This window comes from Streptomyces sp. NPDC047028 (assembly GCF_040644095.1).
Lineage (GTDB): Bacteria > Actinomycetota > Actinomycetes > Streptomycetales > Streptomycetaceae > Streptomyces.
In genome coordinates this window covers 55925-112562 of the sequence record NZ_JBEYVS010000013.1, presented here as the reverse complement: position 1 = coordinate 112562, position 56638 = coordinate 55925, and the positions used below count along the sequence as shown (strand labels likewise).

At 70.9% G+C, this 56638-nt stretch carries 47 protein-coding genes (1 of these 47 only partly in view); 24 read left to right on the top strand and 23 right to left on the bottom strand.

The window, feature by feature from the left end; genetic code table 11:
- Positions 1-56 precede the first annotated feature (56 nt).
- Positions 57-1592: a DUF1996 domain-containing protein gene (locus ABZ854_RS14480; RefSeq protein ID WP_361209462.1), complete on the top strand. Its 1536-nt coding sequence runs from the start codon at positions 57-59 to the stop codon at positions 1590-1592.
- Positions 1593-1689: 97 nt separating this feature from the next.
- Here the strand turns inward: ABZ854_RS14480 and ABZ854_RS14475 are convergent, their stop codons facing one another.
- Positions 1690-2115 carry a hypothetical protein gene (locus tag ABZ854_RS14475; RefSeq protein WP_361209459.1) on the bottom strand — a complete coding sequence of 142 codons (426 nt, stop codon included), beginning with the start codon at positions 2113-2115 and terminating at the stop codon, positions 1690-1692.
- An 81-nt stretch (positions 2116-2196) separates the two neighbouring features.
- Between ABZ854_RS14475 and ABZ854_RS14470 the strand changes: the two genes are divergently transcribed.
- The 5 genes from ABZ854_RS14470 to ABZ854_RS14450 all read left to right on the top strand — a co-directional run bounded on the left by ABZ854_RS14470 (position 2197) and on the right by ABZ854_RS14450 (position 7620).
- Positions 2197-2736, top strand: a complete 540-nt coding sequence (locus tag ABZ854_RS14470) for a tetratricopeptide repeat protein (protein WP_361209456.1) — start codon at positions 2197-2199, stop codon at positions 2734-2736.
- A 115-nt stretch (positions 2737-2851) separates the two neighbouring features.
- Complete coding sequence (locus ABZ854_RS14465) at positions 2852-4768, top strand: hypothetical protein (RefSeq protein WP_361209453.1); 1917 nt, start codon at positions 2852-2854, stop codon at positions 4766-4768.
- 146 nt (positions 4769-4914) lie between these two features.
- Positions 4915-5811: a metal-dependent hydrolase gene (locus tag ABZ854_RS14460; RefSeq protein WP_361209451.1), complete on the top strand. Its 897-nt coding sequence runs from the start codon at positions 4915-4917 to the stop codon at positions 5809-5811.
- Entirely contained in the window at positions 5811-6863 is a 1053-nt protein-coding gene (locus tag ABZ854_RS14455; protein ID WP_361209448.1) for a PDR/VanB family oxidoreductase, read from the top strand. Before ABZ854_RS14460 ends, ABZ854_RS14455 begins: the two co-directional genes overlap by 1 nt.
- A gap of 67 nt (positions 6864-6930) precedes the next feature.
- Complete coding sequence (locus ABZ854_RS14450) at positions 6931-7620, top strand: TetR/AcrR family transcriptional regulator (RefSeq protein WP_361209445.1); 690 nt, start codon at positions 6931-6933, stop codon at positions 7618-7620.
- Position 7621: 1 nt separating this feature from the next.
- Here the strand turns inward: ABZ854_RS14450 and pulA are convergent, their stop codons facing one another.
- A complete protein-coding gene (pulA, locus tag ABZ854_RS14445) occupies positions 7622-13033 on the bottom strand; it encodes a pullulanase-type alpha-1,6-glucosidase (protein ID WP_361209442.1) in 5412 nt (1803 codons plus the stop codon).
- 219 nt (positions 13034-13252) lie between these two features.
- Here pulA and ABZ854_RS14440 point away from each other — a divergent pair, with 219 nt between their 5' ends.
- On the top strand, positions 13253-15343 hold the full coding sequence (locus tag ABZ854_RS14440) for a carbohydrate-binding module family 20 domain-containing protein (protein ID WP_361209439.1): 2091 nt from the start codon (positions 13253-13255) through the stop codon (positions 15341-15343).
- Between the two features lie 7 nt (positions 15344-15350).
- Here ABZ854_RS14440 and ABZ854_RS14435 read toward each other — a convergent pair whose 3' ends face one another.
- The 5 genes from ABZ854_RS14435 to ABZ854_RS14415 all read right to left on the bottom strand — a co-directional run bounded on the left by ABZ854_RS14435 (position 15351) and on the right by ABZ854_RS14415 (position 22065).
- Positions 15351-16748 carry an alpha-amylase family protein gene (locus ABZ854_RS14435; RefSeq protein ID WP_361209436.1) on the bottom strand — a complete coding sequence of 466 codons (1398 nt, stop codon included), beginning with the start codon at positions 16746-16748 and terminating at the stop codon, positions 15351-15353.
- 136 nt (positions 16749-16884) lie between these two features.
- Positions 16885-18555 carry a glycoside hydrolase family 13 protein gene (locus ABZ854_RS14430; RefSeq protein ID WP_361209433.1) on the bottom strand — a complete coding sequence of 557 codons (1671 nt, stop codon included), beginning with the start codon at positions 18553-18555 and terminating at the stop codon, positions 16885-16887.
- Positions 18556-18733: 178 nt separating this feature from the next.
- Positions 18734-19639 carry an ABC transporter permease subunit gene (locus ABZ854_RS14425; RefSeq protein WP_361209430.1) on the bottom strand — a complete coding sequence of 302 codons (906 nt, stop codon included), beginning with the start codon at positions 19637-19639 and terminating at the stop codon, positions 18734-18736.
- Positions 19640-19658: 19 nt separating this feature from the next.
- Positions 19659-20663 carry a sugar ABC transporter permease gene (locus ABZ854_RS14420; RefSeq protein ID WP_129309490.1) on the bottom strand — a complete coding sequence of 335 codons (1005 nt, stop codon included), beginning with the start codon at positions 20661-20663 and terminating at the stop codon, positions 19659-19661.
- 127 nt (positions 20664-20790) lie between these two features.
- Positions 20791-22065 (bottom strand): extracellular solute-binding protein, encoded by a 1275-nt coding sequence (locus ABZ854_RS14415; RefSeq protein WP_361209426.1) that lies wholly within the window; start codon positions 22063-22065, stop codon positions 20791-20793.
- A 371-nt stretch (positions 22066-22436) separates the two neighbouring features.
- On the opposite strand from ABZ854_RS14415, the gene ABZ854_RS14410 reads away from it, so the two are divergent.
- Both ABZ854_RS14410 and ABZ854_RS14405 read left to right on the top strand, forming a co-directional pair.
- Positions 22437-23471: a LacI family DNA-binding transcriptional regulator gene (locus tag ABZ854_RS14410; protein WP_277752733.1), complete on the top strand. Its 1035-nt coding sequence runs from the start codon at positions 22437-22439 to the stop codon at positions 23469-23471.
- A 98-nt stretch (positions 23472-23569) separates the two neighbouring features.
- A complete protein-coding gene (locus ABZ854_RS14405) occupies positions 23570-24448 on the top strand; it encodes a phosphatase PAP2 family protein (protein WP_361209423.1) in 879 nt (292 codons plus the stop codon).
- On the opposite strand, the gene ABZ854_RS14400 is transcribed toward ABZ854_RS14405, so the two are convergent.
- Entirely contained in the window at positions 24436-27507 is a 3072-nt protein-coding gene (locus ABZ854_RS14400; RefSeq protein ID WP_361209420.1) for a bifunctional [glutamine synthetase] adenylyltransferase/[glutamine synthetase]-adenylyl-L-tyrosine phosphorylase, read from the bottom strand. The two genes, ABZ854_RS14405 and ABZ854_RS14400, sit on opposite strands and share 13 nt — an antisense overlap.
- A 323-nt stretch (positions 27508-27830) precedes the next feature.
- On the opposite strand from ABZ854_RS14400, the gene ABZ854_RS14395 reads away from it, so the two are divergent.
- Together ABZ854_RS14395 and ABZ854_RS14390 are read left to right on the top strand one after the other, a co-directional pair.
- Positions 27831-28019: a hypothetical protein gene (locus tag ABZ854_RS14395; protein ID WP_361209417.1), complete on the top strand. Its 189-nt coding sequence runs from the start codon at positions 27831-27833 to the stop codon at positions 28017-28019.
- A gap of 17 nt (positions 28020-28036) precedes the next feature.
- On the top strand, positions 28037-28744 hold the full coding sequence (locus ABZ854_RS14390) for a DUF2637 domain-containing protein (protein ID WP_361209414.1): 708 nt from the start codon (positions 28037-28039) through the stop codon (positions 28742-28744).
- Positions 28745-28790: 46 nt separating this feature from the next.
- Here ABZ854_RS14390 and ABZ854_RS14385 read toward each other — a convergent pair whose 3' ends face one another.
- Positions 28791-30152 (bottom strand): glutamine synthetase family protein, encoded by a 1362-nt coding sequence (locus tag ABZ854_RS14385; RefSeq protein WP_361209411.1) that lies wholly within the window; start codon positions 30150-30152, stop codon positions 28791-28793.
- Between the two features lie 283 nt (positions 30153-30435).
- Here ABZ854_RS14385 and ABZ854_RS14380 point away from each other — a divergent pair, with 283 nt between their 5' ends.
- Positions 30436-31620 carry a globin domain-containing protein gene (locus ABZ854_RS14380; protein ID WP_361209408.1) on the top strand — a complete coding sequence of 395 codons (1185 nt, stop codon included), beginning with the start codon at positions 30436-30438 and terminating at the stop codon, positions 31618-31620.
- A 76-nt stretch (positions 31621-31696) separates the two neighbouring features.
- Here the strand turns inward: ABZ854_RS14380 and ABZ854_RS14375 are convergent, their stop codons facing one another.
- The 3 genes from ABZ854_RS14375 to ABZ854_RS14365 all read right to left on the bottom strand — a co-directional run bounded on the left by ABZ854_RS14375 (position 31697) and on the right by ABZ854_RS14365 (position 35242).
- Entirely contained in the window at positions 31697-33637 is a 1941-nt protein-coding gene (locus ABZ854_RS14375) for a S53 family peptidase (RefSeq protein WP_361209405.1), read from the bottom strand.
- A gap of 283 nt (positions 33638-33920) precedes the next feature.
- Positions 33921-34553 (bottom strand): DUF305 domain-containing protein, encoded by a 633-nt coding sequence (locus ABZ854_RS14370; RefSeq protein ID WP_361209402.1) that lies wholly within the window; start codon positions 34551-34553, stop codon positions 33921-33923.
- Positions 34550-35242 (bottom strand): DUF3105 domain-containing protein, encoded by a 693-nt coding sequence (locus tag ABZ854_RS14365; RefSeq protein ID WP_361209399.1) that lies wholly within the window; start codon positions 35240-35242, stop codon positions 34550-34552. The genes ABZ854_RS14370 and ABZ854_RS14365 overlap by 4 nt, the downstream gene beginning before the upstream one ends.
- 171 nt (positions 35243-35413) lie before the next feature.
- Between ABZ854_RS14365 and ABZ854_RS14360 the strand changes: the two genes are divergently transcribed.
- The 3 genes from ABZ854_RS14360 to ABZ854_RS14350 all read left to right on the top strand — a co-directional run bounded on the left by ABZ854_RS14360 (position 35414) and on the right by ABZ854_RS14350 (position 37871).
- Positions 35414-35848, top strand: a complete 435-nt coding sequence (locus ABZ854_RS14360; protein ID WP_361209396.1) for an Rrf2 family transcriptional regulator — start codon at positions 35414-35416, stop codon at positions 35846-35848.
- 130 nt (positions 35849-35978) lie between these two features.
- Positions 35979-37097 (top strand): hypothetical protein, encoded by a 1119-nt coding sequence (locus ABZ854_RS14355; protein ID WP_361209393.1) that lies wholly within the window; start codon positions 35979-35981, stop codon positions 37095-37097.
- Between the two features lie 204 nt (positions 37098-37301).
- Positions 37302-37871: an RICIN domain-containing protein gene (locus ABZ854_RS14350; RefSeq protein ID WP_361209390.1), complete on the top strand. Its 570-nt coding sequence runs from the start codon at positions 37302-37304 to the stop codon at positions 37869-37871.
- Between the two features lie 72 nt (positions 37872-37943).
- Here the strand turns inward: ABZ854_RS14350 and ABZ854_RS14345 are convergent, their stop codons facing one another.
- The 3 genes from ABZ854_RS14345 to ABZ854_RS14335 are packed head-to-tail and all read right to left on the bottom strand — an operon-like array spanning position 37944 to position 39473.
- Entirely contained in the window at positions 37944-38351 is a 408-nt protein-coding gene (locus tag ABZ854_RS14345; RefSeq protein ID WP_361209387.1) for a hypothetical protein, read from the bottom strand.
- Positions 38330-38638: a DUF397 domain-containing protein gene (locus ABZ854_RS14340; RefSeq protein ID WP_361209384.1), complete on the bottom strand. Its 309-nt coding sequence runs from the start codon at positions 38636-38638 to the stop codon at positions 38330-38332. Before ABZ854_RS14340 ends, ABZ854_RS14345 begins: the two co-directional genes overlap by 22 nt.
- A complete protein-coding gene (locus ABZ854_RS14335) occupies positions 38610-39473 on the bottom strand; it encodes a helix-turn-helix transcriptional regulator (RefSeq protein WP_361209620.1) in 864 nt (287 codons plus the stop codon). The genes ABZ854_RS14340 and ABZ854_RS14335 overlap by 29 nt, the downstream gene beginning before the upstream one ends.
- A gap of 138 nt (positions 39474-39611) precedes the next feature.
- Here ABZ854_RS14335 and ABZ854_RS14330 point away from each other — a divergent pair, with 138 nt between their 5' ends.
- Together ABZ854_RS14330 and ABZ854_RS14325 are read left to right on the top strand one after the other, a co-directional pair.
- Positions 39612-39836: a hypothetical protein gene (locus tag ABZ854_RS14330; protein ID WP_361209381.1), complete on the top strand. Its 225-nt coding sequence runs from the start codon at positions 39612-39614 to the stop codon at positions 39834-39836.
- Positions 39836-40240 carry an ATP-binding protein gene (locus ABZ854_RS14325; protein WP_361209378.1) on the top strand — a complete coding sequence of 135 codons (405 nt, stop codon included), beginning with the start codon at positions 39836-39838 and terminating at the stop codon, positions 40238-40240. The genes ABZ854_RS14330 and ABZ854_RS14325 overlap by 1 nt, the downstream gene beginning before the upstream one ends.
- Here the strand turns inward: ABZ854_RS14325 and ABZ854_RS14320 are convergent.
- From ABZ854_RS14320 to ABZ854_RS14305, 4 genes are all read right to left on the bottom strand, one after another.
- Positions 40204-41421, bottom strand: a complete 1218-nt coding sequence (locus ABZ854_RS14320; RefSeq protein ID WP_361209375.1) for an MFS transporter — start codon at positions 41419-41421, stop codon at positions 40204-40206. The two genes, ABZ854_RS14325 and ABZ854_RS14320, sit on opposite strands and share 37 nt — an antisense overlap.
- An 84-nt stretch (positions 41422-41505) precedes the next feature.
- Positions 41506-42555, bottom strand: coding sequence for an endonuclease/exonuclease/phosphatase family protein (locus tag ABZ854_RS14315; RefSeq protein ID WP_361209372.1), 1050 nt, complete (start codon positions 42553-42555; stop codon positions 41506-41508).
- A gap of 255 nt (positions 42556-42810) precedes the next feature.
- Positions 42811-43440, bottom strand: a complete 630-nt coding sequence (locus ABZ854_RS14310; RefSeq protein WP_361209370.1) for a TetR/AcrR family transcriptional regulator — start codon at positions 43438-43440, stop codon at positions 42811-42813.
- Positions 43441-43559: 119 nt separating this feature from the next.
- Positions 43560-45146 (bottom strand): MFS transporter, encoded by a 1587-nt coding sequence (locus tag ABZ854_RS14305; RefSeq protein WP_361209367.1) that lies wholly within the window; start codon positions 45144-45146, stop codon positions 43560-43562.
- Positions 45147-45344: 198 nt separating this feature from the next.
- Here ABZ854_RS14305 and panB point away from each other — a divergent pair, with 198 nt between their 5' ends.
- The 3 genes from panB (at position 45345) to ABZ854_RS14290 (ending at position 48221) form a co-directional block, all read left to right on the top strand.
- The gene (gene panB / locus ABZ854_RS14300; RefSeq protein WP_361209364.1) at positions 45345-46211 is read left to right on the top strand and encodes a 3-methyl-2-oxobutanoate hydroxymethyltransferase; all 867 of its coding nucleotides are present in this window, start codon (positions 45345-45347) and stop codon (positions 46209-46211) included.
- 160 nt (positions 46212-46371) lie between these two features.
- A complete protein-coding gene (locus tag ABZ854_RS14295) occupies positions 46372-47397 on the top strand; it encodes an ATP-binding cassette domain-containing protein (RefSeq protein WP_361209361.1) in 1026 nt (341 codons plus the stop codon).
- Positions 47394-48221 (top strand): ABC transporter permease, encoded by an 828-nt coding sequence (locus tag ABZ854_RS14290; RefSeq protein WP_361209358.1) that lies wholly within the window; start codon positions 47394-47396, stop codon positions 48219-48221. Before ABZ854_RS14295 ends, ABZ854_RS14290 begins: the two co-directional genes overlap by 4 nt.
- 25 nt (positions 48222-48246) lie before the next feature.
- Here the strand turns inward: ABZ854_RS14290 and ABZ854_RS14285 are convergent, their stop codons facing one another.
- Entirely contained in the window at positions 48247-51537 is a 3291-nt protein-coding gene (locus tag ABZ854_RS14285; protein WP_361209355.1) for a BTAD domain-containing putative transcriptional regulator, read from the bottom strand.
- Positions 51538-51633: 96 nt separating this feature from the next.
- On the opposite strand from ABZ854_RS14285, the gene ABZ854_RS14280 reads away from it, so the two are divergent.
- Positions 51634-52434 (top strand): site-2 protease family protein, encoded by an 801-nt coding sequence (locus ABZ854_RS14280; protein WP_361209352.1) that lies wholly within the window; start codon positions 51634-51636, stop codon positions 52432-52434.
- A gap of 4 nt (positions 52435-52438) precedes the next feature.
- Here ABZ854_RS14280 and ABZ854_RS14275 read toward each other — a convergent pair whose 3' ends face one another.
- On the bottom strand, positions 52439-52618 hold the full coding sequence (locus tag ABZ854_RS14275) for a hypothetical protein (protein ID WP_129309465.1): 180 nt from the start codon (positions 52616-52618) through the stop codon (positions 52439-52441).
- A 110-nt stretch (positions 52619-52728) separates the two neighbouring features.
- Positions 52729-53451: an NADPH-dependent F420 reductase gene (gene npdG, locus ABZ854_RS14270; protein WP_361209348.1), complete on the bottom strand. Its 723-nt coding sequence runs from the start codon at positions 53449-53451 to the stop codon at positions 52729-52731.
- A gap of 107 nt (positions 53452-53558) precedes the next feature.
- On the opposite strand from npdG, the gene ABZ854_RS14265 reads away from it, so the two are divergent.
- Together ABZ854_RS14265 and ABZ854_RS14260 are read left to right on the top strand one after the other, a co-directional pair.
- Entirely contained in the window at positions 53559-54176 is a 618-nt protein-coding gene (locus tag ABZ854_RS14265) for a hypothetical protein (RefSeq protein WP_361209345.1), read from the top strand.
- Between the two features lie 87 nt (positions 54177-54263).
- Positions 54264-55550 (top strand): MFS transporter, encoded by a 1287-nt coding sequence (locus ABZ854_RS14260; RefSeq protein WP_361209342.1) that lies wholly within the window; start codon positions 54264-54266, stop codon positions 55548-55550.
- Here the strand turns inward: ABZ854_RS14260 and ABZ854_RS14255 are convergent, their stop codons facing one another.
- Positions 55551-55784: a hypothetical protein gene (locus ABZ854_RS14255; protein WP_361209339.1), complete on the bottom strand. Its 234-nt coding sequence runs from the start codon at positions 55782-55784 to the stop codon at positions 55551-55553. It lies immediately after the preceding gene.
- Between the two features lie 58 nt (positions 55785-55842).
- Between ABZ854_RS14255 and map the strand changes: the two genes are divergently transcribed.
- On the top strand, positions 55843-56638 hold the 5' portion of the coding sequence (gene map / locus ABZ854_RS14250; protein ID WP_361209336.1) for a type I methionyl aminopeptidase. 62 nt of this gene lie beyond the right edge of the window; 796 of the gene's 858 nt are visible here — the first part of the coding sequence; it begins with the start codon at positions 55843-55845; its stop codon lies off the right edge, out of view.

The window sequence follows — 56638 nt, the reverse complement described above, 5'->3', positions numbered from 1 at the left end:
GCTTCACTCCTGTCGGGCACCTCGATGCTGCCCCGCAAGGAAGTCAGAGGAGTTCCATGGGACGCAACACAAGAAAACGTCGTACGCCGCTGGCGACCAAGGCCATAGCCGCCTCGGCGGCACTGGCGCTCGGTGGGGGCGGGCTGATCTGGGCGAACTTCTACGCCTCCGCGCACGAGTCGGACAACGGCGCGTGGGGAGGCAACCAGACCAAGGCCGCGCCGGCCCAGGTGGTGACGATCTCCTGTCCGGACGTCGGCCAGAAGCTGACGGACGTGCCGAACCAGGCCCGCACCGAGGTCGCCGGGGAACTGTCCACGCTCGACCGCCAGATCACCGAGGCCTACCAGCGGCTGTCGACCACGCGGCGGGCGCAGGCCCAGGACGCGAGTTTCGTCCAGAACACCATCCTCGGGCCGCTGAAGGATCGACGGCAGGCGATCATCGACCGGATCCAGCTGGAGATCAACCGGGTCGGCGGCAACGCCCCTCAGAGCCTGGACCAGCTCGCCTCCTGCACCGGCACGACGGCCCAGCAGACCAACGGCGGCCAGCAGCAGGACGGCGGGAACCAGCAAGGCGGTGACCAGCAGAACGGCGGCCAGCAGAACGGCGGCCAGCAGCAGGGCGGCCAGCAGAACGGCGGCCAGCAGGGGAACATCGGCGGGCAGGGCGGCAACGGTCCCGTCGCGGCGGACTTCGTCGACATCACGAAGGTCCAGCCGAACGTCCAGGCCAAGCCGCGCAAGCGGTGGGGCGCCTCGACCGGCTCCTTCATCACCCGCTGCGGGGTGAACGCGAACAAGAACCACAACTCCGACAACGTGATCGCGGCGCCCGGCGTCACCAACGGCGCCCACCACGTGCACGACTACGTCGGCAACCAGAAGGTCAACGCGTTCTCCAGCAACCAGACGTTCCTCGCAGGTGGCAGCAGCTGCCAGAACAAGAACGACCTGTCCGCGTACTTCTGGCCGGTGATCCGCCTGCAGAACGGCAGGCAGGAGGCTGACCAGAACCAGGACGGCGGCGGCAAGGAAGGGAACGCCGGCCAGATCGTGACGGCCAAACAGGCCGAGATCAAGTACGTCGGCAGCCCGACCGGCAAGGTCGTCCCGATGCCGCAGTTCCTGCGCATCATCACCGGTGACGCCAAGTCCTTCACCAACGGACCGGCCAACGCCAACGCGCACTGGAGCTGCACCGGCTTCGAGAACAAGGTGCAGCTGACGGACAAGTACCCGATCTGCCCGCAGGGCAGCGACGTGGTCCGCTCCTTCGCCTTCCCCAACTGCTGGGACGGCAAGAACATCGACAGCGCCAACCACCGCACCCACGTGGTGTTCGCCGACGCGCGCGGCAACTGCCAGAACGGGTTCAAGGCGATACCCCAGCTGACCATGCGCCTGGTGTACGCCCTGCAGCCGCCGAGCATCCAGAACGGCCAGCTGCAGAACACGTACGCGCTGGACAGCTTCCCGGAGCAGCTGCACAAGCCGATCACCGACCACGACGACTTCGTCAGCGTCACGACCGGCGGTCTGGCCAACAGGATCGCGTACTGCATCAACCACGGGAGGAACTGCGCGTGACCCGCTGAACCCCGCCGGACACGGCCCGGGTCACGTGGAAGGCCGGTGACGGAACCCCTCCCTCCGCCACCGGCCTTCGCCGTGCGCCCGCTGGTCGTCAGCCGCCGTGGGCGTGGTGGCCGGCGTGGTTCGTACCCACCTCCAGGTCCCCGCCGAGCGTGCCGCGCAACGCCTTGACGACGCCGTCGTCGCCGACGACCACCCACTTGCGGCCTACAAGGTAGAAGCCGCCGTAGTCCTTCGCGTCGTTGATCCACTCGCGCAGACCGCGGTCGGTGGCGAAGGTGGCGAGGATGAACTTGCCGTCGCCGTTCTTGCAGATCGCCTGGCGGATCTCGTCCGCGTCGGTCTGCATGTTCGGCTTGCACTTCACCTCGGCGGCCAGGCTCTCCAGGCTGCCGGTGGCGGTCGCCGGCACCTTCTGGGCCGCCGTCCCCCCGGATCCCCCGGCTCCGCACCCGGCCAGCGCGAGTACGGCCACGGCGGCACCCGTGGCGGCGAGCAGCGCCCTTGTCACCCTCATCTGTTCCTCCGGTCCTGGGGAGCAAGCATGCCTCAGCGCCTTCGGATACGGCTCCCGCACGCACTCCGCTCAATTTCCCGAATGGTGGCCGCACGGGTGTGCGAGGGTGGCCCGGTGAACAAGGACTGGGAAGACCGCGTGGCCGCCGCCTGGGCCGCCTTCGAGGACGGCGAGTATCCCGAGGAGCGTGCGGCCGAGTTCCGCGCCCTCGTCGACGGCCTCGTCGCCGAACTGCCCGCCGACAGCCCGCTCGGCCCCTTCGAGCGGGCCTGCGCCTGGGACTCCACGGGGCACTCCGACCAGGCGGCGCCGCTGTACCGGGAGGCGCTGGCGGGCGGACTCGACGGCTATCAGAGCCGGCGTGCGAAGATCCAGCTGTCCAGCTCGCTGCGGAACATCGGGCAGGCGGAGGAGGGCGTCAAGCTGCTCACCCCGGAACTGGACGCGCCCTCGGACGAGTTGGACGACGCGGTGCGCGCCTGTCTCGCCCTGTGCCTGTCCAGCCTGGGCCGCGACCGCGAAGGCCTGTCGCTGGTGCTCGGCGCCCTGGCCCCGCATCTGCCGCGCTACCGGCGCTCGATGGCGAACTACGCCCGCGCGCTGGTCGACCCGGAGGCCTGAACCGGGCACCCGCCCGCAGCGCGCGGGGTGTGCGCCGGGTATGAGGGAGACATGAGTCGGGTGTGGCTCACCCGCGTGGCGGTGACCAACCAACGACTCGCTCGTTTTGCCGGACGTGCAGTCACAGGATGTAGCCCAGCGTCAGGCACCCGCCCCCGCCGGTTCCGGCCCGGTCGTCGATGTCGAGCAGGCCGAGGCCGCGCTCGTCGAGCACTACCCACGGCTGGTCCGGCTCGCCTACCTGGTGCTGCCACCGGGCCTGGGCCGCGGCCGCCGGGTGCTGACCGCACACGCCCTGGCCCAGCGGGCGCTGCCCCGGGGGCGCAAGCAGGCGTCCGTGATCCCGGCCCAGGCCTCCGCCCGGGACGGCGACCCGGGGTATGCGTTCGTGCGCCTCCAGGTGGTGCGTTCGGCGCTGGAGGCGGCCCGCTCGCGCAAGGGATGGCGGCGCGCCGCGCTGCCGCCGCTGCTGCCGCAGGTGTGGGGCCTGAAGCTGTTCCCGCGCTCCGGCGGCGCCGAGGAACTCGCCCTGGACCAGGCGCTCTCCACCCTGTCGGGACCGGCGCGGGCCGCATATGTGCTGCGCGGACTGGAGAAGCTGTCCGACTCCGACACCCGCAAGGTCCTCAAGGCCGCCGGGGTCGCCGACGCGGGCGGGGCGCTCGCCGCGGCCGGCGAGGTACCCGAGCAGTACGACCTGCTCACCTCCCCCGAGTTCGACCCCTGCTCGCTGCAGGCCCGGCCCACCGACCTGATGCGGCGCCGCCAGCACACCAAGGCGGTGCTCGCCGCCGCGGCGGCGCTCGCGGTGTGCGGCGCGCTGGTCGCCCTGCCGGGCGGCGGCTGGGGCCCGGACGGCGCGGCCGCGCCCTTGTACGCCCAGAACCCCGCCGCCGAGGCCGCCCTGGACCCGGGCAAACTGGTCCGGGTGGCGCCGGCCGCCTGGGAGTCGGCGGCGCGCACCGACTTCTCCGTGTGGCCCGCGCGCGGCAAGCTCACCGGCGACACGGCCCTGCTGCGCCGGGCGCTGGCGGTGTGGGCCCGGCCCGGTGACACGGTCCGTGTCTCGGCGACCCCGGGCACCCAGACGGGCGGCCCGGCCGGCCCGCCCCAGCTGCTCTACGCGGGCGTCGTCGACAACGCGCGCGTGGTGCTCCTGTACGACGGTCTGCGCATCGCGCGGTACGCCGAGCAGACGGACGGCACGGCGGGCGCAGCCCTGGACTTCGCCCGGGTCGACGGGGCGAGCACCGCGGAGGCGAGCGTGCTGGTCCTGGGCCGCACCGACGGCAACGTGCGGTATCTGACGGCCCCGTGGGTGACCAAGGTGGCCAAGCGGGACCTGATGAAGCCGGACGCCGCGGCGACCGCCCTCAGCCTCACCGACGGGGTCACCTCCCCCCTGGCCAGTCCCGCTCTGCAACCCGGCACCTGCACGTCCTGGACGGTGCTGGAGCTGACCGACGCCACCGGCACCCGGCTCGCCACGGACCTCGGCGAGCTGGTGCCGGCCCACCTCACGGCGGGCCGGCCGGGCGCGACCGGCGAGGCGACCAGCAGGGAGGGGCTCCAGGCGTGGGCGCCGTTCGCCTGCTCCCTGGCCGCGGAACGCTCGGCGGGCGTGCGGAGCGTGAACGCCTGGGCGTACGCGGAGCAGCCGTTGCCGGAGGCGGGCGGCACGGGCACGTGGGTGTGCACGCGGGCCGACACCTGGCGGGCCGCCGGGGCGGTCGCGCTGGCCCAGTTCCGCACGCCGGGCGGACCCGTCGGGGCGGTCACGGCCAAGGGCACGGACGTGGCGGCGTGCGGTCCGCGTGATCCGCATGTGCTGGCCGGGGTGCTGTGGAAGTCGGGGACCGGTTCGTGGTATTTGCTGGCGGCCGGGGACCAGGACATGGCGTCCATCTCCACGTCGGGTGGGGTGACGGCCTCCGGCCAGGGGGCGCTGCTCTCGGTGAAGGCTCAGCAGGGGGCTCGGGCGGAGTTGAAGGGGCGGTTGACCGACGGTCAGTCTGTCAGTGGCCTGCATTAGCGTTCCGCGGCAAGTTGTTCGACCTCAGGCCGGTGGGGGCTTGTCGCGCAGTTCCCCGCGCCCCTTCAGTACGCTAGTTGACACCGGCGTCAATAAGGCACCGTAGAGGGGTTCCCTGGAGGCATACTCGTCAGTACATTGACGCCATGTCTAACACGCAGGCCCGGTCCGGGGAGGACGAGCGGAACGCGCTCAAGGCGCGCAACGTGTCGTTCGCCTGGGAGGGCACCCCCCTGCACTGGGTGCCGGGTGACCCCTTCACCACGCACACCATCAACGTGCTGCACCTGCTCCTGCCCGCCGGGGAGCGGTGGTTCGTGCACGTGTACAAGCAGGTGCTGCCGCTGATCAAGGACGACCGGCTGCGCGAGGACGTGGTCGGCTTCATCGGGCAGGAAGCCATGCACTCCCAGGCCCATGACGAGGTGCTGCCGCACCTCAGGGAGCAGGGGCTCGATCCGACGCCGTACACCGCGCAGGTCGACTGGTTCTTCGAGAAGCTGCTCGGCGACCGCACGCTGCCGCCGGGCGGGCCGCGCCACTGGTGGCTGCTGGAGCGGGTCGCGCTGATCGCGGCCATCGAGCACTACACCGCCTTCCTCGGCGACTGGGTGCTCAACGCCGCCGCGCTGGACCGGCGCGGTGCCGATCCGACCATGCTGGACCTGCTGCGCTGGCACGGCGCCGAGGAGGTCGAGCACCGCTCGGTCGCGTTCGACCTGTTCATGCACGTCGACGGCGGCTACCGGCGCCGGGTGCGGACCTGGGCGCTCGCCTTCTCCGCGCTGGTGTTCCTGTGGCAGCGCGGGGCCCGTTTCTTCATGGAGAACGACCCGAGCCTCGTCGACGGGAAGGCGTCGTTCAAGGAGTTCCGGCAGAGCGGCCGACGGGGCACGCTGCCCACCACCGGCGCCATGCTGAAGTCCATCCCGCGCTACCTGAGCCGCGGTTACCACCCCTCCCAGGAGTGCTCCACCGCGCAGGCGGTCGCCTATCTGGCCTCCTCCCCCGCCGCCCTGGCCGCGGACAAGGCGGTGGCGTGATGGCGCCGAGGCCGCTGACCCTCGTCCTCGTCGCGGGGGCCGCCGTGCTCACCCGGCGGGCCCTGCGCCGCCGCGTCAAGGCGTCCCCGCTGTGGCCACTGCCCGCCCTGGACCCGCCGGTCTCCGGCCGGCCCCGCTCCCGTGCGCTGCGGCTCGTGCTCACCGCGCGCGAGACGATCGCCGACGGCGTCGTACAACTGCGCCTGGAGGGTGCGCGTCTGCCCGGCTGGGAGCCCGGCGCGCACCTGGACCTGGTGCTGCCGTCGGGGATGGTGCGGCAGTACTCGCTGTGCGGGGACCCCGAGGACGGCTCCTCGTACACGGTGGCCACCCGGCTGGTGGCGGACGGGCGGGGCGGCTCGCGGGAGGTGCACGAGCAGCTCGCCGAGGGCATGGAGCTGGAGGTCCGCGGGCCGAGGAATCGTTTCCCCCTGGTCGAGGCGGAGTCGTACGTCTTCGTCGCCGGCGGCATCGGCATCACTCCCGTGCTGCCCATGTTGCGCGCCCTGCCGGACGGCACCGAGTGGCGGCTGCTGTACGGCGGCCGGACCCGGGCCTCGATGCCGTATCTCGAAGAGGTACGGGAGCTCGCCGGCGACCGGCTCACGCTGGTCGCCGAGGACGAGGACGGGCGCCCGGACCTGGACGCGCTGTTCGCCGGCCTGGCCGCCGGGACCGCCGTGTACTGCTGCGGCCCGGAGGGGCTGATGGCGGCGGTGGAGGAGCGGCTGCCGACGGGGGCCACGCTGCACCTGGAGCGGTTCGCGCCGCGCACGTCGGCCGACGGGAACACGGAGTTCGAGGTGGAACTGCGGCGCAGCGGGCGGACGGTGGCGGTGGCCGCCGGATCGACCGTGCTGGCGGCCGTACGACGGGAGCTGCCCGACACCGCGTACTCCTGCGAGCAGGGGTTCTGCGGGACCTGCCAACAGCGGGTGCTGGAGGGTGAGGTGGACCACCGGGACGAGCTGCTGACGGATGCGGAGCGTGGCGATTCGATGCTGATCTGTGTCTCACGGGCCCGAGGTGAGCGGCTCGTGCTCGACATGTGACGGAACGTGTCAACGCCAGGACGGAACCGTGCCGTTCACGGCCGGTTTCGATCGGTAAGGTGTTCGCATGAGTACCGGGGTTCGCCGCAGGATGGGTGTGGAGGAGCGGCGGCAGCAGTTGATCGGGGTCGCCCTCGAACTGTTCAGCCAGCGCTCCCCCGACGACGTCTCCATCGACGAGATAGCGTCGGCGGCGGGCATCTCACGCCCGCTGGTCTACCACTACTTCCCCGGCAAACTCAGCCTGTACGAGGCCGCGTTGAAGCGTGCCGCGGAGGATCTCGCGGGCCGGTTCGCCGAGCCGCACGAGGGCTCCCTCGGTGCCCGGCTGCTGCGGGTGATGCGCCGCTTCTTCGACTTCGTGGAGGGGCACGGGCCCGGTTTCGCGGCCCTGATGCGCGGCGGCCCGGCGGTCGGTTCGTCGGCCACGAACGCGCTCATCGACTCCGTGCGGCAGGCCGCCTATGGCCAGATCCTTGCGCACCTGGACGTCACCGAGGCGCCCCCGCGGCTGGACCTGGTGCTGCGCTCGTGGATCTCACTCGTCGAGTCGACGGCCCTGATCTGGCTGGACGGCCGGCGCGTGCCCCGCGCCGAACTGGAGCTTCAGCTCGTCCACGACCTCGCCGCGCTGGTCGCCGTCAGCGCCGCCCAGGACGACGAGATGGCGCTGCTGCTGCGCACCATGGTCAAGGACGAGCCGGCCGACGGCCCCTTCGCGGAGCTGGTCGGCCGGCTCATCTCCCTGGCGCCCTGAACTACTTGGCTGTCCGGACGAACACCGCCACGGTGCGGGCCGGAACCGTGAACGTGCCCGGACCGGCCGTGTAGACGGCGGTCCTCACCACCGGGTCGGCGCCGGACGCCTGCACCGGGTGCAGCCGGTAGGGGACACCGGCCAGGGCCGGGATCCGCTGGTCCTGCTTCTCGGGCGTGGCGTTGAAGACGACGACCAGTTCACCGAGTGTCATGGTGATGACCCCGGGCGTCTCGTCCTTCCCGGACAGCGGGAACGCGAGCCGGTCCTGCACCTGGGCCGCCGTGCCGAGGGAGAACGCCTTCTCGGTCGTACGGATCTTCAGCAGGTCCCGGTAGGCGGCGGAGGCCCCGGTGATCTGCGGGCAGCCGACCTTGACGCCGGTCAGCAGCGGCTTGGCGTACGGCCACTTGGACTGGTTGTCGGCGGCCATGGGCAGCCCGCGCCCGAAGCCGTTGCCGTCGGCGCAGTTCCAGTGAATGGCGTTGAACCAGTCGCCGCTGTCGAAGGAGTTGCGGTCCAGCGACTTGGAGCGCAGCAGGTCGGTGCCGGCCTGGGAGAGGGACGGGCCCTGCGAGAGGGACGCCGTGGCCATCGCCAGGACCTGCATCCGGGCCCGGTCGGCGGCGGAGGTGTCCTTCGGGAGCTTGTACGTCAGCGCGTCGAACAGCGACTCGTTGTCGTGGGCGTCCACATAGGCGAGGGCGTCGCCGGGGGCGTCCGCGTACCCGGCGGGCTGCCCGTTGTAGTCGATCTCGGCGCCGGTGACCTCCTTGCCGTCGCTGTCGGTGAAGTGGTACTTGGCCAGGTTGCCGGTCAGGCCGACCTTGATCAGGTCCTGGTAGTGCAGCAGCCGGGCCTTCTGCTCGGCCTCGGTGCCGTTGGCCGTGGAGGAGTTGGGGTCGGTGTAGAGGCCGGAGGCGAAGCCCTGGACGCCGGGGTCGGAGTCGAAGGGGCTGCCGCCGCGCACCGCGTCCCGGGCCCGGTCGGAGAAGGTGGCGATGCCGGTACCGGCCATGTTCTGCTGCGTGGCCTGCACGAACCGGGCGTCGTTCGCGACCTCCCCGAAGTTCCAGCCCTCGCCGTACAGGATGATCTTCTTGCCGTCGACGCCGTCCTTCTCCGGCGTCAGCGCGTCCAGGGCCTTCCTGACCGCGAGGATGTTGGCCTTCGGGTGGTGGCCCATGAGGTCGAAGCGGAAGCCGTCGACCTTGTACTCCTTGGCCCAGGTGACGATCGAGTCGACGACCAGCTTGCCCATCATCGCGTTCTCGGGCGCGGTGTTGGCGCAGCAGGTGCTGTTGGCGACCGAGCCGTCGGCGAGGAGCCGCTGGTAGTAGCCGGGCACGACCTGGTCGAGGACGGAGGTGTCGGCCTGGCCGGCGGCCGCCGTGTGGTTGTAGACGACGTCCATCACGACCCGCAGGCCGTCCTGGTTGAGGGACTGCACCATCCTGCGGAACTGGACGGTACGGGCGGTGCCGTCGGGGTTCGTGGCGTACGAGCCCTCGGGGACCGTGTAGTGGTAGGGGTCGTAGCCCCAGTTGTAGGCGTCCTTCGCGGCGGTCTTCGCCACGCACGCCTGCTGCTGCTCGGAGTCGGGCGCGTAGGAGGCGAGGTCGCAGTCGGGGCCGGCCTGGTCGGCCTTCTTCTCGGGGATGGTGGCGATGTCGAACGCGGGCAGCAGGTGCACGTAGGAGGTACCGGCCTTGGCCAGCGCCCGCAGGTGCTTCGAGCCGTCGCTGTTCTTGTCGGTGAAGGCCAGGTAGGTGCCCTGCTCCCCCGCCGGGACGGTCTTGTCGGCGACGGAGAAGTCCCGGATGTGCAGCTCCTGGATCTGCGCGTCCCTGAGCGGTACGGCCTTGGGCTTGTGCAGGTGGGTCCAGCCGCTCGGGGCGAGGGAGCGGTCGTCGAGGTCGGCGACGAGGCTGCGCTCGCTGTTCGCGGTGAGGGCGACCGAGTAGGGGTCGGTGACCTTGTTGGTGACCATCTTGCGGACGCTGGGCGCCCACACCCTCACGACGTACCGGTAGGGCTTGCCCTTCCAGGACGCGGGGCCGGTGACGGACCAGACGCCGGTGGCCGCGTTCCGGTGCATGGGCACGCTGCGGCCGTCGAGGTCGAGGTGGACGGACTGGGCGGTCGGCGCCCACACCGACAGGGTGGGCCTGCCGTGGTGGAAGACCGGCCCGAGGTGGGCCTTCGTGGCGCCCGCGTACAGGTCGTCGAGCACGCCTGCGATCTGCACGCCGGTCGCCGCCAGCACCGCCCCGTTCGCGGCACGCTGGGAGGCGACGAGCTGGCCCTTGAGGGCCTCGCGCACCCGGTCGCGGTCGCGCGGGTCGACGGACCAGGCGGTGTAGTCCTTCAGGTAGGGGAACTTCGCCTTCTGCGCGTCCGTGAGGGTGGTCTTCTCCAGTCGCAGCCAGCGCTCGTCGTCGCTGGTCAGGGCCCCGTCCTTGACGGTGATCGAACCGTCGTGGGAGGAGAGCAGCTGGGTGGAGGCGGCGCCGTCGGCCCCGTTCCAGGCGACCGTGTTCCGGTCGATCCAGACCGCCTTGGAGGTGGTCAGGTCGAGCGCGGCCGCGCTGCCCGCGGGCTGCGGCAGCAGGGGCTTGTCCTGGCCGCTCACCAGCCATACCTCGTGGCCGTTCGCCGCCTTGAGGTCCAGGGACTGGTCGGTGGGCAGGTCCTTGTCGTCGCCCTTGTGGATGATGTAGCTGAGGCTGGTGGCACCCTCGGTGAGCGGCACCTCGTAGACCGCGCCATAGGCATCAGTCTTGACCGGCATCAGCGGCTTCGACCAGTCGGTGGGGTTCGCGGCGCCCGTCCAGACGTGCAGGCCCCAGCCGTCGTAGTTCCCGTCGGCGCGGTGGTAGTGGAGGACGGCCTTGGTGGTGTCCTGGGCCGGGTAGTCGGGCCGCTGGGTGAGGACATCGGCCTTGCCCTGCTCGATCCAGACCTCGCCCGTCCTGGTGACGTCGATGCTCCGGTCGGCGGAGACGTCCTTGTTCCCGTCCTTGTCGACGACGAGGAACCCGACGTTCGTGGCGCCCGGCTTGAGCTTGACGTAGGCGAAGGCGCCGTAGGCGTCCCGTCCGGTGAACGGGTGCCCGGCCGGCCAGGTGGTGGACTCGCCGTCGGCGAGGTCGCCCCAGGCGTACAGGTTCCAGTCGGCGTAGTCGCCGTCGGTGCGCTTGTAGTGGACGATCGCGTAGTCGCGGGAGGAGGCCGTGGGGACCTCGGGCGCGGGCGGGGTGCCGGTGGTGCTGCTCGCCGTGGCGCTCGCGGTGTGCCCGGCCGAGTCGATGACGACGGCCTTGTAACGCAGGGCGGTCCCGGCGGGCACCTTCGCACCGAGGGCCTGGGTGACCTTGTAGGGGGCGTGGTCGGCGGAACCGAGCACCTTCCAGGGGGCGTCGCCGACCTGGGCGGCGAAGACGACCCTGTTGAGCTGCCCGCCGTCGGGGTCGGCGGACACCTCGACGGTCCCGGTGGCTCCGGCGGCGGGGGCCTTCAGGGTGACCATGGGCTCGGTGGTGGGGGCGGCGAGGGTGCCGTCGGCCTTGTAGACGACGGCGGTACCGGCCGGGACGGTGACGGTGAGCTTGCGGTCGCCGTCGGTCTTCAGGGTGCCGTCGGTGCCGTAGATCCCCCGGTACGGCATGTCGGCGGAGCCGGTGGTGAAGGTCGCGGTCTTCGCGTCGTCGGCGTTGTTCAGGGCGACGACGTACTCCTGGCCGGTCTTGGCGTCCGTCCGGGTGAAGGCGTAGATCCCGGCGCCGTCGGCGGCGTACCGCTCGGTCTGGACCCCGTCCTCCAGGGCCGGGTTGGCCTTGCGGAGCTTGGAGAGGGCCGCGATCTCCTTGTAGAGCGGGGCACTCGGGTCGTAGGAGTCGCTTGCGTGGGTGCGGTCGGTGCCGATCTCGTCGTCGTCGAGGTAGTCGGCGACCTTGGAGGCGAACATGGTCTGGCGGGCGTCCTTGTCGCCGCCGGAGCCGGTGAAGCCCTGCTCGTCGCCGTAGTAGACGACCGGGTTGCCGCGGCTGAGGAACATCACCTCGTTGGCGAGCCTGTCCTTGGCGAGCAGCTGGGCGTCCGTCGCCTTCGGGTTGTCCTGCTTCAGGAAGTACCCGATGCGTCCCATGTCGTGGTTGCCGAGGAAGGTGACCTGCTCGTAGGCGTTGGCCTTGTCGGTCGTGTACTTGTAGTCGTCACCGAAGACCGAGGCGAGCTTCTCGGCGCTGCCGCCCTGGGAGGCGTAGGCGCGGGCCGCGTCCTGGAAGGGGAAGTCCAGGGTGGCGTCGAGGCGGCCCTGGGTGACGTACGGCGAGGTGACCGAGGTGTTGGCGTCGTACGTCTCGCCGAACATGAAGAAGTGCTTGCGGCCGTGCCGGGCGGCGTACGTGTCCAGCGCGGTGGCCCACTGGGTCCAGAAGTCCATGTCGACGTTCTTCACGGTGTCGATCCGGAACCCGTCGATGGCGAAGTCCTTGACCCACCGCTCGTAGATCTTCTCCATGCCGTGCACGACCTCCGGACGCTCGGTCCACAGGTCGTCCAGGCCGGAGAAATCGCCGTAGGTCGCGGACTCGCCGGCGAAGGTGGAGTCGCCCCGGTTGTGGTACATCGTCGGGTCGTTCAGCCAGGCCGGGACCTTGCCGGCGCTGGTGACCTCGGGGGTGTACGGGAAGGAACCGGAGTCGACCTCCGGGAACTTCTTCGTCCCGTCGGCGTAGTCGGCGTCGTCGAAGGGCCTGCCGTCCTTGGTCAGGTACGGGAACGCGCCCTTGGACAGGTAGTCCTGCGAGGTGCCCTGGTAGTCGACGACGTCGGCGGTGTGGTTGGTGATGACGTCGAAGAAGACCTTCATGCCCTTGGCGTGCGCCTTGGAGACGAGGGTCTTGAGGTCATGGTTGGTGCCGAAGTGCGGGTCGACCTGGGTGAAGTCGGTGATCCAGTAGCCGTGGTAGCCGGCCGAGGCGTTGGCCCCGGTGCCCTGCACGGGCCGGTTCTTGAAGATCGGCGCCATCCAGATGGCGGTGGTGCCGAGGCCCTTGATGTAGTCGAGCCGCTTGGTCAGGCCCTTGAGGTCACCACCCTGGTAGAAGCCCTTGTCGGTGGGGTCGTAGCCGGTGCTCATGCGTGAGCCGGTCAGGCCGCCCCGGTCGTTGGCCTTGTCGCCGTTGGCGAACCGGTCGGGCATGACGAAGTAGAACTGCTCGCGCGTGTCGTCGTGCCGGGCGGGCTGCGCGGCGAGCCTCGCGTCCGAGGGGGGCGCGGGCGGCGGGGTGGCGGCGCGGGCCGCGAGCGGCTGGACGAGCGCTGCGGCGAGGGAGACGACTGCGACGGCCGCAGCCCGCCTCAGGTGTGGGGAACGGCGCGTTCCGGGCGCCGGCCATCTCGGTATCACAGGCGGTGACTCCTTGCGAATACGGCTTGTTGGGTCCGACCCCGACGCGCGGCACGGTGTGCGGTGCCGGGCGCCCGCGTGACCGTATCGCCGACGAAAGGCTTACAGCAAGAGGCTTGAAACTCACAGCAAGAAATTTCACCGGAGTCCTTGACGCCTTGTCCCAACTGCCGCACGCTCACCGACGGTTGAATCCCCACACACATTTCGGAGCCGCACATGACCGGAAACCACCCCCCGGATCTCGTCCGCCGAACGGCCGGTGCCCTGGCCGCAGGCGCGCTGGCCCTCGCCGGCGTGGTCGCCCTGCCGGCCCCGTCGGCGCAGGCCGACACGGCTGCCAAGGGCGATGTCATCGCCAACCTCTGGGAGTGGAACTGGGACTCCGTCGCCAAGGAGTGCACCGACGTCCTCGGCCCGGCCGGCTACGGCGCGGTGCAGGTGGCCCCGCCGGAGGAGTCCCTCAAGCAGTCCAACTACTACTGGTGGGACGTCTACCAGCCCTACTCCTACGACCTGAACAGCCGCTTCGGCTCGAAGGCGAAGTTCGCCGCCATGATCAGCACCTGCCACCAGGCGGGCGTGAAGGTCTACACCGACGCGGTGATCAACCACACGGCCGCGCAGACCGGCACCGGCTACAACGGCACGACCATCGGCACCAAGTACGACACCCCCGAGTGGGACCGGTCGGACTACCACGACTCCTCGCAGTGCCCCACCTCCGACCTGACCATCCAGGACTACTCCAACCTGACCCAGGTGCAGAACTGCGAACTGCTCGGCATGCCGGACCTGAAGACGGGCTCCGACCACGTCCGCACGGGCATAGCCGGCTACCTCAACTCCCAGCTCGCCCTGGGTGTCGACGGCTTCCGGGTGGACGCGGCCAAGCACATCCCGGCGACCGACCTCTCGGCCATCGAGTCCAAGCTCACGGCCACGACGGCCGGCCCGGCACCGTACGTCTTCCAGGAGATCTACCCGGGCGCCACCCCACAGCCCCCGGACTACTACGGCACCGGTGACGTGCTGGACTTCACCTACGCGAGCAGGATGAAGTCCGCGTTCCAGGGCAACGTCAGCGACCTCGCCTCCCTCTCCTCGTCCGGCATCCTGCCCGCCGCGAACTCGGTGTCCTTCGTGACCAACCACGACACCTCGCGCAACGGCACGGACATGTCGTACAAGGACGGCGACACCTACAAGCTCGCCAACCTCTTCCAGCTCGCCTACAAGTGGTCGACGCCGACCGTGTACGCCAGCTGGAAGTGGACGCAGAGCGACGAGGCGCCGCCGAACTCGGCCGGGTTCGTGTCCGACACGGACTGCTCGGGCAGCTGGTACTGCCTGGACCGGGACACCGCCGTCGTCGGCATGGTGGCCTGGCACAACCACGTCGACACGGCCGCCGTGTCCGACTGGCAGACCAAGTCCTCCTCCGTCATCGGCTTCGGCCGCAGCGGGGCGGGCTTCTTCGCGCTGAACAACGGCACCTCGCCGGCGACCTACACCTTCTCGACCGGCATGGCCGACGACACGTACAGCGACGTCGTCGACGGCGGCACCACCAAGGTCACCGTCTCCGGCGGCAGCGCCTCGCTCACCATCCCGGCGAAGGGAGCGGTCGCCTTCTACGACTCCTCTTACACCTGCACGGTGGGCTGCGGCGACACGGGCGGGGGCACGGGCGGCGGCACGGGCGGCGGCTCCGGTGACACGGTGAGCGCGACCTTCGACGAGTACGCGTCCACGTCGTCCGGCACGAACGTCTACGTCGTAGGCTCCATCCCCGCGCTCGGCGGCTGGGACACGTCCAAGGCGGTCAAGCTGTCCTCCACCGGCTACCCGGTCTGGTCGGGCGAGGTGAGCGTGCCGGTGAACACGTCCTTCGAGTACAAGTACATCAAGAAGGACGCGTCCGGAAACGTCACCTGGGAGTCCAACGCCAACCGCTCGACGGCCACGACCACCTCGGCGCTCACCCTGGACAACTCCTGGAACCTGGCGAGCACCGACGCCACCGACGTCACCTTCAACGAGACCGCGACCACGAGCCTCGGCACCGGCGTCTACGTCGTCGGCTCCCTCCCCTCCCTCGGCTCATGGAACCCCACGGACGCCATCCCCCTGTCCGCCGCGTCGTACCCGACCTGGAGCCGCCTGGCCATCGTCCCCAGGAGCACGTCCTTCGAATACAAGTACGTCAAAAAGGACGCCTCCGGGAACGTCACCTGGGAGTCCGGCACGAACCGCTCCTACACGACGGGCGGTTCGTCCGGGTTCACGACGAGCGACACCTGGAAGTAGGCCCGGCTCAGCAGCTCGGCTTGCCCGCGTAGATCGCGAGGGCCGTGTTGGAGCCCAAGGTGGCGGTGAACTGCCCGCTGGAGTTCACCGCCACCGTCGTGTTGTTCTGCACGTTGCAGTAGGTGCCGGCGGGGAGGGACGTCTGGTATGTGTGGGTCACGCCGGACGTCTCGTGGTTGATGGCGACGTAGCCCTTGCTGCCGCGGCCGAAGCCGATCGCGTTGTTGCCGTCGTCCCACCAGTCGGTCAGGGACTGGCCGCGGGTGGCGTTGCGGAAGCCGACCATGGAGATGATCTCGGGCCATTTGTGCTGGCACTTCCAGCCGTCCTGCCAGCAGGCACTCACCTGGCCGCCGTCGGGCGGGCCCGCGTCGGCGTCCGACCACTCGTAGCCGGAGTTGATGTCCGGGGCGCCGTAGGGGTAGGCCAGCATGAAGACGTTGGCCAGGGTGTAGTCGGCGCCGTTCTTGTAGTTCAGGGTGGAGCCGTTGCGCTCGGTGTCGTGGTTGTCGACGAAGACGCCGGCGACCGAGCTGCTCAGGTAGCCCCAGCCCTCGCCGTAGTTCTTCAGGTAGGCGAGCTTCTCGCTCTGGAAGACCCGCTTGAGGTCGTAGGCGTACCGGAACTCCTGGACGTCGCCGTTGCCGGTGTACTCGGAGGGCTGGACGGCTTCGTTCGCGCCGTAGATGACCTCCTGCTTCCAGTACGCGTTCGGGTTGGTCAGGCGGCTCTTGATGTTGGCCAGGTCCTCGGCGGGGATGTGCTTGGCGGCGTCGATGCGGAAGCCGTCGACGCCGAGGGAGAGGAGGTCGTTCATGTACCCGGCGATGGTCTTGCGGACGTACTCCTCGCCGGTGTCCAGGTCGGCCAGGCCGACGAGTTCGCAGTGCTGGACGTTCCAGCGGTCCTGGTAGTCGGTGACCTGGGCGGTGCAGTCGTCGAAGTCGTAGATGGAGTACAACCCCGGGTAGTCGTACTTCGTGTACGACGAGCCGCCGGTGCCGGTGCCGCTGCCCGCGGACATGTGGTTGACGACGGTGTCGACGACGACCTTCACGCCTGCCGAGTGGCAGGTGTTCACCATGTTCTGGAAGGAGGTTCGGTCGCCGAGGCGCCCCGCGATCTTGTACGACACCGGCTGGTACGACGTCCACCACTGCGAGCCCTGGATGTGCTCGGCGGGCGGTGAGACCTGAACGTAGCCGTAGCCGGCGGGGCCGAGGGTGGTGGTGCACTCGCGGGCCACCGAGGCGTAGTTCCACTCGAAGAGGACGGCGGTGACGTCCTTGGTGCCGGGCGGGGAGGCCTCGGCGGACGTCGGATACAGGCCGATCGCGGCGGCGGCCGTGAGGGATATGACCGTGGGGAGGGTTCTGCTTCTGCGTGTTCTGCTTCTGCGTGCCATGTGGGGAGTCCTTCACCGTTGAAGGAGCTTGCTGCAATCTTGCGGCAAACTTGCGGTGACGCAGATGCTAGAGGCCCGCTGTCCGAAAGACAGCGGGCCGGTTGTGAAGTTGCTGCAAGAACTTTCAGACGGGTCGTCAGTCCCCGGTCGTCCACCACACGGTGGTGTCCGCCGGGAGTTTCGCCTCGCCGTCCGTCTCGGCGACCTCGCCGCTGGTGAGCAGGATGCGGCCGTGGGCGGGGGTGGTCACGGATTCGCCGGTGGTGTTCGCCACGCAGACGAACTCCCCGCGGCGGAAGGCGAGGACGCCCTCGGGGGCGCGCAGCCATTCGACGCGGTCGCCGGCGCCGAGGTCGGGGTGCTGCTTGCGGGCCGCGAGGGCGGCGCGGTACAGCTCCAGGGTGGAGCCCGGGGTGCCGGTCTGGGCCTGGACGCTCAGTTCGGCCCAGTCGGCCGGCTGCGGGAGCCAGCTGCCTCCGTCGCCGAAGCCGTACGACGAGCCGTCGCGGGTCCACGGGATGGGCACCCGGCAGCCGTCGCGGAAGCCGTCCTGGCCGGCGCCCCGGAAGTACGCGGGGTCCTGGCGGACCTCGTCGGGGAGGTCGACGACGTCCGGCAGACCGAGTTCCTCACCCTGGTAGACGTAGGCCGAACCGGGCAGCGCGAGCATGAGGAGGGTGGCCGCGCGGGCCCGGCGCAGGCCGAGTTCGCGGTCGCCGGCGGTGCGGATCTGGGTGCCGAGGCCGGGCGGGTTGGCGAAGCGGGTGGCGTGCCGGGTGACGTCGTGGTTGGACAGCACCCAGGTGGCCGGGGCGCCGACCGGACGCATCGCCTCCAGGGTGCGGTCGATGACCGTGCGGAGTTCCCCGGCGTCCCATTCGGTGCCCAGGTACTGGAAGTTGAACGCCTGGTGCAGCTCGTCGGGGCGGACGTAGTTCGCGGTGCGCTCGACGGTCGGGGTCCAGGCCTCGGCCACGAAAACACGCTCGCCCGCGTACTCGTCGAGGACCGTGCGCCACTGGCGGTAGATCGCGTGCACGCCGTCCTGGTCGAAGAACGGCATGACATCGTTGCCCAGCAGCTTCAGCTGGTCGTGGTCGCCGAGGTCGGGCAGGCCGTCCGCCTTGACCAGGCCGTGGGCCACGTCGATGCGGAAGCCGTCGACGCCCATGTCCAGCCAGAAGCGCAGGATCGAGCGGAACTCGTCGCCGACCGCCGGGTGCTCCCAGTTGAAGTCGGGCTGCTCGGGGGCGAAGAGGTGCAGGTACCACTCACCGTCGGCCACCCTTGTCCAGGCCGGGCCGCCGAAGATGGACTCCCAGTCGTTGGGCGGGAGTTCGCCCTTCCTGCCCTTGCCGGGGCGGAAGTGGTAGCGGTCGCGGAGAGGAGAACCCGGGCCCTCGGCGAGCGCGCGCTTGAACCACTCGTGCTGGTCGGAGGAGTGGTTGGGGACCAGGTCGACGATGACGCGCAGGCCGTGGTCGTGGGCGTCGCGGATCAGCGCGTCGGCGTCCAGGAGGTTGCCGAACATCGGGTCGACGGCACGGTAGTCGGCGACGTCGTAGCCGGCGTCGGCCTGCGGGGAGGCGTAGAAGGGGCTGAGCCACACGGCGTCGACGCCGAGGTCGCGCAGGTACGGGAGACGGGAGCGTACGCCCTCCAGGTCGCCCATGCCGTCGCCGTTGCTGTCGGCGAAACTGCGCGGGTAGACCTGGTAGATGACCGCGTCCCGCCACCAGTCGCGGTGTCCGGCGACAGTGGCTACGGCGGTGTGGGGGGCCGGGGCGGCAGGGTGCTGCTGGCTCATGGCGTCCTTGATGCGTAACGGAGTACGTGACTGGGTCATGGGTGAGGGGCGACGGGCGACGGTCGGGCCTGCGGGCGGGCCGGGGGTGCGAGGCGGCCGCGGTGCCGGCGGGGTCGGATGGACACCGCGGCCGCCTGGTCCTTGACGGGCCGGGCCGGTCCTTGACGGGGCCGGGGCGTCAGCCCTTGGTGCCGCCCGCGGTGAGGCCGGTGACGAGGTTCTTCTGGACGAGGTAGAAGAAGACCGAGACCGGTATCGCGACGAGGACGGCGGTGGCGGCCATGTAGTTCCACTGGGCGTCGTGCTCGCTGACGAAGGTCTGCAGGCCGACGGCGAACGTGTACTTGGAGTCGTCCAGCAGGAACGTCGTAGCGAAGGCGACCTCGCCGACGGCGGTGATGAAGTTGTAGAAGGCGGCGACGGCCAGGCCCGGGCGGGCCAGCGGCAGGATCAGCCGGAAGAAGGTGCCGAAGGGGCTGAGCCCGTCCACCCGGCCGGCCTCGTCGATCTCGAAGGGGATGGTGTCGAAGTACCCCTTGAGCAGCCAGGCGCTGTACGGCACGGCGGTGGTGCAGTTGATGACGATCAGCGCCCAGTAGGTGTCGATGAGGCCGAGTTCGCTGAAGATCTCGTACATCGGCACGATCAGGATGGCGATCGGGAACGCCTGGGTGAGCAGGAGCACCCACATCAGCGACTTGTAGCCGGGGAAACGCATGCGGGAGACGGCGTAGCCGGTGGTGGCGGCGACGAAGACGCCGATCACGGTGGTGCCGAGGGCCACGATCATCGTCGACTTGAACCAGTCGAAGAACGCGGTGTGCTCCAGCACGTAGCTGTAGTTGGAGAAGCTGATCTTGCCGAGGATCTTGCCCGGGTGCAGGTAGTCGTCCTTGTCCGGGCCGAGGGAGAGGAAGATCAGCCAGGCCACCGGGGCGAGCGCGATGACGCTCGCGACGATGAGGCCGCCGTGCAGGAGGAGGGTGGCCACCGGGCCGCGCTCGCCGCGCCGGCGGGTGCGCCGCGGGGCCGCGGGGGCCGGGGCCGGCGCGGTCTCGGTCGTGTCCAGGGTCGTGGTGCTCATGGCGGCGGCTCCTGCGGCGTCAGACGGCGAGCTGGTCATTGCGCTTCAGCCAGCGGAAGTAGAAGGAGGTGAAGACGATCACGATCGACAGCAGCAGCACGCCGTAGGCGGCGGACTGGGCGAAGTCGCGTGGCTGCTGTCCGAAGCCCAGGTAGTAGGCCCAGGTGACGAGGATCTGCGCGTCGGGGGCGCCGGTCGGACCGAACAGCAGGAAGATGATGGCGAACTGGTTGAAGGTCCAGATGATGCCGAGCAGCACGACGGTGGAGCTGACCGAGCGCAGGCCCGGCAGGGTGACGTGCCGGAACTGCTGCCAGGCGCTGGCGCCGTCCATCTCCGCCGCCTCGTAGAGCGTGGAGTCGATCGACTGCAGGCCGCCGAGCAGGGAGAGCATCATGAACGGCACACCGCACCAGGTGTTCACCATGATCGCGGCGAACCGCTGCCAGAAGGTGTCCTCCAGCCACTGCGGCTGGGGCAGGTGCACCGCGTGCAGGACCTGGTTGATCACGCCCGAGTCGGCGAGCATGATCCGCCAGGAGAACACGGTGACGAAGGTGGGCACGGCCCAGGGCAGGACGAGCAGCAGCCGGTAGAAGGTGCGGCCGCGCAGCTTCTCCTTGAGCATCAGCGCGAGGCCGAGGCCGATCGTGTAGTGCAGGAACACACAGCAGGCCGTCCAGACGACGGTCCACAGGAAGTGCGACCAGAACCGGTCGTACGACAGCGGGCCGAACAGGATGTCCTTGTAGTTGTCCAGGCCGATGAACTTGTACGTGGCGGCGATGTGGTTGACGCCGATGGTGCGCGCCGAGTTGAGGCTGTTGGCGTCGGTGAAAGTCAGGTACACGCCGCGGACCAGCGGGTATCCGACGATGACAGCGAGGACGACGACCACCGGGGCGATCATCGCGTAGGCGTACCAGTGTTTCTGGTAGCCGTTCCTGATGCGCTGCCCCAGCCCGGGCCGAGGCGCGCGGTCACCGCGGCGCTTGCCGGTCGCGCGGTCGATGGCGACTGTCATGGTTCGACACCTTCTGAACGTTCGGGGTGGGGCCGGGAGGGTACCGGGTCGGGCCGGGAGGTGCGGGGCCGTGGCCGCCGGATCCTTCCCCCCTTTGGTACAGGGAGGATCCGGCGGCCACGAGAGCTCACTTGCTGAAGTCGGGCACCAGCTTGGAGATGGCCAGCTTCGCGTTGTTCAGGCCCTTGTCCAGGGACTCCTTGCCACCGGCGATCTTGGGCAGCTCGGTGTCCAGCGGGCCCCACAGGGAGCTGTACTCGGGCAGTGCAGGGCGGGGCTGGGCGGCGGACAGGACGCCCTGGTAGCCGGCGATGCCCGGGTCGGCCGTGACCTTCGCGGTGTAGGCGTCGGAGCGGGTCGGCAGGGTGGAGTTCTTCAGGGCGATGGTCTCCTGGGACTTCGCCGAGGTCATGAACTTCACGAACTTCAGCGCCGCGGCCTGGTGGGCCTTGTCGGAGCCGGCGTAGACCGCGAGGTTGTGGCCGCCGGTCGGGGCGCCCGCCTTGCCGGTGGAGCCGGCCGGGACGGTGGTGATGCCGAGGTTGGACTTGTCCTTGAAGGCCGAGCCCTTGTAGAAGTTCGTGATCTCCCAGGGGCCCTGGACGATCGCGGCGACCTTGCCGTTGACGAACGCGTCCTGGATGTGGGCGTAGGCGTCGGCGGTGGTGTCGGCCTTGTGCAGGCCCTTGCCGGAGAACAGGCTCAGCCAGGTGCCGTAGGCCTTCTTCGCGGGGGCGGAGTCGACGGTGATCTTCTTGGCGGTGGCGTCGACGGTGTCGGTGCCCTCGCCGTAGAGGAAGCTCTGCGCGTAGTAGGCCTGGGTGGAGCCCCAGTAGCCGTCCGCGCCGGTCTTCGCCTGGACCTTGGCCGCGTCCGACTTCAGCTCGTCCCAGGTCTTGGGCGGCGTGGTGATCCCGGCCTTCTTGAACAGGGCCTTGTTGTACACCAGCGCGAGGGTGTCGGTGACCAGCGGCACGCCGTAGGTCTTGCCCTCGTACTGGGCCTGCTTGATCAGGTTGGGCTCGAACTTGGCCTGGTCGGCGAGGGCCTCTGTGCCGTCCAGCGGCAGGAAGTAGCCCTTCTTCGCGAAGGCCGGGGTCCAGCCGACCTCGGAGCGCAGGACGTCCGGGGCACCCTTGGAGCCGGCGGCCGTGTCGAACTTGTTCTGTGCCTGGTCGAAGGGCACGTCGACGTACTTGACCTTGATGTTCTTGTTCGCGGCCTCGAACTGCTGGACCAGGGCCTTGTACGTCGGTGCCTCGTTGGTGGCGTTGGAGGTGTCCCACCAGGTGATGGTGACCGGGCCGTCCGCCTTGCCGCTGTCGCTGTCGCTCCCGCCGCACGCCGTCGCCGTGAGGGCGAGGGACGCCACCAGCGCGGAGGCCGCTATGCCACGCCGCATGAGTTCTCCTTGAGGGTTGAAGCAGGAGGCGGTCCCGTCTGACGCCTCTGCGACTTGCCGACTGCGCCGTTGCGGCGGCCGGGCGACGGTGAGATTAACCGCGCTTGTAAGCGTTGCGAAAGACCTTGCAGCAAAAAAGTGCAAGAGGCCACGATGGTTACCCCGCCGTGACCTGACCTCGGCCCGCCCGAGACCGCCTATTGAAGCCGCTGAGGGGGTTGGGCGACACTTGTGCAAGACTCTGCAAGCTCTTGCCGTCACAAACTCGAGGGAGCGCGATGACGCAGCAATCCACGGCGGGCCGATCGTCCGCCCGTGCCCGGCGTCCCGCTGGTGTGCAAGGTGAGGGACGGCCGGTACAGTCCGGTGCCGTGACCACACGGCTTGCGGACATCGCTGCGCAGGCGGGGGTGAGCGAAGCGACCGTCAGCCGGGTGCTCAACGGCAAGCCGGGGGTCGCCGCCACCACCCGCCAGTCCGTGCTCGCCGCGCTCGACGTCCTCGGCTACGAGCGTCCGGTCCGGCTCCGGCAGCGCAGCGAGGGGCTCGTCGGCCTGATCACCCCGGAGCTGGAGAACCCGATATTCCCGGCCCTGGCCCAGGTCATCGGCCAGGCACTGACCCGCCAGGGGTACACCCCGGTGCTCGCCACCCAGACCCCGGGCGGGTCCACGGAGGACGAGCTGACCGAGATGCTCGTCGACCGCGGGGTGGCCGGGATCATCTACGTCTCCGGGCTGCACGCGGACACCACCGCCGACATGGCCCGCTACGAGCGGCTGCGCGCCCAGGGCGTGCCCTTCGTCCTGGTGGACGGCTTCTCCCCGCAGGTGCAGGCGCCGTTCATCTCCCCCGACGACCGGGCCGCGATGACGCTGGCCGTGACGCACCTGTCGTCGCTGGGCCACACCCGGATCGGGCTGGCGCTGGGGCCGAAGCGGTTCGTGCCGGTGCAGCGCAAGATCGAGGGCTTCGTCCGCACCATGCAGGACCAGCTGGGGCTGACGGCCCAGGTGGTCGAGACGGAGCTGATCCAGCACTCGCTGTACACCCTGGAGGGCGGTCAGGCCGCCGCGACCGCGCTGATCGAGCGCCGGTGCACGGCGGTGGTGTGCGCGAGCGACATGATGGCCCTCGGCGCGATAAGGGCGGCCCGGCAGCTGGGTCTGGAGGTGCCGCGGGACGTGTCCGTCGTGGGTTTCGACGACTCCCCGCTGATCGCCTTCACCGACCCGCCGCTGACCACGATCCGCAAGCCGGTCCCGGCGATGGGGCAGGCGGCGGTGCGCACGCTGCTGGAGGAGATCGGCGGGACGCCCGCGCCGCACAGCGAGTTCGTGTTCATGCCGGAGCTGGTCGTGCGCGGTTCGACCGCCTCGGCGCCGGGGGACCGCGTGCGCGGGTGAATTCGGGACATCCCGGCACGCACACCGTCGGATGTGCGATATCCGCCGATGCTTGGGATGATCGGTCGAAGAGGTCTTTTCTGGCAGACTGAGTGCCCATGAGTGACTCGACCGTGACAGAGCCGGAAGGTCGCGAGAAGGTGACCGTTCCGCGGGCCGTCACGGGCGAGGACAGGCCGCGGTTCCTGAGCGGGCTGCGGCGGCCGCGGCGGCCCCGGCTGTGGGTCGAGATCCTTCTGGTCGGGGCGAGTTACTGGACGTACTCCCTGATCCGCAACGCGGTCCCCGAGCAGCGGGCGCAGGCGCTGCGCGACGCCGACTGGGTGTGGCGGCTTGAGCACACCCTGGGCATCGCCGTCGAGGAGGCCGTCAACCACGCCGCGAACTCGGTGACTTGGCTGATCATCGGGATGAACTACTACTACGCCACCCTGCACTTCGTCATGACGCTGGGTGTGCTGGTGTGGCTCTACCGGTGGCATCCCGGGCGTTACGCGGCGGCCCGGCTGGTGCTGTTCGCGACCACCGGTGTCGCCCTCGCCGGTTACTATCTGTTCCCGCTCGCTCCGCCCCGGCTGATGAGCGGCGGGCACTTCGTCGACACGGTCCTGGTGCACCACACCTGGGGGTCGATGGCCTCCGGTGATCTGAAGAACATGTCCAACCAGTACGCGGCGATGCCCTCGATGCACATCGGCTGGTCGCTGTGGTGCGGGCTGACCATCTTCGCCCTGGCCTCGGTGCCGTGGGTGCGGGTGCTGGGGCTGCTGTACCCGGCGCTGACCCTGCTGGTCATCGTGGCCACCGCCAACCACTTCTGGCTGGACGCCGTCGGCGGTGTGCTCTGCCTGGCCTTCGGCTTCGCGGTGGCCCGCCTCTGGTACGGCAGCCTGCCGTACTCCCTGCCGGGGGCCGCGCCGGCTCCGCATCGGGCTCCGACACCGGCGGACCGGTCCCGGGAGCGTCAGTCCTCGTAGAACAGCTCCTCCACGACCGTGCGCGCCCGGCGGGCCGTACGGCGGTAGGCGTCGAGCATGTCGCCGGCGTGACCGGAGCCGTAGCCCAGGTAGCGGCCGACGGCCGCCAGCTCACGGGGCTCGGTCGGGAAGGTGTCCCCGGCCCGGCCGCGGACCAGCATGACCGCGTTGCGCACCCGGGTGGCCAGCACCCAGGCCTCGTCCAGCGTCGCCGCGTCCTCGGCCGACAGCAGCCCGGCCTCCCGGGCGGCGGCCAGGGCGTCCCGGGTGCGCGTGGTGCGCAGGGCCGGCTCCCGCCAGGCGTGCCTGAGCTGCAGCAGCTGCACCGTCCACTCGACGTCGGAGAGCCCGCCGGGGCCGAGCTTGGTGTGCAGCTTGGGGTCTGCGCCGCGCGGCAGCCGTTCGGACTCCATGCGGGCCTTCAGACGGCGGATCTCGCGGACCGCGTCCTCGTCCAGGCCCTGGGCGGGGTAGCGCAGCGGGTCGATCAGCTCCGTGAAGCGCCGGCCGAGGTCCGCGTCCCCGGCCACCGGCTCGGCCCGCAGCAGCGCCTGCGACTCCCAGACCAGGGACCAGCGGCGGTAGTACGCCTCGTACGACTTCAGGGTGCGCACCAGCGGCCCCGACTTGCCCTCCGGGCGCAGGTCGGCGTCGATCAGCAGGGGCGGGTCCGAGCTGGGGCGCTGGAGCAGGCGGCGCATCTCGGCGACCACCTTGTTGGCGGCGGCCGCCGCCTGCTGTTCGTCCACGCCGTCCTCGGGTTCGTGCACGAACAGGACGTCGGCGTCGGAGCCGTAGCCCAGCTCGTGGCCGCCGAAGCGGCCCATGCCGATGATCGCGAACCGGGTGGGCAGGGTGTCGCCCCAGCCCTCGCGGACCACCGCGCGCAGGGTGCCGGCGAGGGTGACCGCGGTGAGGTCGGAGACCGCCGCGCCCACCCGGTCCACCAGGGCGCCCTCGTCCGCCTCGGCGGGGCTGGTCTCGGTGCCGTAGGAGCCGACGATGTCGGCGGCGGCCGTGCGGAACAGTTCCCTGCGGCGGACGCCTCGGGCCGCGGTGACGCCCTGCTCGGCGTTCTCGGCGCGGCCCACCGCGGCCATGATCTCCTGTTCGAGGTGGGCTCGGTCCCGGGGGCCCAGGCCGCCGGTACCGGTACCGGTGCCGGTGCGGGTCGTGGGGGTGGTGCGGGGCGCGGGGGTGGTTCGGGTTCCCGTTTCAGGGCGGGTTCCGGTTTCGCCGAGGAGAGCCACTGCCTCGGGTGCGCGCATCAGGAGGTCGGGGGCCAGGCGGCCCGCCGACAGGACCCGGGCCAGGTTCTCCGCCGCCGCGCCCTCGTCGCGCAGCAGGCGCAGGTACCAGGGGGTCTTGCCGAGCGCGTCGGAGACCTTGCGGAAGTTCAGCAGGCCGGCATCGGGGTCCGCCGAGTCGGCGAACCAGCCGAGGAGCACCGGGAGGAGGGTGCGCTGGATGGCCGCCTTTCGGGTGACGCCGGACGCCAGCGCCTCCAGGTGGCGAAGGGCGGCGGCGGGGTCGGCGTAGCCGAGGGCCACCAGGCGTTCCCGGGCCGCCTCCGGGCTCAGCCGGACCTCGCCGGGGGCGAGTTGGGCGACCGCGTCCAGGAGGGGACGGTAGAACAGCTTCTCGTGCAGGCGGCGTACGACGCCGGTGTGCCGTTTCCACTCGCGGCGCAGCCCGTCCACCGGGTCGGTGCGCAGGCCCAGGGAGCGGCCGAGGCGGCGCAGGTCCTCGTCGGCCTCGGGGACCAGGTGGGTACGGCGCAGGCGGTACAGCTGGATACGGTGCTCCAGGGAGCGCAGGAACCGGTACGCCTCGTCGAGGCGGGCGGCGTCCTCTCGGCCGACGTAGCCGCCCGCCGCGAGGGCCTGGAGGGCGTCGAGGGTGGTGCCACTGCGGAGGGCCGGGTCGGTGCGGCCGTGCACCAACTGGAGGAGCTGGACCGCGAATTCGACGTCCCTGAGTCCGCCCGGGCCCAGTTTGAGCTCGCGTTCCACCTCGGCCGCGGGGATGTTCTCCACCACTCTGCGGCGCATCTTCTGGACGTCCACCACGAAGTTGTCGCGTTCCGCGGCCTGCCAGACCAGGGGTTGCAGTGCGTCGATGTACGCCTGACCGAGGTCCTGGTCGCCGGCCACCGGGCGGGCCTTGAGCAGGGCCTGGAACTCCCAGGTCTTCGCCCAGCGTTGGTAGTAGGCGAGGTGGCTGCTGAGGGTGCGGACGAGGGGGCCGTTGCGGCCCTCGGGGCGGAGGTTGGCGTCCACGGGCCAGATGCTGCCCTCGACGGTCGTCTCCGAGCAGATGCGCATCATGTGCGAGGCGAGGGCGGTGGCGGCGCGGAGGGCCTGGGGTTCGGGCGTGTGCTCTGTCGCTTCGGCTACGAAGATCACGTCCACGTCTGAGACGTAGTTCAGTTCGTGGCCGCCGCATTTGCCCATCGCGATGACCGCGAGGCGGCAGCCTTTCGCGTCTTCGGGGGACTCGGTCTTGGCTATGGCCAGAGCTGTGCGGAGGGTGGCTGTTGCCAGGTCCGCCAGTTCCGCGGCCGTGTCCGCGACGTTCGTGGTGCCGCAGACGTCTCTTGCCGCGATGGAGAGGAGGCAGCGGCGGTAGGCGATGCGGAGGGTGACGGGGTCCGTGGCCTCTCGCAGGCCGTGTTCGAACTCCTGGAGGCCGGGGTGGAGGTCCTGGGGCTCGTAGGTGACGAGGGCCTGCCAGTCGGCGGGGTGGCGGGTCAGGTGGTCGGCGAGGGCGGCGGAGGCGCCCAGGACGCCCAGGAGGCGGTCTCTGAGGGGTTTGGCCGCTATCAGGGTGTCGAGGAGTTCGTGGCGGTCCAGGGGCGTGGGCTGGGCCTCCAGGAGGCGCACGAGGCTGTGCAGGGCCAGGTCGGGGTCGGCCGTGGCACCGAGGGCCTCCAGGAGGACCGGGTCGTTGCGGACCGGGTCGAGCTCCGGGCTGTCCAGTTGGCGTTCGGCCGTGGAGGGGTCCGTGAAGCCGTGGCGCAGGAGGCGGGTGAAGGTGCTGCTTCTGCGGCCCGGCGTCATCCGTGGCCTCCCCTCGGATCAAGGTGGTCCTGGCCAGAGCCTAGCGGTCGTGCCGCGCTGCGGCCTCGTCTCCTCCGCCGGGGGGCGGACAGGTGCCGCGTGCGGCTGTTTGTCCGCAAAGCATTTTACGGACAAGCAATTCACTTCGACTACCGGATTGCGTAAGAAATGCTTCGCATGTTGATTTCCTGAGAAATGCATCACCCATTTGCGGCGCATCCGGAGGATGCGCAGCGCGTTATCGGAATATGACGAAAGCAAGGCTTCTCGGCGTCGGCCGTCCAGGGGCGGTGGAGGCTCTGCCCCCGTCTCCGCCCCAGGCCATGGGTCGCTACACATTCACCCCCGCGGTGGCGCACTCGGCGGCCCACGCCAGCGACATGCTGCACAGCGACGACGGCTGGGTGGAACTGCGGGCCACAGGGTCGCTGCTCAGCGAATTCCTGACAGTGCTGAACGCGACCCAGGCAGAATTCGGACGGCGATGGAACAACCAGTACCCGGCCACGTGACAGGCTTGGAAGGGTTCGTGAACGACGAATACGCGGATCTCTACTCGGCCGTTCCGGTCGAGGAGCACTGGGACCCGGTCGAGGAACTCACCAGCCTGCTGCAGGACGCGGCGGCCACGGCTCGGCAGGCGCCCGGCGTGCCGCCGCCCCGGACCGAGCCGGAGCCTCTGGCCGGGTACGGGGGCGATCCGATGGAGAACCTGGCGAGGATCACCAGCGAACTGCCCCCGATCCGCCGCCCGTCGGCGGGGCACCGCAAAGTGCGCGTCCGCCGGCTGCGGCTGACGTGGGTGCAGACCATCAGCTTCGTGATCGCCGCGCTCGCCGCGGTCATCATGGCGATGGTGAGCGTTTTCGGCGGCATGGTCGCCTACGCCCCCTTGACGCACATCGAGTCCGGAACCCCGGGCGGTGCGTCGCGCTGGTGGCCGCTGCTGATCTACGGTCCCTGGATGGTGGCCTCCCTGTCCATCCTGCGGACCGCTCTGCACCGGCGCCGGGCCCTGCACTCCTGGTGCGTCGTCCTGCTGTTCTCGTCGCTGGCGATGACGCTGTGCGCGGTGCAGGCCCACAAGACCTTCACCGGCCTGGCCTCGGCCGCCCTGCCGGCGCTCGCCTGCCTGACCTGCTTCCAGCAGATCGTGCGGCAGATCACCCTGACCCGGCCACCGCGCCGGCGCATCTCCCGGCACCGCCACGGTCCCGAGGCGCAGTCGCGCAGGTGAGGCGGGTGCGGGGCTCCGCGGCAGGAGCCCCGCAAGAACCTGCCGGCTACAGCACCGGGAGGTTCTTGCGGAGTTCGAAGGCCGTTACCTCTGAGCGGTACTCCTCCCATTCCTGCTTTTTGTTGCGGAGGAAGAAGTCGAAAACGTGTTCGCCCAGGGTTTCGGCGGCCAGGTCGCTGCTTTCCATGAGGGTGAGGGCCTCGCCGAGGTTCTGCGGGAGGGGTTCGATGCCCATGGCGCGGCGTTCGGCGTTGGAGAGGGCCCAGACGTCGTCCTCGGCGCCCGGCGGGAGCTCGTAGCCCTCCTCGATGCCCCTGAGGCCCGCGGCGAGGAGGAGGGCGTAGGCCAGGTAGGGGTTGGCGCCGGTGTCGAGGGAGCGGACCTCGATGCGGGCCGAGCCGGTCTTGCCGGGCTTGTACATGGGGACCCGCACCAGGGCGCTGCGGTTGTTGTGGCCCCAGCAGATGTAGGAGGGGGCCTCGCCGCCGGCGCCCGCGGTGCGCTCGGAGCCGCCCCAGATGCGCTTGTAGGAGTTGACCCACTGGTTGGTGACGGCGGAGATCTCGGCGGCGTGGCGCAGCAGGCCGGCGATGAAGGAGCGGCCGACCTTGGAGAGCTGGTACTCGGAGCCGGACTCGTAGAACGCGTTCCGGTCACCCTCGAAGAGGGAGAGGTGGGAGTGCATGCCGGAGCCGGGGTACTCCGAGAACGGCTTGGGCATGAAGGTGGCCTGGAGGCCCTGTTCGAGCGCGACCTGCTTCATGACCAGGCGGAACGTCATGATGTTGTCGGCCGTGGAGAGGGCGTCGGCGTAGCGCAGGTCGATCTCCTGCTGGCCGGGGGCGCCCTCGTGGTGGGAGAACTCCACCGAGATACCCATCGACTCCAGCATGGTGATCGCCTGGCGGCGGAAGTCCATGCCGATGGCCTGCGGGGTGTGGTCGAAGTAGCCCGAGTTGTCGGCCGGGGTGGGGCGGGTGCCGTCGAGGGGCTTCTCCTTGAGGAGGAAGAACTCGATCTCGGGGTGGGTGTAGAAGGTGAAGCCCAGGTCGGAGGTGCGGGCCAGGGCGCGCTTGAGGACGTAGCGCGGGTCGGCGAAGGAGGGGGAGCCGTCCGGCATGAGGATGTCGCAGAACATGCGGGCGGTGCCGGGGGCCTCGGCGCGCCAGGGCAGGATCTGGAAGGTGGAGGGGTCCGGCTTGGCGATCATGTCCGACTCGTAGACCCGGGCGAAGCCCTCGATGGCGGAGCCGTCGAATCCGATGCCCTCGTCGAAGGCCTGTTCCAGTTCGGCGGGGGCCACGGCCACGGACTTCAGGAAGCCCAGCACGTCCGTGAACCACAGGCGTACGAACCGGATGTCGCGCTCCTCCAACGTCCGGAGCACGAACTCCTGCTGCTTGTCCATCTTCCGCTTCCCCATCCTTGCTGGTCAGGCCGCCTTTGCTCCGGTGTCGCGGGAGGCGGTCGGGCGCACAGGAGCATCACACCACATCAGCGTTTCATACGCGTTGCGGACCTTGATCGTCCGGTGGGCGTGCCCTGGAGTCCATCTTGCCTTCGGAGGGGCCCGGATGTAATGGCCGGTTCCCTCTCCGCGTGATCGACACCACGTCTCCATAATTTGCATTTCAGATGCAAGTTTTCCTAGCGTTCGATCAGTTGAGCGATCGACCCCTTGAGGAGTCCCGATGCTGTCCGAGCAGTCCGCAGCCACCGTCCGCGCCACGCTTCCCGCCATGGGCGCGGCCATCGGCGAGATCACCGAGCGCTTCTACGCCCGGCTGTTCGACGCCCACCCCGATCTGCTGCGGAACCTGTTCAACCGGGGCAACCAGGCCTCCGGCGCCCAGAAGCAGGCCCTCGCCGGCTCCATCGCCGCGTTCGCCACCCATCTGGTCGACCACACCGACCAGCGGCCCGACCAGATGCTGCAGCGCATCGCCCACAAGCACGCCTCGCTGGGCGTCGTCCCGGAGCAGTACCCGGTCGTGCACGAGCACCTGTTCGCCGCCATCGCCGAGGTGCTGGGTGACGCCGTCACCGCCGAGGCCGCCGCCGCCTGGACGGAGGTCTACTGGCTGATGGCCAACGCCCTCGTCGCCATCGAGAAGCGGCTCTACGAGGAGAGCGGCGGCCAGGGGTGGCGGCAGTGGGAGGTCGTGGAGCGGGTCGAGGAGACCGCCGACGTCGTCAGCTTCCGGGTGCGGCCGGTGGACGGAGGTGCTGTGCGGGACTTCCGGGCCGGGCAGTACGTGTCCGTCCGGGTCGAGCTCGCCGACGGGGCCCGGCAGATACGGCAGTACAGCCTGTCGGGGGCGCCGGGTGACTCGCTTCGGCAGTTCAGCGTCAAGCGGGTGCGGGAGGACGCCAACCCCGACGGGGAGGTCTCGAACCGTCTGCACGCGTGCGTGCGTGTGGGTGACGTGCTGGAGCTGTCCGAGGCCTACGGCGACCTCGTGCTCGGCGACGTCCGGGGCCGGCCGCTGCTGCTCGCCTCCGCCGGTATCGGTGTGACCCCGATGGTGGCCATGCTGGCCGCCCTCGCGGCGGACGGGTACGAGGCGCCGGTGACCGTCGTCCACGGTGACCGCTCCCCCGCCGACCACGCCCTGCGCACCGACCACGAGCTGTACGCGGACAAGCTCGCGGACGCCTCGGTTCACTTCTTCTACGAGCGGGACGCCGAGCCCGGCGCCCGTACCGGCCTGGTCGACCTGGCGGACGTCGACGTGGCGGAGGGCACGCGCGCGTACCTGTGCGGGCCGCTGCCCTTCATGCGGGCCGTGCGCGCCCAGCTGATCGGCAAGGGCGTGGCCCCGGCCGACATCCACTACGAGGTGTTCGGTCCCGACCTGTGGCTCGCCGAGGGGTGAGGAAGCAACTCGCCCAGGGGCAAGGGGAGGGGGCGTGAGGTGCAGGCACCTCACGCCCCCCTTGCCACTCAGTGGATCAGTGGCGGTACGACTTCACGTAGCCGCCTGCGGGCGAGCCCACGCCGGTCACGTCGTCGTAGCCCTTCACCGCGGACAGCGAGCTGTCCTTGCCCAGGCTGCGGACCGAGGTCAGCAGGCCGTCGGCGGCGTCGAGGCCGTTGGCGAAGTCCACGCGGGCGTTCGCCAGACCGTGGCCGGTCGGGTTGTCCGTGACGTCGTGGAAGACGCCCTTCTTGCCGAACTTCGAGTAGATCGCCGGGTTGGCGAAACCGATCGCCTTGCCGCCGCCGGCCTCCTGGGCGAGCGCCTGGATGGCGGCGATGGTCGGCGCGGCCAGCGAGGTGCCGCCGATGCGGTACTCGCTGTACTGCTGCGACCCGTCCGGGAAGGTCTGGGTCTGCCCGACGAGGAACCCGGTGGTCGGGTCGGCGATGGCCGCGATGTCCGGGACGACGCGGTTGCCGGCGGCGTTGTTCGCCGTGGCCAGCGTGTTCGGGACGACGCCCTTCTGGTAGTACGGCTGCGGCACGGTCTTGCTGGTGCCGCCGCCCGCGCCCGAGGTGAAGGCGCCGGGGAAGCCGGTCCAGCTCTTGCCGTCGGCCGCCAGGGTCGCCTTGTCGGTGCCCCAGCCGGTCTCCCACAGGTACTTGTCGTGCTTGCCGACCGCCAGCGAGGTACCGCCGACCGCCGTCACCCACGCCGAGTTGGCCGGGGTGTCGACCTGCTTCGTCCCCGTGTTGGCGACCTCGTCACCGTTGTCACCGGAGGAGAAGTAGAAGCCGATGCCCTGGACCGCGCCCAGCTGGAACACCTGGTCGTAGGCGGCCGCGAGGTCCGGCGTCTGGTTGGCCTCGATGTCGCCCCAGGAGTTGGAGACGATGTCGGCCAGGTGGTTGTCGACGACCTTGCTGAGCGAGTCGAGCAGGTCGTCGTCGTAGCAGGACGCCGCGCCCACGTAGGTGACGTCGGCGGCCGGCGCGACCGCGTGCACGGCCTCGACGTCGAGGGTCTCCTCGCCGTACCAGCCGGCCGCGCCGCACTCCTCGGTGCGCGTGTAGTTCGCCGGCAGCACCTGGTGCAGCTGGCTGGTCTTCCAGGCAGCGTCGCCGTTCTTCTTCGCGTACATGCCCGCGTCGAACGCGATGGTCGGCGAGGCGTAGGCGTCGGTGATGGCGATGCGGACGTGCTTGCCGGTGTACTTGCCGGCGCCGTAGGCGGCGCGCAGCTGCTTGCCGGTGTAGCCCTTGATCGCGTACGGGATCTTCTGACCGTACGCGCTGGGCAGCGTGCTCGCGGTCTTCGAGCCGTAGTACGAGGAGAACGGCCCGGCGTTCTTGAACACGGCGTCCGGCGCCGGGAGCTGGTCGGCGCGGTCCGACTTGTGCGGGGCGTTGTCCAGACCCGTGACGGTCAGGACGGCGCCCTTCAGGGACGCCGGCGCGGACGCGGCGTGCTGGGGAGCACGGTAGGTCTTGGCGCCCTTGGCGTAGTTGTGCAGCTGGGTGCCGAACGCCTTCTCGGCGGCGGCGACGTCACCGGAGACGGCGACGTAGTGGTCGGTGACCGAAGTGACCGTCAGGCCGGCCGACTTCAGCCAGTTCTTGACGGCGGTCACCTGGGCCTTGGTCGCGCCGTAGCGGGCCTGGGCCTTCTTGGCGCTGAGGTACTTGCCGTAGTGCGGCGAGCTGGGGTCGGACACGGCCTTGGCGTAGGCGGCGAGTCCGGCGGCGTCCCGGCCGGCGAGGTAGACCCGGGCGTGGACCTGGGCGTTGTTCGCGGTGGAACCCTTGTCCGCCTTGGGCGTGGCCCACGCGGGCTTGGTTCCCGCCAGTGCGTTACGGGCCGGCTGGTCCGCGGCGTGGGCCGCGGGTATGCCGAGCGCCAGGGCGCCGGCGATCATCGGCAGTGTCGCTGCCATGCTCACGCCGGCGCGCATGGTGGCGCGGTTGGATCTCATAGAACCCCCTGCGATGCGGTTCGCATGCATGTAGTGGTCGGTACTCCGTGGATCCGCGCACCGGCCCGCGGCGGTTTGAGCCCGCGAATGGATCACACGATCGGGGTCACTCTCTCGATGAACCGTTCATGCCAGGGGAACGGAAAGGTCAAGAGAAACCCAAGGAACCGTCACTTCAGGGGAGTTGAGGTCGATTTGAGCCTTTCCTCCGCGCGTCGGTGGTAAGGGGGTGGCGCAAAACGGCCTGTGACGGAACGGGCGATACGGGATAGCGAAGGGGGCATTACGGGAGCGGTTGGGCTCCACGCTTCTTGAGCATTCCGGCCATCACGTCCAGCTCCGACCGCTGTCCGGCGACCATCCCCTGTGCGAGCCGCTTCTCCACGCCGACGGTGCACTTGTCGACGCACCCCTGGGCCATGTGGATGCCGCCCTTGTGATGGGCGGTCATCAGCTGGAGGTAGAGGATCTCCGCCTGCTTGCCGCTCAGGGTCTGCAGCTTCCTCATCTGGGTGTTCGTGGCCATCCCCGGCATCAGCGCGCCGTCCTTGCCGGAGGCCATGTCCCCCATGCCCATCCAGGTCATCGGCGGATCCGCGGACACCTTGGGCAGCCCCCACAGGTCCAGCCAGCCCAGCAGCATGCCGCGCTGGTTGGCCTGCGTCTGCGCGATGTCGTACGCGAGCCGCCGGACCTCGACGTCCTTCGTGCGGTCGCGCACGATGTACGACATCTCGACGGCCTGCTGGTGGTGGACGGCCATGTCCCGGGCGAACCCGGCGTCCGCCGAGCCGACGGCCGGCGTGCTCGCGGCCGCGGAGCCGTCGTCCTCGGCGACCGCGTAGGTGATCGCGCCGGCCGCGACGAGCACCGCCGCGGCCGTGGAGGCGATCCAGCCGACGTGCCGCCGCCTCACTTCATCTCCCCGCCGGTGCACGAGGCACCCGGCTCGGGCGTCTGCGGGCCCTGCACATAGGCGGCGAAGAACTTGTTCACCTCGGGGTCGCTCGCGCTCTTCACGGTCACCTGGTGTCCCCACGCCGACAGCATCAGCGGGGCGGCCTGGTTCGCGTACGGGCTCATCAGCGAGTACGGCGTCTTCTTCACCTTGGCCGCGAGCGCGTCGACGTCGGACTTCTTCGCCTTGCCGGTGTACGTGACCCAGACCGCGCCGTGCTCCAGCGCGTGCACCGCGTTCTCTTCGTGCACCGGCTGGGTGTAGACGTCGCCGTTGCAGTTCAGCCACACCGGGTTGTGGTTGCCGCCGACCGGCGGGTGCATCGGGTACGACACCTTCGTCGTGACGTGGGTGCGGCCCAGCTTGCCGGACCAGGTGCGCACGCCGTCCTTGCCGGTGACGAAGTGACCCGAGTCCCCGGCGCTGCCGCCGCCCTTGGCGTCGTCACCGCTCGCCACGGAGTCCTTGCCGCTGTCCGACTGCCCCTTCAGGAGCACGACACCGCCGACGACGAGACCGGCGACGACCACCACGCTCGCGGCGACGACGAGGATCCGGTTGCGGCGCTCGCGGGCACGCTCGGCCCGCCGCATCTCCTCTATGCGCGCCTTGCGCGCGACGGTGCTGCTGTTCTTCGCGGAACCCATCAGGTGTCCTCTTCGGGGAAACGGACGGCACGGGAAAGGTGAGGCGTGCTGATCGTAGTGGGGAAGCCCGCGCTTCCGTGGACCGGCGGGCAAAGGGTGCGGCAAAGTACCGGGTGAGGCATCAGCTCCAGATAAGTTGAATGCAGGATGCGTATTACCTACGCTCGCGGTATGCGGCTCCTGCGCTCCACCGACCTCGCCCTGCGCGTCCTGATGCGGCTCGCGGTCGTGACCGGGTCCAGCCCCACGACCCGCCAGGTCGCCGAGGGCATGGACGTGCCGTACACGCACACCGCGAAGGTCGTCGCCGAACTCCAGCACCTGGGCCTGGTGGACGCCCGCCGGGGCCGCGGCGGCGGCCTCAGCCTCACCGAGCAGGGGCGTACGGCGTCGGTGGGACGGCTGGTGCGCAGCTTCGAGGGCGACGGCGACGTCGTCGACTGCGAGGGCGCCACGCCCTGCCCACTCAACCCCGGCTGCCGGCTGCGCGGCGCGCTCCGCCAGGCCCAGGAGGCGTTCTTCGCGGCACTGGATCCGCTGACCGTGCAGGACATCATCGTGGGGCCGACCGGACCGCTGCTGCTGGAGATCTCCCGCCGGGCCTGAGAAGGAGTGCGCCTTCGGCCCCTCACCCCGCCGGCCGGCCTCTGCTACTCTGCGCACTCGTTCGAATACCGGAAGCGGTGTCACGCATTCCGGCGTGGCGGTCGTCCGGCCCGACCGACGGACGGAGTGCATGGACCTCTTACCAGTGCCCGACGCGGACGGTTTCCGCTCCACCGACGAGCTGGCGGACCTCCTGCGGACCCTGCGCGCCTGGGCCGGGAACCCGTCGTACGCCGAACTCGTACGGCGGATCAGCGCCCTCCGCGCGGCCCGCGGGGTCCCGCCGGCGGAGTGCACGCCGGGGCGGGTCACCGTCTACGACTGCTTCCGCACTGGGCGGCGCCGCATCGACATGGACCTGGTGCTGGACATCGTGACCGCGCTGGGCGCTCCCGCTCCGGAACTTGGACGGTGGCGCCGGGCGGTGCGGGGACTGCTGTGCCGACCGGACGGCTCGGCCGGGACGGAGACGTCCGGGAAGGCCCTTACGGTGGTGGCCGCGTACCGGCGGCTGGCCGCCGCCGACCAGCGGCTGTTCCGGCTGCTCGCGCTGCATCCCGGCGATGTGATCGACGCGGGCGCCGCGGCGGCGCTCGGCGGGCTGCCGGTGCCGTGGGCGGCGGCCTCGCTGCGGCGGCTGGGCCACGAGCGTCTGCTTCTGCCGGTCGCCGGGGGCGGGGACCGGGGCCGGGACCGGTACCGGCTCGACTCCGCCGAGCGCGCGTTCGCCCTCCGTCTGACCGTCGCGGAGGACCCGCACGACGTCCGGCACCAGGCCCTGGACCGGCTGGTCGAGCACTACGGCGGTACGGCGACGGCAGCGGCGGCCGGCGCGCCGGACGCCTCCCCCACGACACCGTTCTGGGACGGGGCGTTCGAGGCACGACTCGCTCAACTCCGTCTGGCGGGCGGGGACATGGTCCGCGCGGCCGCGCACGCCCGCACGGCGCTGGCCATCGCCATCGGTACCGAGGACCGCTCCACCCAGGCCCTCGCGCTGACGACCCTCGGTGCGGCGGCGGCCCGTACGGGCGACCACGTGTCGGCCGAGCGGTACTACGGCGAGGCGCTCACCGTGGCGGAGGCACTGGGTGATCCACGTCAACTGGCGTGCGTGCACCAGCGGTTCGCGGAGGCTCTGGAGGCCATGAACCGGCCCGAGCACGCGGCCCTCCACCGGGCGCGGGCGGCGGGTGGCCACTGTTCGGGTTCGTTCGGGATGCTCGCCGGGGTGCGGCCCGGGGCGTGAGGCTGGGCCCGTCGGCCGACACGGCCGACACTCCGGGAGCGCTGGACGTCGACCGCGGCAGCGCAGGGGGACCGGACCGGACCGGGCCGGCGACGGGGGAACCGCCGACGACCGCCGCACCGCCCGCCGTGCACGCCCGCGCCTCGGCCGCTCCCGGCTCGACACGCCATCCGGCGTTCCACATCGGGTACGGAAGGGAAACCGATGAGACGGTTCATCAAGAGGGTCGTCGCTCCGCTGGCGCTCGCGCTCGGCCTGGGCATGGCCCTGCCGGCCGCCGCCAACGCGACCACGCCGACCAACCCCCAGCCCTACGCCTACGGCTTCCTCGCCGCGCTCTACAAGCCGCCGTCCACCAACGGCACGTACTTCTGCATGGACGAGTACCGGCAGATCAACGGCGACGGCCGGCCGGTGGTGCTGCGGGCCTGCAACGGCTCGTGGAACCAGTTCTGGTTCTGGGACCACGACGGTCTGATCCACAGCACCAACGACGGGCGGTGCCTGTGGGCGCACTGGGCCAAGGACCCCAGCGACCACCCGGACGCCGTCGCCCGCAACTGCAACAGCGCCGACACGCACCAGCGCTGGACCCTCGGCACCGACCACTCCCTCTGCAACGCGGCCGGCACCTGCCTGGCGGCCACGAGTCTGCCCTTCCCCCGCAGTTCGTACCACCTGTACGGCTCCGGCAAGGGCACCTCGCCGAGCATCTACCAGCAGTTCGACTGGCACCACTCCGACAGCAGCACGCCGATCAACCCGAACATCTAGCCGCATCGCGGACCGCCCCGGCGTGACGACCCGAGAAGGGCCGCCCTGCCGGGGCCCAGGCGTGCCGGGGGTTCAGCTGGTTTCCCTGTGGGTGTTCCTGCGGTCGAGCATCACGAAGACCAGAAGACCGACGGCGAAGAGAAGGGCGCCTACGACCAGGAACGGCACCGGGGCGTACTCGTCGGTGCAGGTCTCGGCCCGGGCGGTCACGTGGCACACGTTGCCCGGTCCGCCCCGGTTCGAGTAGGCGAGGTAGAAGAGGGGCAGGGAAAGACCGGCGAGGCCTCCCGCGACGGCGTTCCGGTGCCCTTTCCGCAGCAGGAACACAGCGGCCAGGGCACCCAGGGCGAGCAACACCACGCCGACGGACAGCAGCGCGGCCAGGCCGAGCGCGAGGCAGCCCCCGACCGCGAGCCACGCCAGGAACCAGCCCCACTCCGAGGGGTGACCGTTCCGGACTACGACACCCTCGCGTCGCACGGTGCCTCCCGCTCCTTGAGCGCGGCGACGAAGGGGGCCCAGGCGGCGGCCGTGAGGAGGAGAGCGGGGCCTTGCGGCCTCTTGGAGTCACGCACGGGGACGAGTCCGGGGACGTTGTCGGCGACTTCCAGGCAGTTGCCGCCGCTCGCGTTGCTGTAGCTGGACTTGCGCCAGAGGGCCGCGCCGGGGAAGTCGCTTGCCACCTCGACGCATTCACCGCCGTCCCCGTTGCTGTGGCTGCTCTTGAACCAGAGCGCGTCACTCAAGTCGATCCGCTTGCCTGCCATTTCGGTAATCCTCTGCCGCCGACTTGATCATGGCCAGGGACGTGTCTGGTGACAGCGCTACGGCCCTGAGCCGATCGTATGCCTTGCGGTACTGCCGCACGAGGGCCGGATCGTCGATGGTGTCCCCACTGTAGGAAGCCTCGGTGTAGATCAGCGGTGGGGCGTCCGGGAACGTCATGACCATGATGGAGGCAACCATCAGCGGGTACGCCCCACACTTCCGCGGAACGATCTGCGGAGTGATCCGGCGTCGCCCGGTGAGCTCCACAATCCTGTCCAGCTGCGCGGCCATCTCGTCGGGTGCCACGATCGGATCGGTCAGCAGTGACTCGTGCAGAATCGCCCAGTACTCCGGCATGTGGTGGTTGTCGTCGAAGAGACGAGCACGGGCGAGTCGGGCATCGACCTTCTCTTCCACCTCCTGGTCGGACGCTGCCGGGTGGGCTGACTGGACCAGCGCCCGCGCGTACGGGGCAGTCTGAAGCAGTCCAGGGAAGGTGCTGGGCGACCACAGTTCGATGCATTCCGCGTACCTCTCGGCTTCCAAAGCCTTCTCGAAGTACTCGGCATGCGGCCCCCGTCGTGCCCTCCGCACGTCATCGCAATGCCGCTCGAAGTACCCGTCCGTCCCCAGTACCCGATCCACGTGCCGGGCCAGGTCCATCGGCATGCGCCGTTTGCCGTGCTCGATGTCGCTCAGGTGCGACTTGCCGTAGAAGCTGCCCTCAACCAACCTCTCCAGCGACAGCCCCGCCGCCTCCCGCTTCCACCGCAACTCCTTGCCGTAGAAGTCGGGGACGCTGATCGACCCATCGATGTCCTTGCGTCGGACCACGCGCTCACCGCCGTAACTGACCGTGCCGTTTCCATGGTTGGCGTCGCGGATGCGAAACCTCTTACAGGCTAGCGAGTTGGGCGACACCCTGTGATGTGTTCGTCACTGACCGCATCGAACAGAAGGCTGCCGCCCCCCATGTCCCATCCCCCCTCCCCCACGTCCTACGACATCACCCTCTGCGTGGAGAACCTCCGCGCCGCCCTCGCCCTGCACGGCATCGTGCTGCCCTCCCTACGGGCGGACCTGCCGAGCTTCGCCGGGTCGTACGCGCCGCCCGCCGGGCTCGTCGCGCTCGGGAACTGCAACGCGACCACGGCCCACGCGCTCGCCGCCGTACTCAAGAAGGCGGCGGCCGAGTGATGACCGTGCCGGAACTGCGGCTGCTCGCGACTCCGAAGGCCGTGCCGGAGTTGCGTCACCATCTGCGCGAGCACGGCTTCGACGTCCGGCTGTGCGCCACGGAGTTGCTGGCCAACGTGATCCGCCATGTGGGAGAGGGCACGCCCGTGACGGTCCGGGTGATCGGGGCGCCGGGGCGGGGACGTACCCGTGTGGAGGTCACCGACCCCGATCCCTGGGCGCTGCCCGTCCTGCTGTGCGCCGGGGCGACCGCGGAGTCGGGGCGCGGGATGGCCCTGCTCGACGCGCTGGCCGTCCGTGGGGCGTCGAACTGGGCGGTGACAGCAAGACGGTGTGGTGCGAGGTGGCCGACTGAGGCCGGGACGGCTCAGTGCCGTACCGCGTCCTGGGGTGCGGGCAGGTGACCGGTGACGACCCGGCCCGGCGACGGGGCGGCCGCTCGCCGGTCCACCGCGTAGGCCACCGCGGCCACGCCGAGGCCCAGGACCGCGAGGGCCGCGCCGGCGAGGGCCGGGGAGGTGGTGCCGAAGCCCGCCGCCAGGGCGACGCCGCCGATCCAGGCGCCGCCCGCGTTGGCGAGGTTGAAGGCCGCCTGGTTGGCCGAGGAGGCGAGGGAGGGCGCGGCGGCGGCCTTCTCCATGACCATCAGCTGGAGCGGGGAACCGGTGATGAACGCCGCCATGCCGAGGAGGGTCACCCCGAGGGCCGCGCTCCACTCCGCGCGCATGAGGAGGGGGACGAGGAGGAGCACGGCGCCGAGCAAGGCGAGGCCGCCGAAGAGGGTGCCGCGCAGGGAGTGGTCGGCGAGGCGGCCGCCCAGCAGGTTGCCCGCGGTGGCGCCCACGCCGAACAGGGCCAGCAGGAGGGTCACGCTGGACTCGGCGAACCCGGCGGAGTCGGTCAGCATCGGGGTGACGTAGCTGTAGGCCGCGAAGAGGGCGCCGAAGCCCGCCACCGTCGTACCGAGGGCCAGCCAGACGGGCAGGGAGCGCAGGGCGGCCAGTTCGCCGCGCAGACCGGTGGAGGAGGCGGACCCGCCCCGGTCGTGGGGGATCAGCGCGGCCAGGGAGGCGATCGCGGCGAGGCCGATGGCGCTGACGGCGAGGAAGGTGGCCCGCCAGCCCAGGTGCTGGCCCATCAGCGTGGCCACGGGCACGCCCGCGACGTTGGCGACGGTCAGCCCGAGGAACATCAGGGACACCGAGCGGGCCTTGCGCTCCGGCGCGACCATGCCGGTGGCGACAACGGCGCCGACGCCGAAGAACGCCCCGTGCGGCAGTCCGCTGAGGAAGCGGGCGGCGAGCAGGGAGTCGTAGCCGGGGGCGAGCGCGGAGACCGCGTTCCCGGCGACGAACAGGGCCATGAGGGCGATGAGGACCGTTCGGCGGGAGAGCCGGGCGGTGAGCGCGGCGAGCAGCGGGGCGCCGATGACGACGCCGAGCGCGTACGCCGAGACCAGGTGCCCGGCACTCGGTATGGACACGTGCAGGTCGTCCGCGACGTCGGGCAGCAGGCCCATCATCACGAACTCGGTGGTACCGATGCCGAAGGCGCCGACGGCCAGGGCGAGCAGGGCCAGGGGCATGGAGAAAGAGACCTTTCGAAGGAGTTCCGTCACGCTTATGTTCAGCTGCGGAACAAAGCCTCTCATGCTCAGCATTCCAGCGGGTTACGAGGTCGTGTCGAGGTTCACACGAGCCGCCACCGGGAGGTGGTCGCTGGCGGTGCGCGGCAGGGTCCAGGAGCTGACCGGATCGACGCCCTTCACCATGATGTGGTCGATCCGGGCCATCGGGAACGACGCCGGCCAGCTGAAGCCGAACCCGCTGCCCGAGGCGCCCTGCGTGGAGCGCATCTGGGAGGTGACGGCGTTGAGCGAGCGGTCGTTCGTCGTGCCGTTGAGGTCGCCGAGCAGCACCACCCGCTTGACCGGCTCGTCGGCGATCGCCTGGCCCAGCGCGTCCGCGCTCCGGTCGCGCTGCCGGGCGGTGAACCCGGCCTCCACCTTGACCCGGACCGAGGGGAGGTGGGCGACGTAGACCGCGAGCGGCCCCTCGGGGGTCGCCACGGTGGCCCGCATGGCGCGCTTCCAGCCGAGCCTGATGTCGACGGCCCGCACGTCCGTCATCGGGTACTTGCTCCACAGCCCGACGGTGCCCTCGACCGCGTGGTACTTGTACGTCGGCGCCAGCGCCTTCTCGTACACCGGCACGTCGGCGGCGGGCACCTCCTCCAGGGCCAGCACATCGGCGCCGGAGGAGGCGACGTCCTGGGCGGTGGCCGTCGGGTCGGGGTTGTCGGCGTTGACGTTGTGCGTGGCCACCATGAAGTCGCCGCCGCCGTCCGTCCTGTCGGTGAGCAGCCCGCCGAACAGGTTCAGCCACACCAGCGCCGGGAGCACGACGGCGATCAGTGCCGTCGCCGACCTGCGCACCAGGGCGAGGGCGAGCAGCACCGGGATGAACACGCCCAGCCAGGGCAGGAACGTCTCGGTGAGACTGCCCAGGTTGCCGATCCGGTTGGGTACGTGCGCGTGCAGCACCATCACCAGGGCGAGCAGGAGGGCGAGCAGGGCGAGGACGAGCCCCCGGCGCCAGACGCGGGGGTCGCCGCGCCAGCCGTCGAGCAGTCTCGATGCCAGGCGGCGCAGCCGGGTTCCCGGCCGCTCGGGCGCCGGGCCCGGGTTGTCCGTCTCCGTCACGTACGCCTGCTGCGCCATACCGTCTGCCTCACTGCCCGCCGTGCACACCGTTCGCTCCCCCGTGTTCGTCCGACCCTAGGGGATGATCGGTTCCGTTCCCGCCGTCCCATGACGGCCCTACGCAAGTCGAGGACGAACGGGGCGGTACGGGGGGTTCCGGTGGCCGGTGGTGCGGGCGGGTCTGTGACGAAACGCGCACATGGGCGCTACGGCATTGTCGAGCTGACGGGCTGTGAACCCTGACTGACGGGCCGTGAGGCGGACTCGACCCGACTACGGCCGTGTCGCGTCGGGAGGGCGCAGGCCGGCCAGGACCGTGTCGACGATCCTCTCGGCGAGGTCTTCCGGGAGGTCGGCGTCGGGGCGCATGACGCTGCGGACGAGGATCGGGCCGACGAACATGTCGTTGGCCAGTTCCAGGTCGACGTCCGTGCGCAGTTCACCGTCGCGCCGGCCGCGCCGCAGCACCTCCAGGCCGAGGTCGCGCCGGGGCAGTATGACGCCCGTGTGGTACGCCTCCCACAGCTTGGGGCTGCTCTTGATCTGGGCGTGGACGTTGTGCAGGATCGCCGAGGAGCGGTGGGCCAGACCGCGCAAACGCAGGGAATCCAGCAGGACGACGAGGTCGTCGCGCATGGAGGTGCCGGGGAGTTCGGGCTCGGGGGGTTCGGCGGCGCGTACGACGTCGACGAAGAGCTCCTCCTTGCCGGCCCAGCGGCGGTAGATGGTGGCCTTGCCGACACCGGCGGTGCGGGCGACGCGCTCGATGGAGAGTTCGGCGAAGGGGACGCCGTCCTCCAGGAGTTTCATCACGCCCTCGATGATGGCCCGTTCCACCGCCTCGCTGCGGGGGCGTCCCCGGGCGGGGCCGTCCGTGCGGGGCCGGTCGGCGGCAAGACTCACGTCATTCGTCCCTTCACTGTGCTGCGGGAATTCTCCCGCAGCCGCCTCCTCCCCCCGTAGTGACTCCTCGGTCGTTCACTCGCTCGCGGTGGCCGGCTCCCCCCGCCGGCCCCGCCGCGTCACTCGCCCGCTGCGACCAACTGCGGCTCCTGCTCGTCCTGCCGGCCGGCCGGCGGCTTGCCCGGCAGGAACGCGGCGACCACCACGGCGCCGACGAGCGCGACACCCGCACCCCACAGGGCGGTGACGTGCATGGCGTGCAGGAAGGCGTCGTTGGCGGGGGTGACCAGGGCCTGGCCGTTCCGGCCGAGCTTCTCGGCGATGCCGAGGGTGGCCTCGATGGACTCGCCGGCGGTGTCCCGCAGGTTCGGCGGGAGCGCGCCGAGCTTGCCCTCGATGCCGTTGCGGTAGGCCGTGGACAGCACCGAGCCGAGGACGGCGATGCCGAGCGCGCCGCCGACCTGGCGGAAGGTGTTGCTGAGAGCGGAGGCGGAGCCGGCCTTCTCACGCGGCAGGGCCTGCATGATGACGACGGAGGTCGGCGTCATGATGTGCGCCATGCCGGTGCCCATGAGGAAGAAGATGACCTCCAGGAGCCAGATCGGCGTGTCGGCCTCGAAGGTCGCGAACGTGGCCAGGGTCGCGGCGATCAGCACCAGCCCGCCGGTGGTGGTGGCCTTGTTGCCGAACCGGTCGACGACCAGCCGGGCGCGCGGCGCGAAGATCATCTGCGCGGCGGCCAGCGGCAGCATCATCAGGCCGGCCTGGAGCGGCGAGTAGCCGCGCACGCTCTGGATGTAGAAGACGGAGAAGAAGGTGACGCCCATCAGCGCGAAGAAGACCAGCGCGATGGCGGCCATGGCGGCCGAGAAGACCTTGTTCTTGAAGTAGGTGACGTCCAGCGACGGGTGGTCGCTGCGCTTCTCGAAGACGATGAACGCGGCGAGCACGGCGGCACCGCCGAGGATGGCCGCGAGCACCTTCGGGTCGGTGAAGTCGGCCAGCTCGCCGCCCTTGATGATGCCGTAGACCAGCAGGACCAGGCCGACGACGGACAGGACCACGCCGACGGGGTCGAGGCGGCCCGGCTTGGGGTCGCGGGAGTCCGGCACCAGCCACAGCATCAGCACGAACGCGAGGATCACGATCGGCACGTTGACGAAGAAGACGGAGCCCCACCAGAAGTGGTCCAGCAGCTCGCCGCCGGTGATCGGGCCGATGGCGATGGCGAGGCCGACCCCGCCGGCCCAGATGCCGATCGCCTTGGGCTGCTCCTCGCGCTCGAAGACGTTCATCAGCACGGCGAGGGTGGCGGGCATCACGAAGGCGGCGCCGAGCGCCATCACCGCGCGGTAGGCGATCAGCTGATCCGGCGAGCCGGACTCGGCGGCCAGGGCCGAGCCGATGCCGAACAGCAGGATGCCGCCGAGCAGCACCTTCTTGCGGCCGACGCGGTCCCCGACCAGCCCGGCGGTGAACAGCAGGCCCGCGAAGACCAGGGTGTAGGCGTTGATCGCCCACTCGATCTCGCTCTGGGTGGCACCCAGACCGGTGGGCGCCGGGCTGGAGATCGTCTTGATGGCGACGTTCAGGATCGAGTTGTCGAGCACCACGATGAGCAGGCTCAGCATGAGGACGCCGAGGATGGCCCAGCGGCGCCGGTGCACCGCTTCCGGTATCCGGGAGGCAGGGGCGGAGGTTGTCATGTGTGCGATCCTACGGCCATTTCAATACGGCACCGTCTCGTATCTGAATTACTTTACTCAGACCTTACTCACCAGGGAGTTTGCCGAGCCTCAGGGATCACAGGCGGGCCCTCTGGCCCTCACTGACACGAGGTGCCACCATGGAAGGGATCCGGGGACGCCGTCAGGGCGCCTCGAGATGACTGAAGGAGCGTTGCAATGACGCAGCTTTCGGCTGCCCAGAACAAGCCCTCCGACGGCAGCAAGGCGCTGTACGGGGGCAAGGGCACGCGCCGCATCACCGTCCGCGACATCGCCCTCGCCAAGGAGCGGGGCGAGAAGTGGCCCATGCTGACCGCCTACGACGCGATGACCGCGTCCGTCTTCGACGAGGCCGGTATCCCGGTGATCCTCGTCGGCGACTCGGCGGGCAACTGCCACCTCGGGTACGAGACCACCGTGCCCGTCACCCTCGACGAGATGACCATGCTGTCGGCGGCCGTCGTCCGCGGCACGACCCGCTCCCTGATCGTCGGCGACCTGCCCTTCGGCTCCTACCAGGAGGGCCCGGTGCAGGCGCTGCGCTCGGCGACCCGGCTGGTGAAGGACGCCGGGGTCGGCGCGGTCAAGCTGGAGGGCGGCGAGCGGTCGCACGAGCAGATCCGGCTGCTGGTGGAGTCCGGCATCCCCGTCATGGCCCACATCGGGCTGACCCCGCAGTCCGTCAACGCGATGGGCTACCGCGTCCAGGGGCGCGGCGAGGAGGCCGCGCAGCAGATGCTGCGCGACGCCAAGGCCGTACAGGACGCGGGCGCGTTCGCGGTCGTCCTGGAGCTGGTTCCGGCGGAGCTGGCGGCCGAGGTGACCCGGGTGCTGCACATCCCGACCGTCGGCATCGGCGCCGGCCCGGAGACGGACGCGCAGGTGCTGGTGTGGACCGACATGCTGGGGCTGACGCCCGGGCGCGTGCCGAAGTTCGTCAAGAAGTACGCCGACCTGCGTGAGGTCATGGGGAACGCGGTGAAGGAGTTCGCCGAGGACGTCGTCTCCGGGACGTTCCCGCAGGAGGAGAACTCCGTCCACTGAGCCACGGGCCTCACGGGCCCACCGAGCCATCGCGGCACCACCCTCGACAGCCCGCCGACCGTCCCCCGTCGGCGGGCTGTCGCCGGTGTCGGGTCACTGTCGGTCCGCTTGTCGGTTCCTTGTCGGCCGTTTGTCGGCGGGCGCTGGCACTGTCGTCCCCATGACACGCATCGACGACAACCCCGCCGGCGTACACCACGCCGTGACCGTACGGGGACTGGTCAAGCACTACGGCGAGACCAAGGCGCTGGACGGCGTCGACCTGGACGTGCGCGAGGGCACCGTGATGGGTGTGCTCGGGCCGAACGGCGCCGGCAAGACCACCCTCGTACGCATCCTGTCCACCCTCCTCGCCCCCGACTCGGGCCACGCCACCGTCGCCGGCTACGACGTCGTGCGCCAGCCCCGCCAGCTGCGCCGGGTGATCGGCCTCACCGGCCAGTACGCGTCCGTGGACGAGAAGCTCCCCGGCTGGGAGAACCTCTACATGATCGGGCGGCTGCTCGACCTCCCCCGCAAAGAGGCCCGCGCCCGCGCCGACGAGTTGCTGGAGCGGTTCTCGCTGACCGAGGCCGCCAAGCGCCCCGCGAGTACCTACTCCGGCGGCATGCGGCGCCGCCTCGACCTGGCCGCCTCCATGATCGGCCGGCCCGCCGTGCTGTACCTGGACGAGCCGACGACCGGCCTCGACCCCCGCACCCGCAACGAGGTCTGGGACGAGGTGAAGACCATGGTCGGCGACGGCGTCACCGTGCTGCTCACCACCCAGTACATGGAGGAGGCCGAGCAGCTCGCCTCCGAGCTGACCGTCGTGGACCGCGGCAAGGTCATCGCGAACGGCGGCATCGAGGAGCTGAAGGCCAGGGTCGGCGGGCGCAGCCTGCGCGTCCGGCCGCTGGACCCGATGGAGCTGCGCCCGCTCGCCGGGATGCTGGACGAGCTGGGCATCACCGGCCTCGCGAGCACGACGGTCGACGCCGAGACCGGGACACTGCTGGTGCCGATCCTCAGCGACGAGCAGCTGACCGCCGTCGTCGGCGCGGTCACCGCGCGCGGCATCACGCTGTCGTCCATCACCACCGAACTGCCCAGCCTGGACGAGGTGTTCCTGTCACTCACCGGCCACCGTGCCAGTGCCCCGCAGGAGTCCGTCCCCGCCGACGCCCGCCAGGAGGTCGCCGTATGAGCGCCACCGTCACCACCGTCACGACCACTCATGTCCCCGCCGACCCTCGTATCTCCCTGCGCGGCCACCTGCGGCACACCGGCGCGCTGATCCGCCGCAACCTGCTGTGGATCCGGCAGGACCCCGAGTCGATGTTCGACGCGCTGCTGATGCCGATCGTGTTCACGCTGCTGTTCGTGTACGTCTTCGGCGGCTCGATCGGGCAGGCGCTCGGCGGCGGTCAGGAGAGATACGTCCAGTACGTCATCCCCGGCATGCTGGCGATGATGAGCATGACCCTCTCCCAGGGCGTCGGCACCGGGTTCAGCCAGGACTTCAACAGCGGTGTCATGGACCGGTTCCGGTCGCTGCCGATCGGCCGCGGCTCGGTGCTGTTCGCGAAGATCGCGGTGGAGCTGGGCCGGATGCTGTTCGCGACGGCGGTGCTGATGGTCGTCGCCGTCCTGGTCGGTTTCCACATCCACCACTGGGCGGGCCTGTTCGCGACCGTCGGGCTGTCCGCCGCGTTCGCCTCGTCGATCATGTGGGTGTTCCTCACCCTCGGCGTGATGCTGAAGAACGCGCAGTCCGTGCAGGCCATGGGCTTCCTGGTGCTGTTCCCGCTGCAGTTCGGCTCGTCGATCTTCGCGCCGACGAAGTCGATGCCGGGCTGGTTGCAGGCCTTCACCGACTACAACCCGCTGTCCACGCTGGCCGACTCGGCCCGCGGGCTCATGGTGGGCGGTCCGGTCGCCCACGACCTGTGGGTGACGCTGGCCTGGTCCGTGGGCATCACCGCGGTGATGGCGCCGGTCGCTATCCACAAGTTCCGCACGAAGAGCTGACCGACGGAGCCGGCCCGTGGGCGGCTCACACGAGGGCGGTGGCCTCCGCGAGGGAGAGGCCGCCGCCCTCGGCGTACGCGGACCGGTACGCCTGCTCGTCCAAGGACTCCCGGATCCGGCTCACCGTGCGGTCGTACACCCGCCGCTCCACCCCGGAGGGCACGTGGCCGTCGGGCAGCAGGGCGTCGGCGGCGGCGAGGCAGCGGGCGGCGTCGCGGGCGCGGCCGCCGCCGTCGACGCGGGCGAGGGCCATCGCGGCGACGTGGAGGCAGATGCTGTTCAGGTGCGGGGTGATGGCCTGGGCCAGCGGGTCGCCGGCGAGCCGCAGCGCGTCGCGGATCCGGGTGAGGGCGTCCTCGGGCGCGCCGTCGAGAGCGTCCAGCCAGGCCTCCTGGCTGAGGATCAGCGCGTCGAAGACGACGAAGTGGGCGATCCTGAAGTCCTCGCGCAGCAGCTGTAGTTGCCGGCGAGCCTCGGCGGTGCGGTCGGTCAGGCCGAGCCAGCAGGCGAGGAAGATCCGGGCGGCGGGCCGCGCCTCGCTGCCGCTGCCGTCGTCCCGGGCGAGGACGTCCCGCAGCAGCCGCTCGCCGCGCTCCGCCTCGCCGGTCTCCATGAGCACGTTGCCGAGCCGGGCGTTGAGCACCGCCATCTGGGCACGGGCACCGAGGCGTTCGGCGTGTTCGACGGCCGCCGAGTAGGCCGCGACGGCCTCCTGGTGGTCGCCCTTGCGTTCGTGGGCCTCGCCGCGGGCGGACAGCGCCTCGGCGGCGCCCCAGACGTCACCGAGGCGCTGGTAGATCTCCAGGGCCTCGTCGGCGTCGCGGCCGGCGTCGCCCGCCCACGCGGTGCGGTTGGCGAGGAGGTTGGCGCGCAGCTGGAGGGCTCCGGCCAGCTCCCACTCGTAGCCGTCGAGGCTCCGGCAGGTGTCCACGGCGGCGTCGAGGATGACACGCAGCCGGTCGACGCCGTTGGTGAGCATCTCGGCGAAGAACCACACCATGCCCGGGGTGCGGCAGGTCTGCGGCAGGCCGGGCTCGTAGACCTGGGTGATGACACGCAGCTTGGCCTGGGCCTCGGGGGTCTGCCACAGGTCGAGCTCGGTGTCCATGCAGGCGAGATGGGCGAGGTGGACACCGCGCCGGGCCTCGGCGAGGAGTTCCCCGGTGAGCGGGGGCGGCACGTCGGTGCAGCGCTGCCAGACCGGTTCGGCCCGGCGCACCGGCTCGGTGAACGGGTCGGGGCCGAGCGCCATGACCTCGCTGCACCAGGTGCGGGTCTCGATGCGCAGGTCGCGCATCTGCCAGAACCAGACCATGGACAGCACGAGCGACAGGCCCTCCTGCTCGTCGCGTACGGCGACGGCGTGCCGCAGGGCGGTGCGCAGGTTCTCGTACTCCAGCTGGAGCCGTTCGATGGCGGCGCGCTGTCCGGAGCCGCGCAGCAACGGGTCGGTGGTGCGGGCGAGTTCGCGGTAGTACGTCAGATGGGCGCGCTCGGCGGCGGTCCGGTCGCCGGTCTCGTCGAGCCGTTCGGCGGCGTACTCGGCGACGGTCTCCAGCAGCCGGTAGCGCATCGCGCCGTCCGCCGACGGGGCGGCGACCACGAGGGACTTGTCGACGAGGGAGCCGAGCGCGTCGAGGGCAGCGGGCCCGCACACGGCTTCGGCGGCGGCCAGGTCGCAGCCGCCGGCGAACACCGACAGGCGGGCCAGGACGCCGCGTTCGTCCGCGTCGAGCAGCCCCCAGGACCAGTCGACGACGGCGCGCAGGGTCTGCTGGCGGGGCAGCACGGTGCGGCTGCCGGAGGTGAGCAGCCGGAAGCGGTCGTCGAGCCGGTCGGCTATCTGGCGGGGTGTCAGCATGCGCAGCCGGGCCGCCGCCAGCTCGATCGCCAGGGGCAGGCCGTCCAGGCGGCGGCAGATCTCCGCGCAGGCCGCCGGGTCACCGGCCACCTGGAAGTCCGGCCGGGCGGCGGTGCCCCGGTCGGCGAGCAGGCGCAGCGCGACCGGCTCCGGGAGCGGGTCCACGGGCCGCACCAACTCCCCCGGCACGCCGAGGGGTTCGCGGCTGGTGGCGAGCACGGTCAGTCCGGGGCAGCGGGCCAGCAGGAGCTGGGCGAGGTGGGCCGCGGCCTCGACGACGTGCTCGCAGTTGTCGAGGATGATCAGCATGCGGCGCCGGGCGCAGTGCTCCAGGAGCCGCGCGACGGGGTCGTCGCTGCGCTCGGACACCGCGCGCATGCTCTCCACGCCCGCCCCGTGCAGCACGGTCTCGCGGGCGCCGATCGCGGTGAGGACGGCCCGCGGTACGGCGTCGGGGTCGTCCACTGGCGCGAGTTCGGCCAGCCAGACGCCGTCGCGGACGGTGTGCCGTACGGCGTCGGCGGCCTCCTGGGACAGCCGGGTCTTGCCGGCGCCGCCGGGGCCGAGCAGCGTGACCAGCCGGGCGGCGGCGAGGTCGGCGCCGATGGCCGCGATGTCGGTCTCCCGGCCGACGAACGAGGTGAGCCGGGCGGGCAGGTTGCCGAGCGCCGGTGCGGCGGGGCCGGGCGGGGGCTCTCTCGTTCCGCCGGGCGCGGGTTCGGACTGGGGCTCGGTCAGCAACGCGGCGTGCAGGGCGCGCAGTTCGGGCCCGGGGTCGGAGCCGAGCCGGTCCGCGAGCAGCCGTCGTACGTCCTCGTAGGCGGCCAGCGCCTCGGCGGGGCGGCCCGCGTCGCGCAGGGCGCGCAGCCGGAGCGCCTGGAGGGGTTCGTCCAGGGGGTGGCCGTCGCAGAGGGCGGCCAGTTCGGGCAGCGCCTGTTCGGCCTGGCCGAGGGCGAGGGCGGCGGTGTGCCGGCCGCGCAGGGCGTCTAGGCGGCGGGTCTCCCAGCGGGCGGCGTCGGCGGTGTGGTCGGGCAGGTCGGCCAGCGGCGGGCCGTGCCACAGGGCGAGGGCGTCGTCCAGGACAGCGGCGGCCTTGGCCGCGTCGCCGTCGGCCAGGGCGCGCAGGCCGTCGCCGGTCAGCCGGTCGAAGCGGGTGAGGTCGACGTCGTCGGGGGTGGCGGTGAGCCGGTAGCCGCCCTCGGCGGAGGCGACGGCGTCCGCGCCGAGGGCCCGGCGCAGCCGGCCGACCAGCGCCTGCAACGCGCCGGCCGCGTCGGCGGGCGGATCGGCGCCCCACACCTCGTCGACGAGCACTCCGGCCGGCACGGTCCGCCCGGCCCGCAGCGCGAGCACGCACAGCAGGGCACGCAGCCGCGCCCCGCCGACGGGGACGGCCGTGCCGTCGGGGCGGAGCGCCTGGGTGGGTCCGAGGAGGCGGTATCGCACGGGGTCCATTGTCACCGGGGACGCCGGGTCACCGCTTCCGGGTTTCGGATACGGTCGAACCGGCCCGGCCCACGCACCCCGACGCACCCTGAGGAGTCCTCACCCATGACCACCGCCGCCACCCGCCGCAGCGACCGCCGGGTCAGTCCCGTGTTCGTCGGGATCCTGGCCGTCACGGGCGTGACCGGGTGGGCGACCTGGACGGGATTCGCCGAGCAGCGGGGCGTCGCGGTGTTCCTGTTCGTGACGGCGGCCTGGCTGGTCTCCCTGTGCCTGCACGAGTACGCGCACGCCCGGACCGCCCTGCACAGCGGGGACATCTCGATCGGCGCGAAGGGCTACCTCACGCTGAACCCGATGAAGTACACGCACGCCCTGCTGAGCGTCGTACTCCCGGTGCTGTTCGTGATCATGGGCGGCATCGGTCTGCCGGGCGGCGCGGTGTTCATCGAGCGGGACCGCATCCGGGGCCGCTGGCGGCACAGCCTGATCTCGGCGGCGGGCCCGCTGACGAACGTGCTGTTCGCGCTGGTCTGCACGGCCCCGTTCTGGCTGCACGCCCTGGACGGGGTGCCGAGCGACTTCCGGTACGCGCTGGCGTTCCTGGCGCTGCTCCAGGTGTCGGCGGCGATCCTGAACTTCCTGCCGGTCCCGGGCCTGGACGGCTACGGCGTGGTCGAGCCGTGGCTGTCGTACGGCGTCAAGCGCCAGATCCAGCCCTTCGCGCCGTACGGCCTGCTGTTCGTGTTCGCGCTGCTGTGGGTGCCGTCGATCAACCTGGCGTTCTTCGACCTGGTCGACGCGGTGCTGCGCGGCCTGCACGTGGACACGGGCTTCTCGGACTGCGGCTACTGGCTGTACCGGTTCTGGGAGGGCACGCCGGACATGTGCACGCCCGGCGCGTAGCGGATCAGCCGGTGACGGACTTCGTCGCCTTGGCACGCTTGACGTAGTACCAGGTCATGTTGGACGTGAGGCCCGCCAGCAGCACCCAGACGATCCCGAGCCAGCTGCCCTGGGCGAAGGAGACGACGGCGGCGGCCACGGCGAGGACGCAGACGACGAGGGTGTAGAGGGCGATCCGGGGCATGGGGGTCGGGCTCCTGTCGGGGACACGGGTCGGACTGCTGCGGTACTGCTCTGCGGTACCGCTCTGCCGTACCGCTTCGCCGACCAGTGTCCCTCATCCCTCTCCCCGGCTCACACGTCGGTGACGCGGAGCCCGGCGTGCGCCTTGTACCGGCGGTTGACGGAGATCAGGTTCGCGACCAGCGACTCGACCTGGTGGGCATTGCGCAGCCGGCCGGCGAAGACGCCGCGCATGCCGGCGATGCGGCCGGCCAGCGCCTGCACGATCTCCACGTCGGCCCGCTCCTCGCCCAGCACCATAACGTCGGTGTCGATCTCGTCGATGTCCGGGTCCTGGAGCAGGACGGCGGAGAGATGGTGGAAGGCGGCGGCGACCCGGCTGTCCGGCAGCAGGGCGGCGGCCTGCTCGGCGGCGCTGCCCTCCTCGGGCTTGAGGGCGTACGCCCCCTTCTTGTCGAAGCCGAGGGGGTTGACGCAGTCCACGACGAGCTTGCCGGCCAGGTCCGCGCGCAGCGAGGCCAGGGTCTCGCCGTGGCCGTCCCACGGCACGGCGACGATCACGATGTCGCTGCGGCGCGCGGTCTCGGCGTTGTCGGCGCCCTCGACACCGTGACCGAGTTCCCCGGCGGCGGCCTGCGCGCGCTCGGCGGCACGGGAGCCGATGATCACCTTCTGGCCGGCCTTGGCGAGGCGGTAGGCGAGGCCCTTGCCCTGCGGGCCGGTGCCGCCGAGCACGCCGACGACGAGGCCGGAGACGTCGGGCAGGTCCCAGGGGTCCTTGGCGGGGGCCTTCTGCGCCGCGCCGCCGGTCTCGCTGGAGGTCGTTGAGGTCATACGCCGACTCTACGGTGATCGGCGCCGCCGCGGGGAGCGTCACCGGGGCGGGCGAATTCGGGGTGAACGGCGGGTGGCGGGCGCGGGGTTGGTACAGGATGCGGCGCATGGACGCCGTACGGGTCGCGCTGCTGCGTGAAGTGCTCGCCGGAACCGAGTGGCTGGACGCCACGCGCCGCTTCGCGGGCGTGCTGCGGGGGTCGGTGGTGGCGCACGGCGGGGGTCTGCTGCTGGTGGGGACGGCGGAGTACGAGCCGTGGCACCTGGCCGCCCACCTCGTGGACGAGGCCGCGTGGTCGGGCACGCCCGAGCTCGCCCCGACCCTGGTACGCCACCACGCCCGCCCGTCCGACCCGGCCCACCTCGCAGTGGGCCCCGGCCGGATCGAGGCGGCCCGCCGCGGGGAGACGCTGCTGGTGGTGGCGCCGGAGGGACCGCGAGCGCGTCCGGCCGAGCCGGCGGAGCTGCTGGAGCGGGTGCACGCGGCGCGGCGGGCCGGGGTGACGGTTCTGTCGCTGGGGGCGGGCGGGGGTGAGCTGGCGGCGATGTCACACGACACGCTGGCCGTACCGGCCGGGGCCGAGCTGGACCTGGACAGCGTCCAGCACCTGGTGAGCGCGGCGGCCGGGGAGAACGCGGGGCCCCCACGGTCCCGCCGGCGCTTCCGCGACCGCCTGACGCGCCTCGCCGAAGCCCTGACGGCCCCGCCGCCGGCGCCTTGGTAGTCGCTTGGCCCACTTCTCAGCAGGCCGAGTCGGGCGGGTGGGAAAAGTATTTGCCTGCCGCCGGGCGGCGATCGAAGATGGCTCCCCGTGACCCTGCTGCCCGACCTCGCCCCCTGGAAAGCCTCGCTCGACTTCCGCAGACTCTGGCTCTCCGGCCTGATCAGCAACTTCGGCAGCTTCCTGACCTTCGTCGCCCTCCCCGTCCAGCTGAAGGACCTCACCGGCTCGGCGGCAGCCGTCGGCGCGATCGGCGCCGTGGAACTGCTCCCCCTGATCCTCTGCGGCCTGTACGGCGGCGCCCTCGCCGACGCCTTCGACAAGCGCCGCCTGATCGTGTGGACCGAGGCCGGCCAGGGCCTGCTCAGCGTGGCCCTGCTGGGCAACGCCCTGCTGCCGCACCCCGCCGTCTGGCCGCTGTACCTCGTCGCCGCGCTGTCCTCCGCGATGGGCGCCGTCCAGCGTCCCGCCCTGGACTCCCTGTGGCCCCGCATCGTCGCCCACGACGACATGGCCGCCGCGGCCTCCCTGAACTCGCTGCGCTGGACGGTCGGCGGAGTCGCCGGCCCGGCCCTCGCGGGCGTGGTCGTCGCGTACGCGGGCCTCGGCTGGGCCTACGCCACCGACCTGCTGACCTTCGCCGTCTCGCTGGCGTTCATGGTGCGCATCGCCCCCTCCCCCGCCTCCCACGAGGCGGCGAAGCCCTCGCTGAAGGCGGTCGCCGAGGGCGCCCGCTACGCCTGGAGCCGCAAGGACCTCCTCGGCACGTACGCCGTCGACCTCGCGGCGATGTTCCTCGCCATGCCGCTCGCGGTGCTGCCGTTCCTCGCGGACGACCTGGACGCCCCCTGGTCCCTGGGCCTGATGTACGCGGCCCTCCCGGCGGGCGCGCTGCTGGTGAGCCTGACCAGCGGCTGGACCTCGCGCGTCCACCGCCACGGCCGCATGGTCGCTCTCTCGGCCGCCGGCTTCGGCGTGGCGGTGGCTGGGGCGGGCCTCGTCCGCGACGTCTGGCTGGTACTGCTGCTCCTGGCGGCGGCCGGCGCCTTCGACATGGTCAGCGGGGTCTTCCGGTCCGCCATGTGGAACCAGACGATCCCGGACGAGCTGCGCGGCCGCCTCGCCGGGATCGAACTGCTGTCGTACTCGGTGGGCCCGCAGCTGGGCCAGGTCCGCGCGGGCGGCGTGGCCGCCTGGGCGGGCGTCCGGGCCTCCGTCTGGTCCGGCGGACTGGCCTGCGCGGGCGCGATCGGCCTGCAGGCGCTGTGCCTGCCGGGCCTGATGAGGTACGACGCCCGGACGAACGAGCACTCGGTGCGAATGCGAGAGCGCCGCGCGGCCGCCACGAAGCCCGCCGCCGAGACGGTGACCGGCTGATCAGTCCTCCCCCTCCGCCGCACCGCCGTCCCGGTCGTGCCAACGCGGATCGTTCTCCCACTCCAGGTTGCGCTCGCGCACGAGGTCCATGGCCCGCGCGGCCTCCTGGGGGCTGGCGTACGGCCCGAAGCGGTCCTTGGCCGGGCACTCGGGGCCCTCCTCGACCTTCTTGTGCTTCAGGCAGTAGTACCACTCGCCCGGCTTGCCCACCGTGCGCTTCTTGAACAGGGCCATGATCAGCTCCTTCCGCCACCGCCATCGTTCCCCATGCCCGCTGGTTAGACTCGCAGGCATGTCTGGCCAGTCGCTGCTCGTACCAGGGGAGCTTTCTCCCACCCGTTCGGTCCCCGGAAACATCCGCCGCCCCGAGTACGTGGGCAAGCCCGCGCCGGCGCCGTACACGGGACCGGAGGTGCAGACCCCGGAGACCGTGGAGGCGATGCGGATCGCCGGGCGGATCGCCGCGCAGGCGATGGAGGAGGCGGCGAAGCTCATCGCCCCCGGCGTCACCACCGACCAACTGGACAAGGTCGCCCACGAGTTCATGTGCGACCACGGCGCCTACCCCTCCACCCTCGGCTACCGCGGCTTCCCCAAGTCGCTGTGCACCAGCGTCAACGAGGTCATCTGCCACGGCATCCCGGACTCGACGGTCCTGCGCGACGGCGACATCGTCAACCTGGACGTGACGGCGTACATCGGCGGAGTGCACGGCGACAACAACGCCACGTATCTCGTCGGCGACGTGGACGAGGAGAGCCGCCTGCTGGTCGAGCGCACCCGCGAGTCCCTGAACCGGGCGATCAAGGCGGTCCGGCCGGGCCGGCAGATCAACATCATCGGCCGGGTCATCGAGTCGTACGCCAAGCGCTTCGGCTACGGCGTCGTCCGCGACTTCACCGGCCACGGCATCAGCTCAGCGTTCCACTCCGGCCTGATCATCCCGCACTACGACAGCCCGCACGCCACGACGGTCATGCAGCCCGGCATGACCTTCACCATCGAGCCCATGCTGACCCTGGGCACCCACGAGTACGACATGTGGGACGACGGCTGGACGGTCGTCACCAAGGACCGCAAACGCACAG

Bases quoted from the DNA above. Each gene is read 5' to 3' on its own strand.
- ABZ854_RS14295 (WP_361209361.1), top strand. From the start codon at position 46,372: ATGACACGCATCGACGACAACCCCGCCGGCGTACACCACGCCGTGACC.
- ABZ854_RS14400 (WP_361209420.1), bottom strand. From the start codon at position 27,507: ATGACGCCGGGCCGCAGAAGCAGCACCTTCACCCGCCTCCTGCGCCAC.
- ABZ854_RS14265 (WP_361209345.1), top strand. From the start codon at position 53,559: ATGGACGCCGTACGGGTCGCGCTGCTGCGTGAAGTGCTCGCCGGAACC.
- ABZ854_RS14395 (WP_361209417.1), top strand. From the start codon at position 27,831: ATGGGTCGCTACACATTCACCCCCGCGGTGGCGCACTCGGCGGCCCAC.
- ABZ854_RS14440 (WP_361209439.1), top strand. From the start codon at position 13,253: ATGACCGGAAACCACCCCCCGGATCTCGTCCGCCGAACGGCCGGTGCC.
- ABZ854_RS14330 (WP_361209381.1), top strand. From the start codon at position 39,612: ATGTCCCATCCCCCCTCCCCCACGTCCTACGACATCACCCTCTGCGTG.
- ABZ854_RS14255 (WP_361209339.1), bottom strand. From the start codon at position 55,784: ATGGCCCTGTTCAAGAAGCGCACGGTGGGCAAGCCGGGCGAGTGGTAC.
- ABZ854_RS14480 (WP_361209462.1), top strand. From the start codon at position 57: ATGGGACGCAACACAAGAAAACGTCGTACGCCGCTGGCGACCAAGGCC.
- ABZ854_RS14375 (WP_361209405.1), bottom strand. From the start codon at position 33,637: ATGAGATCCAACCGCGCCACCATGCGCGCCGGCGTGAGCATGGCAGCG.
- ABZ854_RS14460 (WP_361209451.1), top strand. From the start codon at position 4,915: ATGTCTAACACGCAGGCCCGGTCCGGGGAGGACGAGCGGAACGCGCTC.
- ABZ854_RS14355 (WP_361209393.1), top strand. From the start codon at position 35,979: ATGGACCTCTTACCAGTGCCCGACGCGGACGGTTTCCGCTCCACCGAC.
- ABZ854_RS14380 (WP_361209408.1), top strand. From the start codon at position 30,436: ATGCTGTCCGAGCAGTCCGCAGCCACCGTCCGCGCCACGCTTCCCGCC.
- ABZ854_RS14420 (WP_129309490.1), bottom strand. From the start codon at position 20,663: ATGACAGTCGCCATCGACCGCGCGACCGGCAAGCGCCGCGGTGACCGC.
- ABZ854_RS14470 (WP_361209456.1), top strand. From the start codon at position 2,197: ATGGTGGCCGCACGGGTGTGCGAGGGTGGCCCGGTGAACAAGGACTGG.
- ABZ854_RS14475 (WP_361209459.1), bottom strand. From the start codon at position 2,115: ATGAGGGTGACAAGGGCGCTGCTCGCCGCCACGGGTGCCGCCGTGGCC.
- ABZ854_RS14455 (WP_361209448.1), top strand. From the start codon at position 5,811: ATGGCGCCGAGGCCGCTGACCCTCGTCCTCGTCGCGGGGGCCGCCGTG.
- ABZ854_RS14305 (WP_361209367.1), bottom strand. From the start codon at position 45,146: ATGACAACCTCCGCCCCTGCCTCCCGGATACCGGAAGCGGTGCACCGG.
- ABZ854_RS14405 (WP_361209423.1), top strand. From the start codon at position 23,570: ATGAGTGACTCGACCGTGACAGAGCCGGAAGGTCGCGAGAAGGTGACC.
- ABZ854_RS14290 (WP_361209358.1), top strand. From the start codon at position 47,394: ATGAGCGCCACCGTCACCACCGTCACGACCACTCATGTCCCCGCCGAC.
- ABZ854_RS14315 (WP_361209372.1), bottom strand. From the start codon at position 42,555: ATGGCGCAGCAGGCGTACGTGACGGAGACGGACAACCCGGGCCCGGCG.
- ABZ854_RS14435 (WP_361209436.1), bottom strand. From the start codon at position 16,748: ATGGCACGCAGAAGCAGAACACGCAGAAGCAGAACCCTCCCCACGGTC.
- ABZ854_RS14385 (WP_361209411.1), bottom strand. From the start codon at position 30,152: ATGGACAAGCAGCAGGAGTTCGTGCTCCGGACGTTGGAGGAGCGCGAC.
- ABZ854_RS14450 (WP_361209445.1), top strand. From the start codon at position 6,931: ATGAGTACCGGGGTTCGCCGCAGGATGGGTGTGGAGGAGCGGCGGCAG.
- ABZ854_RS14280 (WP_361209352.1), top strand. From the start codon at position 51,634: ATGACCACCGCCGCCACCCGCCGCAGCGACCGCCGGGTCAGTCCCGTG.
- panB (WP_361209364.1), top strand. From the start codon at position 45,345: ATGACGCAGCTTTCGGCTGCCCAGAACAAGCCCTCCGACGGCAGCAAG.
- ABZ854_RS14365 (WP_361209399.1), bottom strand. From the start codon at position 35,242: ATGGGTTCCGCGAAGAACAGCAGCACCGTCGCGCGCAAGGCGCGCATA.
- ABZ854_RS14320 (WP_361209375.1), bottom strand. From the start codon at position 41,421: ATGCCCCTGGCCCTGCTCGCCCTGGCCGTCGGCGCCTTCGGCATCGGT.
- ABZ854_RS14325 (WP_361209378.1), top strand. From the start codon at position 39,836: ATGACCGTGCCGGAACTGCGGCTGCTCGCGACTCCGAAGGCCGTGCCG.
- ABZ854_RS14340 (WP_361209384.1), bottom strand. From the start codon at position 38,638: ATGGCAGGCAAGCGGATCGACTTGAGTGACGCGCTCTGGTTCAAGAGC.
- ABZ854_RS14430 (WP_361209433.1), bottom strand. From the start codon at position 18,555: ATGAGCCAGCAGCACCCTGCCGCCCCGGCCCCCCACACCGCCGTAGCC.
- ABZ854_RS14415 (WP_361209426.1), bottom strand. From the start codon at position 22,065: ATGCGGCGTGGCATAGCGGCCTCCGCGCTGGTGGCGTCCCTCGCCCTC.
- ABZ854_RS14285 (WP_361209355.1), bottom strand. From the start codon at position 51,537: ATGGACCCCGTGCGATACCGCCTCCTCGGACCCACCCAGGCGCTCCGC.
- npdG (WP_361209348.1), bottom strand. From the start codon at position 53,451: ATGACCTCAACGACCTCCAGCGAGACCGGCGGCGCGGCGCAGAAGGCC.
- ABZ854_RS14425 (WP_361209430.1), bottom strand. From the start codon at position 19,639: ATGAGCACCACGACCCTGGACACGACCGAGACCGCGCCGGCCCCGGCC.
- ABZ854_RS14275 (WP_129309465.1), bottom strand. From the start codon at position 52,618: ATGCCCCGGATCGCCCTCTACACCCTCGTCGTCTGCGTCCTCGCCGTG.
- ABZ854_RS14350 (WP_361209390.1), top strand. From the start codon at position 37,302: ATGAGACGGTTCATCAAGAGGGTCGTCGCTCCGCTGGCGCTCGCGCTC.
- ABZ854_RS14360 (WP_361209396.1), top strand. From the start codon at position 35,414: ATGCGGCTCCTGCGCTCCACCGACCTCGCCCTGCGCGTCCTGATGCGG.